This window comes from Halalkalibacter wakoensis JCM 9140 (assembly GCF_000513095.1).
Lineage (GTDB): Bacteria > Bacillota > Bacilli > Bacillales > Bacillaceae_D > Halalkalibacter > Halalkalibacter wakoensis.
Window position 1 is genome coordinate 1 of sequence record NZ_BAUT01000013.1, and the last position, 57,671, is coordinate 57,671.

At 38.9% G+C, this 57,671-nt stretch carries 49 protein-coding genes, 4 tRNA genes and 8 pseudogenes (1 of these 61 running past the window's edge); 47 read left to right on the forward strand and 14 right to left on the reverse strand.

Annotated features, from left to right (window positions below):
* Positions 1–17 precede the first annotated feature (17 nt).
* The 5 genes and pseudogenes from JCM9140_RS07465 (at position 18) to JCM9140_RS07485 (ending at position 2,223) form a co-directional block, all read left to right on the forward strand.
* A tRNA-Phe gene (locus JCM9140_RS07465) sits at positions 18–93 on the forward strand.
* 9 nt (positions 94–102) lie between these two features.
* Positions 103–178: transfer RNA gene (locus tag JCM9140_RS07470), tRNA-Thr, on the forward strand.
* Between the two features lie 9 nt (positions 179–187).
* Positions 188–272, forward strand: a tRNA-Leu gene (locus JCM9140_RS07475).
* 21 nt (positions 273–293) lie between these two features.
* Positions 294–366, forward strand: a tRNA-Lys gene (locus tag JCM9140_RS07480).
* A gap of 433 nt (positions 367–799) precedes the next feature.
* Positions 800–2,223: pseudogene (locus JCM9140_RS07485) on the forward strand (MDR family MFS transporter).
* A gap of 139 nt (positions 2,224–2,362) precedes the next feature.
* Here the strand turns inward: JCM9140_RS07485 and JCM9140_RS07490 are convergent.
* Positions 2,363–3,610 carry an endo-1,4-beta-xylanase gene (locus JCM9140_RS07490; protein ID WP_034744487.1) on the reverse strand — a complete coding sequence of 416 codons (1,248 nt, stop codon included), beginning with the start codon at positions 3,608–3,610 and terminating at the stop codon, positions 2,363–2,365.
* Between the two features lie 228 nt (positions 3,611–3,838).
* Positions 3,839–4,603: an IclR family transcriptional regulator gene (locus JCM9140_RS07495; protein WP_034744490.1), complete on the reverse strand. Its 765-nt coding sequence runs from the start codon at positions 4,601–4,603 to the stop codon at positions 3,839–3,841.
* Between the two features lie 216 nt (positions 4,604–4,819).
* Between JCM9140_RS07495 and JCM9140_RS07500 the strand changes: the two genes are divergently transcribed.
* From JCM9140_RS07500 to srtD, 7 genes and pseudogenes are all read left to right on the forward strand, one after another.
* Positions 4,820–5,746, forward strand: a complete 927-nt coding sequence (locus JCM9140_RS07500; protein WP_034744494.1) for a dihydrodipicolinate synthase family protein — start codon at positions 4,820–4,822, stop codon at positions 5,744–5,746.
* A gap of 70 nt (positions 5,747–5,816) precedes the next feature.
* Entirely contained in the window at positions 5,817–7,799 is a 1,983-nt protein-coding gene (locus JCM9140_RS07505) for a YjhG/YagF family D-xylonate dehydratase (RefSeq protein ID WP_034744497.1), read from the forward strand.
* A gap of 18 nt (positions 7,800–7,817) precedes the next feature.
* The gene (locus tag JCM9140_RS07510) at positions 7,818–9,380 is read left to right on the forward strand and encodes a glycoside hydrolase family 43 protein (RefSeq protein WP_034744501.1); all 1,563 of its coding nucleotides are present in this window, start codon (positions 7,818–7,820) and stop codon (positions 9,378–9,380) included.
* 184 nt (positions 9,381–9,564) lie between these two features.
* Positions 9,565–11,045: pseudogene (locus tag JCM9140_RS07515) on the forward strand (spore germination protein).
* A gap of 30 nt (positions 11,046–11,075) precedes the next feature.
* Positions 11,076–12,149, forward strand: coding sequence for a GerAB/ArcD/ProY family transporter (locus JCM9140_RS07520; protein ID WP_052002133.1), 1,074 nt, complete (start codon positions 11,076–11,078; stop codon positions 12,147–12,149).
* Complete coding sequence (locus JCM9140_RS07525) at positions 12,130–13,254, forward strand: Ger(x)C family spore germination protein (RefSeq protein ID WP_034744503.1); 1,125 nt, start codon at positions 12,130–12,132, stop codon at positions 13,252–13,254. Before JCM9140_RS07520 ends, JCM9140_RS07525 begins: the two co-directional genes overlap by 20 nt.
* A 303-nt stretch (positions 13,255–13,557) precedes the next feature.
* Positions 13,558–14,124 (forward strand): class D sortase, LPxTATN-specific, encoded by a 567-nt coding sequence (gene srtD, locus JCM9140_RS07530; protein WP_034744506.1) that lies wholly within the window; start codon positions 13,558–13,560, stop codon positions 14,122–14,124.
* A gap of 339 nt (positions 14,125–14,463) precedes the next feature.
* Here the strand turns inward: srtD and JCM9140_RS07535 are convergent.
* From JCM9140_RS07535 to JCM9140_RS07550, 4 genes and pseudogenes are all read right to left on the reverse strand, one after another.
* Positions 14,464–15,641: pseudogene (locus JCM9140_RS07535) on the reverse strand (MFS transporter).
* Between the two features lie 41 nt (positions 15,642–15,682).
* Positions 15,683–16,168: a cyclic pyranopterin monophosphate synthase MoaC gene (moaC, locus tag JCM9140_RS07540; protein WP_034744509.1), complete on the reverse strand. Its 486-nt coding sequence runs from the start codon at positions 16,166–16,168 to the stop codon at positions 15,683–15,685.
* Positions 16,169–16,762 carry a molybdenum cofactor guanylyltransferase gene (gene mobA, locus JCM9140_RS07545; RefSeq protein ID WP_034744512.1) on the reverse strand — a complete coding sequence of 198 codons (594 nt, stop codon included), beginning with the start codon at positions 16,760–16,762 and terminating at the stop codon, positions 16,169–16,171.
* The gene (locus tag JCM9140_RS07550) at positions 16,759–17,262 is read right to left on the reverse strand and encodes a MogA/MoaB family molybdenum cofactor biosynthesis protein (RefSeq protein WP_156314829.1); all 504 of its coding nucleotides are present in this window, start codon (positions 17,260–17,262) and stop codon (positions 16,759–16,761) included. The genes mobA and JCM9140_RS07550 overlap by 4 nt, the downstream gene beginning before the upstream one ends.
* Before the next feature lie 125 nt (positions 17,263–17,387).
* On the opposite strand from JCM9140_RS07550, the pseudogene moaA reads away from it, so the two are divergent.
* The 7 genes and pseudogenes from moaA (at position 17,388) to JCM9140_RS07585 (ending at position 22,541) form a co-directional block, all read left to right on the forward strand.
* Positions 17,388–18,405, forward strand: a pseudogene (gene moaA / locus JCM9140_RS07555) (GTP 3',8-cyclase MoaA).
* An 87-nt stretch (positions 18,406–18,492) separates the two neighbouring features.
* Complete coding sequence (locus JCM9140_RS07560) at positions 18,493–19,773, forward strand: molybdopterin molybdotransferase MoeA (RefSeq protein WP_034744515.1); 1,281 nt, start codon at positions 18,493–18,495, stop codon at positions 19,771–19,773.
* Positions 19,737–20,270: a molybdopterin-guanine dinucleotide biosynthesis protein B gene (gene mobB, locus JCM9140_RS07565; RefSeq protein WP_034744517.1), complete on the forward strand. Its 534-nt coding sequence runs from the start codon at positions 19,737–19,739 to the stop codon at positions 20,268–20,270. Before JCM9140_RS07560 ends, mobB begins: the two co-directional genes overlap by 37 nt.
* Positions 20,267–20,737: a molybdenum cofactor biosynthesis protein MoaE gene (locus JCM9140_RS07570; RefSeq protein WP_034744520.1), complete on the forward strand. Its 471-nt coding sequence runs from the start codon at positions 20,267–20,269 to the stop codon at positions 20,735–20,737. The genes mobB and JCM9140_RS07570 overlap by 4 nt, the downstream gene beginning before the upstream one ends.
* Complete coding sequence (moaD, locus tag JCM9140_RS07575; protein ID WP_034744521.1) at positions 20,734–20,967, forward strand: molybdopterin converting factor subunit 1; 234 nt, start codon at positions 20,734–20,736, stop codon at positions 20,965–20,967. The genes JCM9140_RS07570 and moaD overlap by 4 nt, the downstream gene beginning before the upstream one ends.
* A gap of 242 nt (positions 20,968–21,209) precedes the next feature.
* Complete coding sequence (locus JCM9140_RS07580; protein ID WP_034744524.1) at positions 21,210–21,869, forward strand: HAD family hydrolase; 660 nt, start codon at positions 21,210–21,212, stop codon at positions 21,867–21,869.
* A 123-nt stretch (positions 21,870–21,992) separates the two neighbouring features.
* A complete protein-coding gene (locus tag JCM9140_RS07585; RefSeq protein ID WP_034744527.1) occupies positions 21,993–22,541 on the forward strand; it encodes a GNAT family N-acetyltransferase in 549 nt (182 codons plus the stop codon).
* A 458-nt stretch (positions 22,542–22,999) separates the two neighbouring features.
* On the opposite strand, the gene JCM9140_RS07590 is transcribed toward JCM9140_RS07585, so the two are convergent.
* Positions 23,000–23,227 (reverse strand): hypothetical protein, encoded by a 228-nt coding sequence (locus JCM9140_RS07590; protein WP_034744530.1) that lies wholly within the window; start codon positions 23,225–23,227, stop codon positions 23,000–23,002.
* 19 nt (positions 23,228–23,246) lie between these two features.
* Positions 23,247–24,040: pseudogene (gene fdhD / locus JCM9140_RS07595) on the reverse strand (formate dehydrogenase accessory sulfurtransferase FdhD).
* Positions 24,041–24,417: 377 nt separating this feature from the next.
* Between fdhD and JCM9140_RS07600 the strand changes: the two are divergent.
* The 3 genes from JCM9140_RS07600 (at position 24,418) to JCM9140_RS07610 (ending at position 28,590) form a co-directional block, all read left to right on the forward strand.
* Positions 24,418–25,671 carry an L-lactate MFS transporter gene (locus tag JCM9140_RS07600; RefSeq protein ID WP_034744533.1) on the forward strand — a complete coding sequence of 418 codons (1,254 nt, stop codon included), beginning with the start codon at positions 24,418–24,420 and terminating at the stop codon, positions 25,669–25,671.
* A gap of 60 nt (positions 25,672–25,731) precedes the next feature.
* Positions 25,732–26,097 (forward strand): Na-translocating system protein MpsC family protein, encoded by a 366-nt coding sequence (locus JCM9140_RS07605; protein ID WP_034744537.1) that lies wholly within the window; start codon positions 25,732–25,734, stop codon positions 26,095–26,097.
* 132 nt (positions 26,098–26,229) lie between these two features.
* A complete protein-coding gene (locus JCM9140_RS07610) occupies positions 26,230–28,590 on the forward strand; it encodes an FdhF/YdeP family oxidoreductase (protein ID WP_034744540.1) in 2,361 nt (786 codons plus the stop codon).
* A gap of 117 nt (positions 28,591–28,707) precedes the next feature.
* Here JCM9140_RS07610 and JCM9140_RS07615 read toward each other — a convergent pair whose 3' ends face one another.
* Positions 28,708–29,004 (reverse strand): hypothetical protein, encoded by a 297-nt coding sequence (locus tag JCM9140_RS07615; RefSeq protein ID WP_034744542.1) that lies wholly within the window; start codon positions 29,002–29,004, stop codon positions 28,708–28,710.
* A gap of 148 nt (positions 29,005–29,152) precedes the next feature.
* Here JCM9140_RS07615 and JCM9140_RS07620 point away from each other — a divergent pair, with 148 nt between their 5' ends.
* The 9 genes and pseudogenes from JCM9140_RS07620 (at position 29,153) to JCM9140_RS07660 (ending at position 36,537) form a co-directional block, all read left to right on the forward strand.
* Positions 29,153–29,716: a glycerol-3-phosphate responsive antiterminator gene (locus JCM9140_RS07620; protein WP_034744544.1), complete on the forward strand. Its 564-nt coding sequence runs from the start codon at positions 29,153–29,155 to the stop codon at positions 29,714–29,716.
* A gap of 210 nt (positions 29,717–29,926) precedes the next feature.
* Positions 29,927–30,759, forward strand: a pseudogene (locus JCM9140_RS07625) (MIP/aquaporin family protein).
* A gap of 25 nt (positions 30,760–30,784) precedes the next feature.
* Positions 30,785–32,278: a glycerol kinase GlpK gene (gene glpK / locus JCM9140_RS07630; protein ID WP_034744649.1), complete on the forward strand. Its 1,494-nt coding sequence runs from the start codon at positions 30,785–30,787 to the stop codon at positions 32,276–32,278.
* Between the two features lie 152 nt (positions 32,279–32,430).
* Positions 32,431–34,110, forward strand: a complete 1,680-nt coding sequence (locus JCM9140_RS07635; RefSeq protein ID WP_034744545.1) for a glycerol-3-phosphate dehydrogenase/oxidase — start codon at positions 32,431–32,433, stop codon at positions 34,108–34,110.
* A gap of 220 nt (positions 34,111–34,330) precedes the next feature.
* The gene (locus tag JCM9140_RS07640) at positions 34,331–34,849 is read left to right on the forward strand and encodes a DUF6773 family protein (protein WP_034744546.1); all 519 of its coding nucleotides are present in this window, start codon (positions 34,331–34,333) and stop codon (positions 34,847–34,849) included.
* 2 nt (positions 34,850–34,851) lie between these two features.
* Positions 34,852–35,052, forward strand: coding sequence for a helix-turn-helix transcriptional regulator (locus tag JCM9140_RS07645; protein WP_034744548.1), 201 nt, complete (start codon positions 34,852–34,854; stop codon positions 35,050–35,052).
* Between the two features lie 226 nt (positions 35,053–35,278).
* Complete coding sequence (locus JCM9140_RS07650) at positions 35,279–35,785, forward strand: ferritin (RefSeq protein WP_034744550.1); 507 nt, start codon at positions 35,279–35,281, stop codon at positions 35,783–35,785.
* A 213-nt stretch (positions 35,786–35,998) separates the two neighbouring features.
* Positions 35,999–36,199, forward strand: coding sequence for a hypothetical protein (locus JCM9140_RS07655; RefSeq protein WP_034744551.1), 201 nt, complete (start codon positions 35,999–36,001; stop codon positions 36,197–36,199).
* Positions 36,200–36,270: 71 nt separating this feature from the next.
* The gene (locus JCM9140_RS07660) at positions 36,271–36,537 is read left to right on the forward strand and encodes a DUF4190 domain-containing protein (RefSeq protein WP_034744553.1); all 267 of its coding nucleotides are present in this window, start codon (positions 36,271–36,273) and stop codon (positions 36,535–36,537) included.
* An 87-nt stretch (positions 36,538–36,624) separates the two neighbouring features.
* Here JCM9140_RS07660 and JCM9140_RS07665 read toward each other — a convergent pair whose 3' ends face one another.
* Positions 36,625–37,875 (reverse strand): trehalase family glycosidase, encoded by a 1,251-nt coding sequence (locus JCM9140_RS07665; protein ID WP_034744555.1) that lies wholly within the window; start codon positions 37,873–37,875, stop codon positions 36,625–36,627.
* Positions 37,876–38,104: 229 nt separating this feature from the next.
* Here JCM9140_RS07665 and JCM9140_RS07670 point away from each other — a divergent pair, with 229 nt between their 5' ends.
* Together JCM9140_RS07670 and JCM9140_RS07675 are read left to right on the forward strand one after the other, a co-directional pair.
* On the forward strand, positions 38,105–38,623 hold the full coding sequence (locus tag JCM9140_RS07670) for a YfiT family bacillithiol transferase (protein WP_034744559.1): 519 nt from the start codon (positions 38,105–38,107) through the stop codon (positions 38,621–38,623).
* Positions 38,624–38,685: 62 nt separating this feature from the next.
* Positions 38,686–39,251 (forward strand): annotated as a pseudogene (locus JCM9140_RS07675) (DUF4256 domain-containing protein).
* A gap of 201 nt (positions 39,252–39,452) precedes the next feature.
* Here JCM9140_RS07675 and JCM9140_RS07680 read toward each other — a convergent pair.
* A complete protein-coding gene (locus tag JCM9140_RS07680) occupies positions 39,453–39,893 on the reverse strand; it encodes a Dps family protein (RefSeq protein ID WP_034744561.1) in 441 nt (146 codons plus the stop codon).
* A gap of 73 nt (positions 39,894–39,966) precedes the next feature.
* Entirely contained in the window at positions 39,967–40,638 is a 672-nt protein-coding gene (locus JCM9140_RS07685) for a B3/B4 domain-containing protein (RefSeq protein ID WP_156314830.1), read from the reverse strand.
* 77 nt (positions 40,639–40,715) lie between these two features.
* On the opposite strand from JCM9140_RS07685, the gene queG reads away from it, so the two are divergent.
* From queG to JCM9140_RS07710, 6 genes are all read left to right on the forward strand, one after another.
* The gene (queG, locus tag JCM9140_RS07690) at positions 40,716–41,855 is read left to right on the forward strand and encodes a tRNA epoxyqueuosine(34) reductase QueG (RefSeq protein WP_034744564.1); all 1,140 of its coding nucleotides are present in this window, start codon (positions 40,716–40,718) and stop codon (positions 41,853–41,855) included.
* Positions 41,856–41,930: 75 nt separating this feature from the next.
* The gene (locus JCM9140_RS07695) at positions 41,931–42,455 is read left to right on the forward strand and encodes a methylated-DNA--[protein]-cysteine S-methyltransferase (RefSeq protein ID WP_034744567.1); all 525 of its coding nucleotides are present in this window, start codon (positions 41,931–41,933) and stop codon (positions 42,453–42,455) included.
* Between the two features lie 989 nt (positions 42,456–43,444).
* Positions 43,445–44,197 carry an amidase domain-containing protein gene (locus JCM9140_RS25500; protein ID WP_500778502.1) on the forward strand — a complete coding sequence of 251 codons (753 nt, stop codon included), beginning with the start codon at positions 43,445–43,447 and terminating at the stop codon, positions 44,195–44,197.
* The gene (locus tag JCM9140_RS25505) at positions 44,143–44,328 is read left to right on the forward strand and encodes an amidase domain-containing protein (RefSeq protein ID WP_500778503.1); all 186 of its coding nucleotides are present in this window, start codon (positions 44,143–44,145) and stop codon (positions 44,326–44,328) included. The genes JCM9140_RS25500 and JCM9140_RS25505 overlap by 55 nt, the downstream gene beginning before the upstream one ends.
* 155 nt (positions 44,329–44,483) lie before the next feature.
* The gene (trmL, locus tag JCM9140_RS07705; protein WP_034744570.1) at positions 44,484–44,957 is read left to right on the forward strand and encodes a tRNA (uridine(34)/cytosine(34)/5-carboxymethylaminomethyluridine(34)-2'-O)-methyltransferase TrmL; all 474 of its coding nucleotides are present in this window, start codon (positions 44,484–44,486) and stop codon (positions 44,955–44,957) included.
* Positions 44,958–45,265: 308 nt separating this feature from the next.
* Positions 45,266–45,823: a DUF5366 family protein gene (locus JCM9140_RS07710; RefSeq protein WP_034744573.1), complete on the forward strand. Its 558-nt coding sequence runs from the start codon at positions 45,266–45,268 to the stop codon at positions 45,821–45,823.
* Between the two features lie 262 nt (positions 45,824–46,085).
* Here the strand turns inward: JCM9140_RS07710 and JCM9140_RS07720 are convergent, their stop codons facing one another.
* Positions 46,086–47,240, reverse strand: coding sequence for a transglycosylase domain-containing protein (locus JCM9140_RS07720; RefSeq protein WP_369384406.1), 1,155 nt, complete (start codon positions 47,238–47,240; stop codon positions 46,086–46,088).
* 57 nt (positions 47,241–47,297) lie between these two features.
* Positions 47,298–47,959, reverse strand: a pseudogene (locus JCM9140_RS25155) (transglycosylase domain-containing protein); the annotation flags it as partial.
* Between the two features lie 776 nt (positions 47,960–48,735).
* Between JCM9140_RS25155 and JCM9140_RS07725 the strand changes: the two are divergent.
* The 8 genes from JCM9140_RS07725 to JCM9140_RS07760 form a co-directional block, all read left to right on the forward strand.
* A complete protein-coding gene (locus tag JCM9140_RS07725; protein ID WP_034744578.1) occupies positions 48,736–50,631 on the forward strand; it encodes a PrkA family serine protein kinase in 1,896 nt (631 codons plus the stop codon).
* A gap of 121 nt (positions 50,632–50,752) precedes the next feature.
* Positions 50,753–51,289, forward strand: coding sequence for a signal peptidase I (gene lepB / locus JCM9140_RS07730; protein WP_034744580.1), 537 nt, complete (start codon positions 50,753–50,755; stop codon positions 51,287–51,289).
* 410 nt (positions 51,290–51,699) lie between these two features.
* Positions 51,700–52,875, forward strand: coding sequence for a sporulation protein YhbH (yhbH, locus tag JCM9140_RS07735; RefSeq protein WP_034744583.1), 1,176 nt, complete (start codon positions 51,700–51,702; stop codon positions 52,873–52,875).
* A gap of 145 nt (positions 52,876–53,020) precedes the next feature.
* Positions 53,021–53,884: a membrane-associated sensor domain-containing protein gene (locus tag JCM9140_RS07740; protein WP_034744586.1), complete on the forward strand. Its 864-nt coding sequence runs from the start codon at positions 53,021–53,023 to the stop codon at positions 53,882–53,884.
* Entirely contained in the window at positions 53,868–55,307 is a 1,440-nt protein-coding gene (locus JCM9140_RS07745) for a PAS domain-containing sensor histidine kinase (protein ID WP_034744589.1), read from the forward strand. Before JCM9140_RS07740 ends, JCM9140_RS07745 begins: the two co-directional genes overlap by 17 nt.
* Positions 55,304–56,287, forward strand: a complete 984-nt coding sequence (locus JCM9140_RS07750) for a Gfo/Idh/MocA family protein (RefSeq protein ID WP_034744592.1) — start codon at positions 55,304–55,306, stop codon at positions 56,285–56,287. Before JCM9140_RS07745 ends, JCM9140_RS07750 begins: the two co-directional genes overlap by 4 nt.
* A 178-nt stretch (positions 56,288–56,465) precedes the next feature.
* Complete coding sequence (locus tag JCM9140_RS07755; protein ID WP_034744595.1) at positions 56,466–56,909, forward strand: MarR family winged helix-turn-helix transcriptional regulator; 444 nt, start codon at positions 56,466–56,468, stop codon at positions 56,907–56,909.
* 375 nt (positions 56,910–57,284) lie between these two features.
* On the forward strand, positions 57,285–57,671 hold the start of the coding sequence (locus tag JCM9140_RS07760; protein ID WP_034744598.1) for an ABC transporter permease. The gene runs 567 nt beyond the window's last position; the window shows 387 of its 954 coding nt (coding positions 1–387); the start codon lies at positions 57,285–57,287; the stop codon falls past the right edge of the window.

The window sequence follows — 57,671 nt, forward strand, 5'->3', positions numbered from 1 at the left end:
ATTTAAAATTTTATTGTGGCTCAGTAGCTCAGTCGGTAGAGCAATGGACTGAAAATCCATGTGTCGGCGGTTCGATTCCGTCCTGAGCCACCATTTTTATTTGCCGGCCTAGCTCAATTGGTAGAGCAACTGACTTGTAATCAGTAGGTTGGGGGTTCAAGTCCTCTGGCCGGCACCATGGAATTATGCGGGTGTGGCGGAATTGGCAGACGCGCTAGACTTAGGATCTAGTGTCTTATGACGTGGGGGTTCGACTCCCTTCACCCGCACCATAATGACTATGAATACAGCAAGAGCCATTAGCTCAGTTGGTAGAGCATCTGACTTTTAATCAGAGGGTCGAAGGTTCGAGTCCTTCATGGCTCATCTTAATGACAGATGAATATGTTTGAACCTAAAAGATCAACGGTTGTTGGTCTTTTTTCTTTTGATACGGAAACCGTTATTTTTGTTTTTTGAAAATTGGAGGAATAGAAGAAGAGAATACACTTTTACGTCGTGTTGACGAGGATGTATAATCCATATATGAAACCACTTCTTCCACCTCTAGTTCATTTAATTTAACGTATAGTATTCTAGATCACTTAATTTGGTGCATTTGACTATAAGGTGGGTCAAGGAACCTGTCCCCATGACCCAGGGTCAAGGAACCTGTCCCCATGACCCACAAAAAAGTAAAGGGCATATCCTTCGTATTGCGAAATATATTTATTGAGATATACTTATAGATAGAAGGTTAGCTTTCAAAAAATGAAACTGGCATTTTTAAAGATAGAAAAAGCTTAGTAAGGAGTTTTGTATGGAACAGAAAGAGAATTATAGTAAGGTGCTGATTGCAGGGTTGTTGCTTATCGGGTCGTTTATCGCTGTTTTGAACCAGACGCTTATGATTACAGCGATTCCTCCGCTTATGGAAGAAATGAATATTACGGCGAATACGGGGCAATGGTTAACGACTGTGTTTATGCTCGTGATGGGGATTATGGTGCCAATCTCTGCTTTTTTAATTGAAAAATTTACGACGAGGCAGCTTTTTCTTTCGGCAATGGGAATCTTTACGATTGGTACGGTACTTGCTGCAATGGCAAACACTTTTCCAATGCTCCTTACCGGTAGGATTATTCAGTCGATGGGAGCAGGGGTAATGATTCCGTTAATGCAGACGGTGTTTTTGCTTATTTTCCCAGTAGAACGACGGGGAGCAGCTATGGGATACATTGGTCTTGTCATTTCATTTGCACCAGCAATCGGGCCAACGTTGTCCGGTTGGGTGATTACAACTTATGAGTGGCGCTATATGTTTTATGGGATTATTCCTTTAGCTTTACTGATGTTGATTTTAGCTTATTTTACGATGCGAAATGTGACTGAGTTAAAAAATCCGAAAGTTGATCCGGTCTCCATCATGTTATCTACATTTGGGTTCGGGGGGCTTCTTTACGGGTTCACGAGTGCGGGAAATAATGGCTGGGGAAATCCGCAGACGATCATTTTCTTGCTTCTTGGAGCGTTATTGATTTATGTGTTTGTTAAACGTCAGCTTGGGTTGAGACACCCGATGCTGGAGTTTCGTGTTTTTAAGGCGCGTATGTTTACTCTTTCTACGATCATTTGCAGTATTGGATTTTTAGGTCTTATTGGACTTGAGACACTTATTCCGTTATATATGCATAACATGCGCGGATTTACGGCAGTTGAGGCAGGAATTGTGTTGCTACCTGGGGCATTGCTTACAGGATTAATGCTCCGATTACGGGCCGAATTTTTGATCGCTATGGAGCACGGGTGTTGGCTATTCCTGGTTTGATTATTATGACAATCTCCACTTTTGCCTTTCTTTTCATTGATACAAACACGTCGATTTTGTATTTAACAGTTATGTATGCAATTCGGATGTTTGGCTTTTCAATGGTAATGATGCCTGTTAATACTGCAGGGTTAAACCAAATTCCAAGAAAATTAATTCCACATGGCTCTGCGGTGACCAATACGATTCGTCAAATGTCAGCGTCTATTGGAACGGGATTGCTTGTGACAACGATGACGACGGCCGAAAGAGTTGGGACGAATCTTCCACAGATCGCTCGTCCAGATATATTTGGAGCGATCATCGCATTTGGAATGATTGCCGTGTTAACGTTAGTGTCATTGATTCTTTCTTTTAAAGTAGAGAAAACGTCTCCACCAACAGATGAAGAATGGGAAAAGCAGGCATCTGCTTAAAGTAGAAAACAAGAACAGCTGGCATGATGCCGCTGTTCTTGTTTATTTTTCGTGCTATTATTTGGGTCACAAAATCTCGTAGGTTTCCGAGAGTCTCGTATGCTAAAAAAACGAGGTAGCAAAATATGATCTTGATAAGTTACTTTATTGTTAGCTCTAAAACTGGGTCAAGGAACCTGTCCCCCTGACCCTCTAACTTGAAGCTTGCTTTTTTATCTTCACATAAAAGGTCGTACTCACCGAGAAATCCTTCTAATGATACAATGCCATTTTCATCTGTTGTTTGCGACACATGGGTATGCCAGTCTTCTTTAATTAATTTCTTTAATACATCATAAGCTGGCTTTGGTGAATTATCTTTTCTGAGTAAACCAGCGGGCGCACCTAGCCATGCGTTGTGATCACTGAAATTCCATGTTGTGACCGCTTCAACAAGAGGGTGTTGAAAGAGAATCGAATACATTTCTTCGATTTCCTTTGCTTGGCGTTCTTCAAATTCTGGTGTAGATGGCCATTCTTGGATTTGGTAGTCATTTAGGTCTACAATTTCAGGAGGCATCAGATGTCCGGATGTTAGCGTGTTTTCTGTAAAGTGAATCGGCAGACCAAAGGAAGAGAAACGGTCTAACACTTCTTCTAATTTTTCACGACCCCAGTAGCCTTGGTGCTGATGGGACTGAATTCCGATCGCATCAATTTGCACACCGGCATTTAAGCATCCATCGATTAAAATTTCATAGTTGATTGATGTATTAAAGTCATTTAACAACAATGTCGCATTAGGATTGAATTCTCGTGTTTTTTCAAACATTTCCTTAATGATTCCAACACGGCTAAGGTCTTTTGAAATTCGTGTGATTCCATTATCGTATTGATTAAAAATCGGCATGATTACAACTTCATTAATGACGTCCCATGTGTCGATGACGCCTTTAAAATCAGATACTTCTCGTTCGATTCTAGCAAATTGGGCTTGTAAAATTTCTTCGTTGCTCATATTAAGAAGCCATGGAGCAGTCAGGGTATGCCAGCAAAGAGGATGTCCTTTGACAGATACGTTTCTTGCTTTTAACCACTGTGCCGCGGTTTTTAATTCATTTGTACGCGGTTTTCCTTTTTCAGGTTCGAATAGTGCCCAGTAGAAAGGGAGAGTAGCCGAGTTAAATACATCTAAAAACCGATCTAATTGGTTTTCTAAAAATGTTAGTCTTTCTTCTGGAACACTTTTGTTTGCCACTTCAATTGCTTCAAAAATCCCACAACCAAATAAAAATTGATGGTTTGTCTGCTGAAAAGTTACGTCTTTTCCTGCAATAGGTTGACCAGCTTCATCCACCAGTTTTAGTGTCTGGCTTGCCTTACGGTGTGCTAATTTATTTACGCTCATAACAGCCCCTCCATTAATAAAATAGGTTTTTAGAAAACGCTTCCAGAATATATCTTATCAAACTTTGTTTATTCGGAAAACAAAGTATTTTTTAAAAGAGACAATAAATCTATCTAATCTTCCTTTTTTCTGAATTATATTACTTTTAATTTTGGCTCCACTCGTTATACCTTCTTTTTTATTATTATAATGAAATAGAGTTGTAATAAAGGGGGGAAGGCCCCCTTGCTAAAGGACATAGCCATATCGGACTTCTTCAGATAATTTTGTTCCTATTTTTTTCAGTAAGTCTATGTATTGTTGGAGCTTTTTGTCATCTACATTTGAGATTAAGGTAGAAATGCTTAACGCAGCAAGAACTTCATTTTCATGGTTTTTGATTGGGACTGCGATGCAGCGGACACCTTGCTCGTTTTCCTGGTTATCGATTGCGTATTCCTGTTTTTTGACCTCATTTAGTTCCTTTAAGAGATCTTGTTGTTTCGTAATCGTTTTTTCGGTTAATGGATCAAACCTATATCCATCTAGTAGTTGCGCTACATTTTCATCGGTTTGGTAGGCTAACAGAATTTTACCAATGGCAGTAGAGTGAAGGGGAATTCGTTTGCCAATTCGAGAGTAGCGAATTAACGCTTTTTCTCCTTCTTGTTTGTCAATATAGACACCTGCATCTCCATCTAATATGCCAAGGTGGCTCGTTTGTCCTGTTTCATCTGATAAACTCGTTAAATACTTTTTAGCCATTTTCCTTATATCAAACGTACTAATGACTAAATTTCCTCGTTCAACTAGCTTCATCCCTAGTCTGTATTTTCCGTTATCAGGGTTTTGTTCAATGTAGTGCGCTTCTTGAAGCGTCTTTAACAACGAATGAACGGTACTTTTATGAAGTTGCATTTTCTCACTGATTTCCGTTATTTTGAGCTCTGTTGTTTGTTCGTTAAATAAATCTAAAATGGCTAGAGCACGTACGACAGATTGGATAATTGGCATAAACAACCCTCATATTCATCTTATTTTGACCTTTTTTCATTGTACCTTAGCACGAACCGTTTTTAAAAGAATGACTTTACTGAAAATTCCATTTGTAAGGGTTTTCTTTCTGGTTAGATGTGCTATAATAATCAATATAGTCTAAATAATAGCACACAGTTTTATAATGATAAAACTGTTTAAAAAAGATCAAATGAAAAGAAGGAGATGAGTAACATGGGCAAAGAGCAAGTATTTAAAGGAGTAATCCCACCTGTATCCACTCTTTTTAATGAAAAAGGGATAGTCGATGAAATTCAAATGAGTCGTTTAATTGATTTTCTTATTGATCAAGGGGTAAACGGGTTATTTTTTCTAGGCACTGGTGGAGAATTCTCGCAGATGTCTACAGATGAAAGAAAAAAAGTGGCTGAATTTGCGATAAGCTATGTGAATAATCGAGTTCCTGTCCTTATTGGGACGGGAAGTACGAACACTCGAGAAGCGATTGAGTTGAGTGTACATGCCGAGCAGATCGGTGCTGATGGAGTTGTTGTGATCAACCCGTATTATTGGACGTTATCGGAGGAAAATCTATTAAGCTATTATGGTGATATTGCTAAATCGATTGACCTGCCTATCATTCTTTATAATCTTCCAAACCTTACGAAGCAAGATTTGACGGCTGATTTGGTGCTAAAGCTTGTTGATCAAAATGAAAATATTGTTGGGATCAAAGACACGATTGATTCGGTAGGACACATTAAAGAGTTAATTTTAACCGTAAAAGGAAAGCATCCGCATTTTTCCGTTATGTGTGGATTTGATGATCACTTGTTAAATACGTTACAACTTGGCGGGGATGGAGTTATATCGGCAAGTGGAAACTTTGCTCCTGAATTATCAGTTGGAATTTATCAAGCTTTTCAAAAGGGAGACTTAGAAAAAGCAAGTCGTTTGTATAAGCAATTAGCGGTTCTCCCCCTTCTTTATCAAATTGATAGCCCATTTGTAAATGTTGTAAAAGAGGCAATGAAGCTTTGTGGAATGGATATTTCAACCTACGTTCTGCCACCATCGAAAGCTTTAAGTAAAGAGAAGATCAAAGAAGTGAGGAATGTATTAGAAGTTGCCAACATTCTTCCGAGTACGACGAAGGTTTAAGGGCTTAATGAGAGCAATAGTTTAGTCAGAAGAAGGAAGTCACAATGACGAAAACATTACGGAGGCTATCATGTCACTTCATACGGTTTTTAAAAAGGAAGATCCATCCATATATCATGTTCAAACGCATGCTAGAGGTCCGATCGGGCAATTGCCGCTTACAGCACAGATGCTAGAAGAGTCGCCAAGTGGAGATATTTTTGGGATGACTCAAAATGTTGGAATGGGCTGGAAGCCAGAGGAGCTACTTGGGAAACAAGTGTTAATTTTAGGAACGAATGGTGGGATTCGTGATCATGACGGAAGTCCTGTTGCATTAGGTTATCATACGGGTCATTGGGAAGTCGATCTGCTGATGGCAGAGGCAGCGAAAGAGATTCGGGAGGAAAAAGGGGTCCCTTTTGCTGCTTTTGTTAGTGATCCTTGTGATGGTCGTTCACAAGGAACGGTAGGAATGTTTGACTCCTTTCCGTTTAGAAATGATGCAGCCCTCGTCTATCGTCGGTTAATCCGCTCTTTGCCTACAAGGCAAGCTGTTATTGGTGTAGCCACGTGTGATAAAGGGTTGCCGGCGATGATGATCGCTCTTGCTGGAACTCATGATTTGCCGACAGTGATTGTACCTGGTGGAGTGACGCTTCCACCAACAGTTGGAGAAGATGCCGGGAAGGTTCAAACGATTGGAGCGAGATTTGCCAATAAGGAAATCACGTTAAAAGAAGCGTCTGAATTAGGCTGTGTATCTTGTGCTTCAACGGGTGGTGGGTGTCAGTTTTTAGGGACAGCCGCAACGTCGCAAGTTGTAGCAGAAGCTCTTGGGATGGCGATTACGCACTCTGCATTAGCTCCGTCAGGTCAGCCGATTTGGGGAGAGATGGCTAGGCAATCAGCACGTGCTGCATTAGAAATGGAAAAAAACAAAATAACGACAAAAGACATTGTAACAGACAAAGCCATTGAAAATGCGATGGTTGTTCATGCTGCTTTTGGCGGATCGACGAATTTGTTGCTTCATATTCCAGCGATTGCACATGCTGCAAATTGTAGCATCCCGACTGTTGAAGACTGGATTCGAATCAATAAGAAAACACCAAGATTGGTAAGTGTATTGCCAAATGGTCCGGATTATCATCCGACGGTTCGAGCTTATCTTGCTGGTGGAGTGCCTGAGGTGATGCTTCATTTACGCAAGCTAGGTCTTTTACATGAGGACGTTTTAACGGTGACAGGAGCAACCCTTGGGGAAAACCTAGATTGGTGGGAGCAATCAGAACGCCGCTCGGCTATTAAAAAACGATTAGTTGATGCAGATGGGATTCAACCAGATGAGGTAATTATGTCGCCACAACAAGCGAAAGCAAAAGGGTTGACGTCAACTGTGACCTTCCCATCAGGTAATCTTGCCCCTGAAGGAGCTGTTATCAAATCAACGTCAATTGATCCGACTGTGATCGGTGATGATGGTGTGTACCGACATACGGGTGTTGCCAAAGTCTTTACTTCCGAAAAAGATGCCATTAGAGCCATCAAAACAGGTGGGATCGAAGCAGGAGATGTGATGGTCGTCATGGGTGGAGGACCGCTCGGTACGGGCATGGAGGAGACCTATCAGCTTACGTCGGCTCTTAAATATTTGCCGTTTGGAAAACATGTATCCTTGCTAACAGACGCCCGTTTTTCTGGAGTCTCGACTGGAGCTTGTATTGGTCATATTGGACCAGAAGCGTTAGCAGATGGTCCGATTGGGAAGGTACGTGATGGAGATGTGATCGAGATTGTGATTGATTGTGTTCAACTAGAAGGAACGGTTCAATTTATTGGCACGAAAGAGAAGCCGTTATCGGTTGTGGAAGCAACAAAGCTGTTAGAAACACGGAGCGTTCATCCGGAGTTGAAGCCAAATGCTCAGTTACCTGATGATACGCGACTTTGGGCAGCACTTCAAGCGGTAAGCGGGGGAACGTGGCGTGGCAGTGTCTATGATGTGGATCGCATTTTAGAAGTGTTAGAGGCTGGACAAAAAGCATTAGCAAAAGAGAGAAGTCCAATCTAAATAGAAAGGGCGAGATGTATGGCGATTATAAAAAATCCGGTGCTACCTGGTTACCATCCAGACCCGTGCATTATTAGAGTAGAAGATGATTATTATATGGCTGTCTCGACATTTGAATGGTTCCCAGGTGTACAAATTCACCATTCAAAAGACTTGGTGAATTGGAGACTCCTAACGTATCCACTTACACGGACATCCCAATTAAATATGATCGGAAACTTAGATTCTGGTGGTGTTTGGGCACCTGCGTTAAGTTACTCGGATGGTCTGTTTTACTTAATTTATACAGATGTGAAAAGTAGAATGGGAGCATTCAAGGATACACATAACTATTTGGTGACAGCAGAAAACATCGAAGGACCGTGGTCGGAACCAATCTATTTGAATAGCAGTGGCTTTGATCCATCCCTTTATCATGAAGATGATGGAACGAAGTGGGTAGTGAATATGATTTGGGATTTCCGAAAAGGAAAGAATTCGTTTGCTGGAATTGCCCTTCAAGAATATTCAGTTGAGAAACAAAAGCTGGTCGGTCCAATCCGCAACATCTTTAAAGGAACAGAATTAAAGGTAACAGAAGCACCACATCTGTATAAGCGAAATGGCTACTATTACTTACTAACAGCAGAAGGTGGCACGTGGTACACGCATGCAGTTACGGTGGCAAGGTCGAAGTCGTTATTTGGCCCATATGAAGTGGACCCAACTAACCCTATTTTAACGTCCAATCAGAAGGATGTAACACAATTGCAAAAGGCAGGTCATGGGAGCTTAGTCGAAACGCAAAATGGTGAGTGGTATATGGCCCATTTATGTGCCAGACCTGTGGTCGATAAAAAATGCATCCTCGGACGAGAAACAGCATTGCAAAAATGCTATTGGACGGAGGATGACTGGATTCGGGTCGAGGGAGGTCCGCACCCGCAAATGGAAGTAGAGGCTCCAAATTTGCCGGCGCACCCATTTGAATTAGAAAGCAACAAAGATGATTTTAACGACCGTACATTTAAAAAATACTGGAATTCCTTACGACGTCCTGTTACAGAAGAGTGGATTTCTCTCTCAGAAAAGCCTGGTTGCTTAACGTTAAAAGGCGGAGAATCGATGCAATCGACTCACCATCAAAGCCTTCTCGCTAGAAGGTTGGAACATGTTGAAGCAGAGGTGGAGACAGAGGTTATGTTTGCGCCAGAGAACTTTCAACAAATGGCAGGTTTGATCGTTTATTATGATACCGACGATTATGTGTACCTTCGTGTGACTGAACATGAGGAGAAGGGAAAATGTATCGGAATCATTGAATCAAAATACGGAAAGTACGATGAATTGTTAGAAGAAGATTTTGCCCTTTCTTCTGCTTCAACCAAATTAAAAGCCGTCATCAATAAGCAATGGCTTCAATTTTATTTTGCTGATGGAAAAGGGGACTGGACGGAGCTTGGACCAAGAGTTGACATTAGTCACTTATCTGATGACGATGCAGATTACATCCGCTTTACAGGAACATTTGTTGGTGTTTGTGTTCAAGATTTAAGTGGGCAGGAGATAGCAGCGCATTTTGATTATTTTGAGTATCGGTAACTAGACGGGAAAGAGCAAGAGTCATTGAAAAGGTGAAAAGACCTTTTCAGTGGCTCTTATTTTTTCCAATGATGATATCAGATATAGACGAGGCAGATCCTCACCTATAATCTTTGGACTAGGTTTATTTTTTGAATAACAACAAAAAAGGGAGGAATAGTAAAAAAAAGTGATAGGTAGGAGTATGGGAATGAATAGTCATGAAGAAAGTTCCATTGTCATAGCAAAAGATCTTGATGCCAATCATACATACATTCAAAAAGCTTTTCATTTTTCCGAAGATGTAAAGAAGAGAGAATTCTTGTTTCATAATAGAAAAGGAATTTGTCTTTTTCTTGAAACGCTTATAGATGATGAAAAGTTAGATAAATTGTTTCTTGGAAATCTTCATTTTGATGCGGGTGAGATTAAGGCTTACATTGATGCAAGTGAAATAATAGAGGTGCAAGACCTCGCTAAACTTCCATCAGAAATGCACCAAGGAAAGGTAGCTGTGTTTTTAGAGGGAGAACAACAAGCATATGTGTTTGATGTAAGAAAAGAAATGGAAAGGTCGATTGGAGAGCCGGAAAATGAAAAAATTGTTCGTGGATCTCATGATGGTTTCGTTGAAGGTCTACAGACAAACCTTTATTTAATTAGGAAAAGAGTAAACAATCCTAATTTGGTTATTAAATACCATACGTTAGGTACAGAGACGAAGACGAAACTGGCAATAGTGTATTTGAATCATATAGCAAAGCCCGACATTGTCAAATCAGTTGAGGACAAAATACAATCGATCTCTAGTGATATGATTTTTAGTCCTGGCTATATAGAGGAATATCTTGAGGATGATACATTTTCCCCTTTTCCACAAATGTTGAATACAGAAAGACCTGATCGAGTAATGGCAAATCTATTAGATGGACGTATCGCTATTTTTTCGGACGGAGATCCTACCGCTCTTATTTGTCCAATAAGTTTTTTTTCCTTCTATCAATCACCTGATGATTATAATAGTCGTTTTTTTGTTGGATCGTTCTATCGGATTTTGAGGATGGTTAGTTTTTTAATTGCAATCTTTGTTCCGGCCATTTACATTGCGACGATTTCCTTTCATTTTGAAGTCATTCCCGCAGATCTAGTTTTGCCTGTGAAAAGTTCGGTGGAACGAATTCCATACCCGCCCATTATTGAAGCAATTCTAATGGAATTGACAATCGAATTAATACGAGAGGCAGGTATTCGTCTGCCTATCCAATTGGACAAACGATCGGTATTGTTGGTGGTTTGGTTATTGGAGATGCTGTTGTTCAGGCAGGGCTCGTGTCTAATATTATGATTATTGTTGTAGCAATTACGGCGATCGCTTCCTTTGTTGTTCCTTCTTTTGAACTCAGCTCTACATTAAGAGTCATTCGTTTTCCTTTTATGTTTGCTGCTGCGAGCTTTGGATACTTTGGCATTACGTTTTGCTTTACCCTTTTATTAATTCACTTATGTAAGTTGGAGTCATTTGGGTCTCCTTATTTTTCGCCCCTTGCCCCGCTAACCTGGCAAGACTTAAAGGACAGTTTTTTTAGAGCTCCCTTAAATAAGATGAACGAACGACCTAAATCAGCAAGGCCTCAAAATAAATATAGACAATCCGTTCGCAAAGGAAGATCAAGAAATGGCGAGTAATCAGAATGAGACACTTAGCCTTTACAGTATATGTTCATTATCGTTCAAACACAAATAGGAGTAGGGATTCTTTCTTTGCCTTACACGATCTACGAGAGTGGAGCAAAAACAGATGCTTGGATATCAATGTTATGTGTTGGAGTTGTGTTACAGGTCGTTATTATCTTGTTTTGGTTCCTGTCCAATTGGTTTCCAAAAACCTCTTTTTATGATGTGTTGAGTCAGGTGTATGGGAAGTATGTAGGACGGGTTTTGACAATCGGGTATGTCATCTATTTTATTTTTGTTTGTAGCTTAGCCTTAATTTTGTTTAATTACATTATTGAAATTTGGGCATTCCCACGAACTCCTAATTGGGCATTTAATTTAATGATGTTGATTTTAGCTTACTATTTGGTGATAGAAAAATTAAAAGTAATTGGACGATTTCATACATTAGTTTCATTTTTATTAGTAACGATTATTTTGCTAACATTCCCGGCCTATCCACATTTAGATATACGATACATTATGCCGATTGGAGATAGTGGATTAGTTAATATATTTAAAGGAACGAAGGAAGCCATTTTATCGGTTCTTGGATTTGAGTTGATCTTGTTTCTCATGCCATTTGTAAAGGGAACAAAAAGAGAGAAGTTTGTTTCGGCTAGTTTAGCCAATATTATCGTAACGGTTATTTATACGTATTTAACGTTTATATGCTTGCTATTCTTTAGTCCAGAGGAAATTAAATTGGTACCAGAACCTGTCCTTTATTTATTAAAGGCTTTTACGTTTCCGATAATCGAGCGTGTTGATATTGTTTTTTTGGCGATATGGATTATATCTGTTGTAACGACGTTAATAAGTTATGTGTATATTGCTTCAATAGGTTTAACCTGCTTTTTTTCCATGAGACATCATAAAAAAGCCGTTCCTTTTATTATTGTGCCGAGCTTTTTTATCGCTTTGATTCCGAGAAATTCCATTTCAATTGCAAACTGGAGTGATACCATCACGAACGTTGGGCTGTTCTTTGTTTTAGGCATTCCTTTCTTAACAGCGTTATACATTGTCATTTTTAAAAGAAACCGGGTGAAGACAGATGTTGAAAAAACTAGTTAGCCTATTACTTATCGTCAGTAGTTTTCTAATCGTTACGGGATGTTGGGATCAATTTCTTATTAAGGATGCTAATTTAATCTTTATAGGAGGAATCGATCGAACCGAAGATGGCAATTTTGCTACGACCGTGTCTATTCCGAAACAAGAGACAAATACTGAAGCACCTGTAATAAGGATCGCTACAGGCATCGGTCATACGCTTAGAGAATCTAGAAACAATATAGATAATACGGTAGATGGAATTCTGGATTCCTCAAAAATAAGGGTGCTTTTAGTTGAAAAGGTGTTAGCTGAGGAAGATTTATATGCCATGCTTGATTTGTATTACCGAGACCCACGTGCCCCTTTGAATGCTAAGATTGCTATCACAGAAGGAAAAGCTCATGAAGCACTAAATATAGATATTGAAAACCACCCATTAATTAGTGATTACTATTCAAAGCTAATAGAAGGGGCAGAAACTCGATCAATAATTCCTAAAATGAATATTCAGTATATTTGTCCACTTATGGTTGACCCAGGACGTGACTTTATGTTACCAATCATTTCTCTTACTTCTTCAAATGGCATGAGTGTGTCGTCCATTAGTGGAGTTGCTCTATTTCATGGAAAGATCATGACGGGAAAAATGGATACAAGAGAGGGAGTAATGGCTAACCTCTTAAATAATACGATGTATCAAAGTGCCCAATTCACAGTCAAAATAGCTGAAAAAGATGAAGTGATGGAAGCCTTAAATTATATAACACTCCAAGTTGATGACTTTGATCGGCGTATGGAAGTTGCGGTAAACGATCACGACGACATTCGAGTCGCACTCCATTTAACGGTCTATTTTAACGTATCGGAATTTCCACCTGATAACCTTGATGAAGAGAAAATAGCTGATCTGAATAAGAAAATCACCGAGCAATTGTCAATTTTGGCAGAATCCACGGTTGAAAAGATCCAAGAAGCTAATTGTGATTATTTTGGAATAGGAAGAGAAATAATGGCTTATCATAAAGCTGTTTTACAAAAAAAGGACTGGTCAGACCTCTACTCAACGATCCCTATCGATGTATCTGTGAATGCTGAAATTGTTCAGCATGGAATTATTAATTAAAAGGTCTATAACCAAAGAACCTGATGGAGGAGTGAGCTTCTACACCAGGTCCTTTTTTCTAGGGATGATATCAACAGTAAAGGTTCTAAATTGTAATTACTCCATTAAGAGGTGTCGGTAATGCAATGAATAGTAAGCAATCTTAAAGGTGATATATATAACATGCTAAAAATTTTTTATATCTTGCTATCTCCCAAATAAAATAGCAAAATAAAGTAGATGAGGTAGAAGAGCGAGAGGGCACAGAAAAAAGTTGATCTTTACCTTTTTTACTGGCATCGAGATAAGAGGGAGGGGAGTCTTATGAAGATTCTCGCAAGGTTAATTATTTTGGTAGGCATAGGCTTTTTGGCATTCGGTGGGTACGAGCTATATGAAACATACACAAAGCAAAATGAGTCGATGGCAGAAGTAAAGAAGGTTTTAGAAGAACCGGAAGAAGGCATAACAAGTGCCAGCGACATGACAATAGAAGAAGGCGATGTCATTGGTGCTCTATACATCTCTCGTTTAGAAAAGGAAATTCCAATTATTTCAGGGACAAACGAAGAAGAACTAGCCCGTGGGGTAGGGCATTTTACGTCAACGGTTCTTCCAGGTCAACAAGATCAAATCTTATTATCGGGACACCGAGATACCGTATTTCGTGACTTCGGAAAGCTAGAAAATGGAGACAAATTTATTGTCAAAATGCCTTACGGGGAGTTTACGTACGAAATGTACGACTCTGAAATTGTGGACGCAGACGATCGCACCGTCATTCGCTCAACCGCTCCGGATGAGATTTTAACGCTATCTACCTGCTATCCATTTACCTTTGTTGGAGCAGCACCAGACCGCTATATTATATACGCCAAGCCCGTCAAGTGAGGTGGGTCAAGGGGACAGGTACCTTGACCCAGCTTAAGCGGACTCACGTTCCGTTATCTGTGACAAAAACAGCGATTTTACGGTGTTGGAGGACAGAGGTTCCGCTATTCCATGTTTTAAGAGTGAAATGCACCCCGGATCTATGTAATAGCGGATCGTATGTCCGCCAAAGTGCTCAAAATGCTAGATTTCAAGGAAATAGCGGAACTCATGTCCGCGTAAATTAAGCTTCTTACTTGGGTAACAGCTGGACCTCAAAAAAACGCTCAAAGTTAATCAACTAAGAGCGTTTTTTTAGTCTGATCATCGTTACTAGGTTGCACTTCAAATCAATTTTTCCTACTCTGAACTGGGTCGAGGAACCTGTCCCCGTGACCCACTTTTATACACTCGGTACAAAATAAAAGCGAAGACGCTTAGCGCGATTCCTAGGATGTACGGCAATCCGACTGCAATGGTGAATAACAAGCCACCGAGTGGGGGGCCAATAATTCGTCCGAGAGAATCAAAGGAGGATAACAGTCCGGTTGTTCGTCCATAACTCGTAGGGGACGCTTTTGTTACGAGAGAGGAGACACTTGGCCGGATGAGTCCATTTCCGATTCCGAAAATGGTTAAGAAAATGGCTGCTGTTAGAAAACTGTCAATAAACAAAATCAGGCAAATCCGATCGCAGAAATGATAATGCCAAGTTGAATCACAGAGCCTTCTCCAAATTTTTTCGTTAACCTTCCTACAAGTCCGCCTTGAACGAGTGCTCCGGCAAGACCCATGATCATAAAAATATACCCTAATTCAACAGACTCTAACTGGGCTTTTTCATAAGCAAAATAGGCGAAAGTCGCTTCAAGACCAGCCAACGAAAGAGAAACAAACCATTGCAAGACAAATAAAATCGCAACAGGACCTTGAAGAGCTTTGCGTAAAGGTGTTTTTTGACGCAATTGGTTGTTTCGTTGTTCGGCTGTTAGTGATTCTTTTAAGACGAACAGGACGAAGAAAAAGGTAATGATCGATAATGATCCAGCTAAATAAAAGGGAACACTTAAATTATTCTGCGAAAAAATCCCGCCGATCGCCGGACCGAAAATAAACCCTAGTCCGATGGATGCTCCGATGATCCCCATTCCTTTTCCACGGTCTTCATCTGATGTAATATCTGCTACATAGGCCATTACGGTAGGCATATTCGCAGAGGAGAAAAATCCTCCAATCACCCTAGCTGCAAACAGCATCCAAAGAGTGGACGAGATTGCTAATAGGAAAAAGGAAAGAGCTAGTCCGAAAATACCAATCATGATAACAGGTTTTCGTCCAATTTTATCTGAAACTCGTCCCCACATGGGCGCAAATAACAGCTGCATAAACGAGTAAATCGCCATTAATAACCCTAATTGAGTAGGGGTTGCGCCAATTTCTTCTGCGTAGAAAGGCATAACAGGAATAATAATTCCAAAGCCAACCATGACGAGAAACATAACAGCAAATAAAACAGGTAAAGCTTTTTTCTTATGCATTCTACATGTCACTCCTGTACCTTATGGGAGAACCCCAAAAATTAATTCCCTGCAACATAGTCACCGTTTTTTCCACCTGTTTTGCTTAAGAGAAATGTGTCTTTAATGATCATGCTTTTATCAACCGCTTTGCACATATCATAAAACGTAAGCGCAGCAGCGGATACAGCGGTTAGCGCCTCCATTTCAACACCAGTGTTTCCTTTACAAGACACTTCAGCTTGCATGATCAACTCATATCCGTCACTTGCCTCTTTGTATTCAAAATGAAAATCGACACCTGTAATTTGAATCGGATGACACATCGGAATGAGATCAGGTGTCTTTTTTGCTGCCATGATCCCGGCAATTTGCGCAACTTGAAGAGGATCGCCTTTTTTAATTTCTGCATTTTGAATCGCATCGTACAATTCTTTTTTTAATAAAATGGTACTCTGGGCGACAGCGGTCCGTTTCGTTTCATCTTTTTTCGAAATATCGACCATTTTTGGTCTTCCTTTTTCATTCCAATGAGAAAATTCACTCATCTATCTTCTCTCCTTTTGGGCGGTTTTATGGTTCCAGTCACTTTTGTAGTTAATGTTTGTAAATTCTTTTTGATTAGAAGGGAAGTGCACGTATTGTGTATGTACTTTCTGCAGCAATGGCCTCATGCTTTTTCGCTGATTGGCGATGAGCTTCCTAGCAACAGGCAGGCAATCACGGTGGTAGCAGGCCAATAGAGGCTGTTCTTTTTCTCCTGTGATCGGAATGATCGCTGCGTGACCTGAACTTTTCGTAATTTCATCTGTTAGCTGATCGATAATTGCTTTCTCGATAAAGGGGAGATCAGCCGCTAAAACGATATACCAATCGACGTTCGGAATGGATTCCATTGCAAATGTAAGAGCATATAATGGACCATTATGTGGTTGATTTTCGATCAAGACGGTAGCCATTTTTCGATCAAACCTGTCTGCAAGTAACTGATTTGTTACGATATAACAAGAGTCAACCCCACTAGCGCGTAATGCATGAACGCTGTGTTCATAAAAAGCTTTCCCTTTATGTTGTTCAAACATTTTCGGTTGCCCGTATCGAGAAGATTGTCCTCCAGCTAACACGACACCAGCAATGTTCATTTTTTAACCAACTCTTCAACAAAATGAGGAACGGTCGGTAAAATTAATTGATTCATCGCGAGCTTCACCGCATTCGTTGAACCTGGCAAAGCATACACAGCCGTTGCATCAATGCTGCCTGCTATGGCTCGACTGAACAACGCTTTTGGACCAATTTCTTCATAGCTTAGCATTCGAAACAATTCTCCAAAACCGTCCATCTTTTTATGTAGTAATGAAGAAACAGCTTCATGTGTCACGTCTCTAGGAGAAAAACCAGTTCCGCCATTTAAGATAATCACTTGGATGTTTTCGTTTTCTACCCAAGCCTTAATTTCGTTTTGAATGGTGATCAACTCATCTTTCACAATTTTATAATCGATAATCGGATGATTGGAGGACTGTAAAAGCTCAGAAATGGCTTGTCCACTGCGATCATCCTCTTGATTTCTCGTGTCTGAAATCGTTAAGATCGCAACGTTTACACTTTTGGAAGTATTTATATGGTGCACAGAACTCATTCCCTTCCTTGTTTTTGTGTTAGAATGGTTTATTATATCTTACTAATAGTAACAGCTTTTTTCACGAACAACCAATGATTCGTCGATGAAGTACTGAGGAAAGTAAGAGTAGAGGGGGAATGGACATGGAATTGAACCACGTGAATGACAAATACTTGCGGCCTTTGCAAGATTTGCGTATATCAATAATGGACAAGTGTAATTTCCGCTGTTCCTACTGCATGCCGCAAGACGTTTTCGGCGAGGATTATGTGTTCATGAGAGAAGAGGAATTGCTATCGTTTGATGAGATTGAACGGCTTGTAAAACAATTTACTCACTTAGGCGTGAAAAAAATTCGCTTAACCGGTGGCGAGCCATTGCTGCGAAAAAATGTTCCCGACCTCATTGGACGATTAACAAAAATCGCTGGAATAGAAGACATTGCCTTAACAACGAATGGTGTACACCTCGTCAAGCAAGCGCAGGCGTTAAAAGAAGCTGGGTTAATGCGTGTGAATATTAGTCTTGATGCGTTAACAGCAGAGACATTCCAAGAAATGAACGGAAGAAAAGTGGCTCCGAATGTGGTCTTAAAAGGGATTGATGCCGCAATGGAAGCGGGGTTGATTGTGAAGATCAATATGGTCGTGAGAAAAGGTGTTAATGAGGATGAAGTTATTAAATTAGCGCGTTATTGCAAAGAGAGAGAGATTACCCTTCGTTTTATTGAGTTTATGGATGTTGGTCAAACGAATGGCTGGGATTTCTCTCAAGTTGTCACAAAAAAAGAATTATTAGAGAAAGTATCAACGATTGCACCACTTGAAGAAGTCGGACGAGATTATTTGGGTGAAGTGGCGGCCAAATATCGTTATAAAGGAACGAAAACGGAAATCGGCATTATTTCATCCGTTTCAGATACGTTTTGTGGAAATTGTACGCGGGCGAGAATTTCAGCCGACGGAAAGCTGTATACGTGTTTATTTGCTGAAGAAGGCTATGACCTGCGTCAGTTGATTCGTTCAAAAGCAAATGATGCAGACATTAAGTCGACGATTGCAAACATTTGGAGCAAGCGGACGGATAAATATTCAGAAGAACGAACGGAAGAAACCGTACGTAATCGAAAAAAAAATTGAAATGTCCTATATCGGTGGGTAGAATAATGCAAGAGGGAAACTCTTGCATTATTTTCTGTTGTTTGAAAAGATAAAGACATAAATAGAATTTTAAAACGGAGTGAGTGCGATGGTAGAGAAGCGAAAACCAATCCAAGTTGCTGAAGCAGTGAAACGAGTCATATCTAATGATGTAATGCCGCAAAAAGAGTATGTTTCGATCGAGGAAAGCTATGGAAGGTTTTTAGCTGAAGATTTACTAGCGTCTCACGATGTTCCGGCTTTTGATCGATCGCCGTATGACGGGTTTGCGATTCGTTCAGAAGACACGAATGCAGCTAGTTCAGAAAACCCTGTTTCTTTTACTGTAGTAGGAGAAATTGGCGCAGGGTATGTGTTTAATGAGGAAGTGCAACCTTTTCAAGTAGTTAGAATTATGACGGGCGCCCCGATTCCTAAAGGGTGCGACGCCGTAGTGATGCTCGAGTTAACGAAAGAAATTAGTGAAAAAGAAATTTTAATCAAACGTTTGTTTAAAAAAGGCGATAACATTTCTTATCAAGGGGAAGACACGAAAAAAGGGACAGTTTTAGTGAAAAAAGGAACGAAGATTAATCCTGGAGTTGTGGCCTTACTTGCTACTTTCGGCTATCACGAAGTAGCTGTGGCAAAACAGCCAGTCATTGGTGTGATTGCTACAGGAAGTGAACTTCTTAATGTAGACGAGCCGCTTGCACCAGGAAAAATTCGGAATTCCAATGCGTATATGATTCTCGCTCAAATTGAACGAGCAGGTGGAAAAGCCAAATATTTTGGCAAGTTAGATGATGACTTTGACGCTTGTTTAGCTGAGACGAAAAAAGCGCTAGCAGAAGTTGATATGTTAATTACAACAGGTGGTGTATCTGTTGGAGATTTTGATTACGTTCCTGCGATTTTAAAAGAGCTAGGAGCGGAAGTCCTTTTTAACAAAGTGGCCATGCGCCCTGGCAGTGTTACGACAGTAGCTAGTTTAGGGGACAAAATGATTTATGGATTGTCGGGAAATCCTTCTGCTTGTTACGTTGGGTTTGAGCTTTTTGTTCGCCCGATGTTGCGTCGAGCGATGTACAATGCTTATCCGCATCTCCAAAAAGTTACCGCGACACTAGGAGTTGATTTTCCGAAACCTAATCCATTTATGAGGCTAGTGCGCGCAAAAGTTGAGTATCAGAATGGCACCTTAGTTGCTTCTCCATCAGGTGTAGATAAATCAGGGATTGTGAGTTCATTAGGCGGTGCGGATTGTCTTCTGCTATTACCTGGCGGGACAAGAGGGTATGAAAAAGGAATGACCGTTGATGTGTTATTACTGGAAGATCAACAAGGAAGTGAATGGCCTTGGGACAACATCGTCGCATCTTACAAGTAGTCGGCTATCAAAATAGCGGGAAAACGACGTTGATGGAAACGTTGATTAGTAGGTGTTCGGAATTAGGCATGAAGGTCGCAACGGTTAAGCATCATGGGCACGCGACTCCTCAAACAAATGAAGCAACGGGGAAGGACAGTGTTCGCCACCAACAAGCTGGCGCCGATATGACGGCTGTTGAAGGCGGAGGATCTTTGCAAATCCATGTAAAGCAGCCATCTTGGAGTTTGGATGACATTTTGAAGCTGTATGAGAACTTCTCGCCTGATGTGATTTTGGTAGAAGGTTTTAAAAAAGCACCTTACCCAAAAGTAGTGTTGCTACGTGGAGAAGAAGATGTTTCTTTGATTGAAACAGCGACGAACATTGAATGTGTGATTACATGGGGAAACGTTCAAAGCATGCAAGCACAGCGACACAGCTTTCCTATCTTTTCTATTAACAGTCCATCAACCTATACGGATTATATTTTACAGAAACTGAGTGATGAAAAATGAATCAACTATTTGACATACAAGATACACCTTTATCGATTCAAGAGGTTGTCGATAAAGTAACGAGAAGAGACTGTGGAGCGATCTCGACGTTTATTGGAACGGTAAGAGAACTAACTCACGGGAAGAAAACATTAAAGTTGGAATACCAAGCGTATAAGCCGATGGCAATCAAAATGCTGGAGCAAATCGGACAAGAAGTACAAGAGAAGTGGCCTGGCTCAACGATTGCGATTACCCACCGTGTTGGGACTCTCGACATTTCAGAGATTGCTGTGATTATTGCCGTTTCAACGCCGCACCGAAAAGCAGCGTATGAAGCAAATGAGTATGCAATGGAGCGAATCAAACAAATTGTCCCGATTTGGAAAAAAGAGTTCTGGGAAGACGGAACAAAATGGATCGGTGACCAGCTTGAACAAACTCCTTACCCACAAGGGAAGCCAGAGTTAAAGGAGGAAAACAAATGATTAAAGTTCTGTTGTTTGCCGAACTTCAAGACGCAGCCGGTACCGATCAACTAGAAGTGGATATGGTAGGGGCCACGATAAACGAAGTGAAATCATGGCTCCACACGCAGTACAACTTGCCCTCTCTAGACCAAACAATGGTTGCCGTAAATGAGAGTTACGCAGAAGAAACTTACGTCGTCCGCGAAGGTGATGTCATTGCCTTTATCCCTCCAGTCAGCGGCGGGTGAAAAGTGGGTCATGGGGACAGGTTCCTTGACCCACTTTTAGTGGAATCACGTTCTGTTATCTGTGATCAAATAGCGGGTTTACAGCGATAGTGGACGGACTTTGTTCTACTATCGTATTTTTAGAATTAGACCGATTGTGAGCCCGAGAAAGCCTTGAGCTCAAGAACGTCCTGTATTCATTTTCTAATCTGAACTGGGCCGAGGAACCTGTCCCTTTGACCCTCTTGGGAAAGGAGATTCACATGAATAACTATAAAATCATTTTATTTGATTTAGATGGAACCCTTTCAGACCCAAAAGTGGGAATAACGAAATCGGTTCAATATGCGTTGAACAAAATGGGAATTGATGAGCCTGATTGTGACAAATTAGAATGTTTTATTGGACCACCATTACAAGTTTCATTTACTGAATATTACAAGTTTGATGAGGCGCGTACCCAAAAAGCAATAGATTTCTATAGGGAAAGATTTAAGGAAAAAGGAATGTTTGAGAATGAATTGTATTCACATATCCCTTCCCTATTAAAATCACTAAAAGAACAAGGGTTTACTTTAATAGTTGCCACTTCAAAGCCTACTGTTTATGCAGAAAAAATAGTGAAGTATTTTTCTATTGATCCGTATTTTCAACTAATTGTAGGAAGTAACCTTGATGGAACAAGATCGTCAAAAACAGAAATCATTCAGTATATTCTAGATACATACCATGACCATAAGTTTAGTGATTTTGTAATGATTGGAGACAGGAAGCACGATATCATTGGGGCACATCAAACAGGAATTGACTCGATTGGCGTCACATATGGTTACGGTTCAATTAAAGAATTGAGTGATTCGAATCCTACGCATATCGCTAAAAGTGTTGATCAGCTAAAAGATATTCTGCTCGGTAGGCAATGAAAGAAAGGGAAATAAAGACCAGGGGTGAAATATATATAATAAGGGCGATACCTAAATAAGGTATCGCTATTTGTTTAATCTGTGGCAGTAAAAAAAGTAACGAAACAGCAGGGGGGAAGGTAAATGGAAACAATTAATACGGAAAGATTGCTATTAAGAGAATGGCAGGAAACAGACAGCAAGGACTTATTTGAATATGCTAAAAGTGAAGAAGTAGGTCCGAATGCTGGTTGGCCACCGCATAAAACGGAAGAAGAGAGCAAAGAGATTATAAAAATGTTTAGAAGGAATCATGATACATATGCTGTTGTGTTAAAGGCAGAAAACAAAGTGATTGGCAGCATAGGGCTGCATGATAGAAAACCAGATGATCAACTGGTCAATTTAAAACAGAAGGAAATGGGATATGTTCTGAATCCTAATTATTGGGGAAGAGGCATCATTCCAGAGGCAGTACAGGCTTTATTGGAATATGGTTTTACTAAACTAAATGTAGATCTTATTTGGAGTGGACATTTTGATTTTAATCAAAACTCCAAAAGAGTAAACGAGAAATGCGGATTTCATTACCGATTTCAAAGAAAAGAAAAATTAAAGTTACTAGATAACAAGGAAGTTACAACTTTGTATTATTGTCTGTTTAAATCTGATTACGTTGAAAATAAAGGTTGAATAGCTGGGTCATGGGGACAGGTTGAGGGCACTGAAAAAAGTGAAAGTCGACCTTTTTCAGTGCCCTCGGACAGGTTCCTTGACCCACTTCAAGTGGACTCACGTTCCGTTATCTGTGACCAAAACAGCGATTTTAAGGTGTTTGAGGACTGAGGTTCCGCTATTTCGTGTTCTAGGGGTGTCAGGATAGCGATTTTTAGCAAATAGCGGATTCTGAGTCCGCCAAACCCAATAAAATGCTAGATTTCAATGAAATAGCGGAACTCCTGTCCGCAAAATAAAAAGCAAGAACCACTTGTAAGTAGCAAAGCGGTTCTTGCTTCTATCCGGACCACCTAGACCCATGTGGAGGACGGAAATTTAAAAAGACCAAAATTAATGGTGTATGACTCAAGTCTTCCCATCTATTGATTGCAAAACTACGAATTGGGTCAAGGAACCTGTCCCCCTGACCCACCCTATTGGACGAGCTGCAGCATTTCTTTGTTGCGGCGTTGCTGTTCTTCTTCTGTAGCTAAATCATACTTTTTCAAAAGGTGAAACAGTTCATTTAGTTCGACTTGTGTCGGTTGTTTCTCTAAAAAACGGACGCAGACAGTGTAAATCTCCTCTGGCAAAAAGGCTTTTTGTGACTCTAGTTTTGAAAAAACATCTTCAATTGGGTGATCTAATTTACAAGAACTCATCATGATTCCTCCTTTTCTATTAATCATGTAAAACGATTCGTTCCGGGTGCGAATAAATGTTGAAGGACGCCCCGCGAATAAATCCAACCGCTGTAATGTTTAAATCCTCAGCTAATTGAATGGCTAAATCAGTCGGTGCAGATTTAGATAAAACGATTCCAACACCTAACTTAGCAGCTTTGGTTAAAATTTCCGATGAGATTCGACCGCTAAACACGAGAATTTTATCCCGAACAGAAATCCCATTTAAGAGGGAATAGCCATACAGTTTATCTAATGCGTTATGTCTACCGATATCGGAACGACTGACTAGAAGCTCATCGGCTGTACAAAGAGCTGCATTATGCACACCTCCTGTATTTTTAAAGGTGAGACTTGCTTCTTGCATTTTGCGCATTAACTCGATACATTGTTCAGCCGTCACAGTCGTCGTAGACATAGATGTTTTGGCGGTTCGCACATCATTTTGAAAATAAAATTGTCTACTCTTTCCGCAGCACGATCCAATAAAGCGCTTTGAAAAGTATTGCTGATTTTTTATTTCTTCAGTATGCAGTTGTACATAGGCAAAGCACGATCTTCATCAAGGGTCATCTCTTTAATCTCTTTCTTGAAGTGAATAACCCCTTCTGAAGCTAGGAAACCAATAACCATCTCTTCAAAATGTTGAGGGCTGCAGACCATCGTTGCAAATTCCTCATTGTTTATATAAATTGTCAAAGGGAACTCAATAACAATTTTATCTGTTGTTTCTGTAAAACGATGTTGATTGTATTTTACTATAGCCCGAGAAGAACTAAGTGAATCAGTCAAACAAACTCCCCCTTTGTTTTGTCATAAAGGATATCGTAACAAATATAAACATAATCTGTGGAACCTGACAAGAGTTACAATGAAGTTCGTCTGAAAACTAATCATAAATGCTTTTATTTTACAATAGAATTATATTGAACTTTCTTTGAAAACGAGTTATGATTTAATTGCATTCATAATTCTGTAACATTTAAGCATCGCGATAGCGAACCTGTCGGCGGTATTAAGTGTTCAGTCGTTGTAAGCGATTACTATTGGTTAGAAAGTAGCGATACCTGCTTGAAACTAATCGTCGTGCTTTTTAGGGAGACGTGTATCTTCCTTTCAAAAAGTTACGTCGATTTTTTTATGTTTAAAGAGAAAAAGGAGTGAACAACATGGGAGAATCAAAAAAATTAAAGAATCGCTGGTTGATCGCATTAGCGGCAGTCGGAATACATATTTCGATCGGTTCTGTATATGCGTGGAGTGTTTTTACAAACCCGATTAGAGAACAGCTTGGCTGGGAGTTAAGTGCGGTTTCTTTAACATTTAGTATTGCGATTGTGTTTCTTGGTTTATCAGCAGCCTTCATGGGGCACTTTGTTGAAAAATACGGACCAAGAAGATCTGGTTTAGTTGCAGCATCATTTTTTGGAGTAGGGTTAGTTGGGGCAGGATTTGCGATTAATATCGAATCTCTTGGACTATTATATTTTACTTACGGAGCTCTTGGTGGGATCGGTCTTGGTGTTGGATATATTACACCGGTTTCAACTCTTGTAAAGTGGTTCCCAGACCGTCGTGGTTTAGCTACTGGACTTGCGATTATGGGATTTGGTTTTGCTTCAATGGTAGCAAGCCCAATCATGGCAAGTTTAATAGACTCAGTAGGATTAGCAAATACATTTTTCACATTAGGGATCGCGTACTTTTTAATTATGCTCGTTTCGGCACTTTATATTGAACGTCCTCCAGCAGGATACATGGAAGGTGTACAAAATGCGGGTAAGAAAGTGGCTAGTGATTTATCACAATTAACGGCGAATGAAGCTGTTAAGACAAGACGCTTTTGGTATTTATGGATTATGTTATTCATTAACGTAACCTGTGGAATTGCCATCTTATCCGTTGCATCACCAATGGCTCAGGAAATTGCAGGGTTATCAGCAGCAGCGGCTGCCACAATGGTTGGTGTGATGGGTGTGTTTAACGGATTAGGACGTATTGGTTGGGCTTCTATTTCAGATTATATGGGCCGAGCAAATGTATATACAGCGTTCTTTCTCATTCAAATCGTTACATTCTTAACATTACCAAGTATTACGCACGCGATATTGTTCCAAGCGGTATTGTTCTTAATTATGACTTGTTACGGTGGAGGATTTGCCTCGATTCCAGCTTACATTGGCGATTTATTTGGAACAAAACAATTAGGTGCCATTCACGGATACATTTTAACAGCATGGGCATTAGCTGGTTTAGTTGGACCGATCTTAGCATCTTGGATTCGTGAGACGACGGACAGCTATGCAGGCACACTTTATATTTTTGGTTTTATGTTCATCGCAGCTTTACTCGTTTCTCTAGTAATCCGTATTGATATTAAGCAATTAAAAGCTAAAAATGAATTGAAAGATTTAGCTAGTTAAATTGACTTTTTATGATACTCGAACTACTCTTAATTCAGTAAAGTAAGTGAGGTATAGTGAATGAACAAATATGAAGCTGAATTTAGTAATTTAGTACGCTCTTTCAGAAAGAAACATATGGGGAAAGGCCCTAGCAAAATAAGTACAACATTTTGTAAAAAGTGGGCGATCTGTGAAATGGAAGGGAACCTCTCTCCTGTTGAGAAATTTATCGCAACAGCCGATGAGGGCAAGCAGATGCTTCGAGCTGCTAGAACCGAAATGGTGAAAGATATGTACCGAAAAAATCCACCTGAGGAAATGGAACAGTTCTTACAGTGTAATTTTGTAGAATTATTTGTGGACATTGATATTGAGAAAGATTTTGGGATGTCCATCTTTGTCTTCGATGAAGATATTGAAGAGAAATTTTCCAAAAAACAATAGTCGGTTTGGCACTTAGTAGCGACCCTGCAAAAGACTTAACCACCGTAATGACCTCATGAAAATGGGGGAGTACGGTGGTTTTTTTATGAAAACAACATAGACATTAGTAATAAGCATTTGGGAGTGAGAAATATGGGGAAAACAAAACATCAAGGTCCTATAAAAGCAACAAAAACACCTACACCAAAACACTGGGTAAGTCCCATTCCGTTTGGCTTAGGAAAAGTCAAGCCTAAACATATTCGGGATACGATGAAAATTGCGTGGGACAACAAAGATAACCTAGGATATGCATCGCGAATCTTAACAAAAGGAGTTTGTGATGGCTGTGCGTTAGGAGTAGCGGGTCTTCAAGATCAAACATTAAAAGGTCCACATATGTGTACAACACGATTGAATGTTCTTCGTTTGAATACAGCTCCTGCGATTAAAGAAGAAATCTTACATGCCGATATCGATGAATTACGAAAATATGATAGCACGGAATTAAGAAAGTTAGGTCGTATCCCGTATCCACTTATTCGCCGTAAAGGAGAAAGAAGATTCTCTCGTTTAACGTGGGACGACGCTATGGATATGATTGCCGATAAAATGAAGCAATTAGATCCGAAGCAATATGCGTTTTATTTAACATCTAGAGGAATTACGAATGAATCTTATTATGTGGCAGCAAAAGTAGCGCGGTTCCTAGGTGCGAACAACATTGATAATGCTAGTCGTATTTGTCATTCACCTAGTAAAACAGCATTAAAGCGTTCAATCGGTGTTGGTGCTTCTACTTGTAACTATCAAGACTGGTTTGGCGCAGATGTTCTTTTATTCTGGGGAAGTGTGGCATCGAATGCATCACCAGTTTCATCGAAATATATGTTAGAAGCGAAAAAACGCGGAGCGAAAATCATCGTTGTCAATCCATATAAAGAGCCAGCAATGGATAAATATTGGGTTCCTTCAAATGCCGAGTCTGCTTTATTTGGAACAAAACTAGCAGATGATTTCTATCAAGTAAACATTGGTGGAGACATTGCTTTCATGCACGGAATTATGAAGCACTGGTTTGAAATGGAAGAAAAACAACATGGTTCAGCAATCAATCATGAGTTTGTTCAAGAACATGTCAATGCATATGATGAATTAAAAGCTCATGTTGAATCACAATCATGGGATGAGATCGTGAAGTCTTCCGGGATTACAAAAGAAAGAATCATCGAGTTATCTGAATTACTAGCTAACAGTAAAAATGCTGTTTATGCTTGGGCGTTAGGATTAACGATGCATGCATTCGCATCTGATAACATTTCACAAGTTGCAAATTTAGCTCTTCTTCGTGGACACTTAGGTCGCAAATACAATGGTTTGATGCCATTCCGTGGTCACTCATCTGTTCAAGGTTCAGGTGAAATGGGAGCTGATCCATTCGTATTGCCTGGTGGAGATTTTGTAGAAGATAACATTCAACGAATGGAAAAGATTTGGGGATTTGATATTCCAAGATGGCAAGGGGATGTAGTCGGTGTCACACTAGAAAACATCGTCCTTCCAGAAGACCATGAGCGTAAAGTGAAGCTTTATTACATGTCTGGTGGGAACTTCTTAGAGACAATGCCAGATCCAGATTTTATCGCCAAGGCATTAGCTGAACTAGACGTTCGCGTTCATCAAGATATTATTTTAAATACGTCAACATTAGTCGATGCAAAAGAAGCGGTTATCGTTCTTCCTGCGAAAACTCGTTATGAGCAAGACGGAGGCGGAACATCCACATCTACTGAGCGTATGGTATATTTCTCTCCTGAAATTGAAGGAAACAAGAACCATATTGAAGAAGCACGTTCTGAGTGGAAAATTTACATCGACCTTGCAAAACGAGTGAAGCCTGATACAGCTCACCTTGTTGATTTTAAAACAGGCCAAGACATCCGTAATGAAATTGCGATTGCCAATACGAATTACGAAGGCGTTCAACACCTTAAGAAACAAGGAGATGTGTTCCAGTGGGGCGGCGCATGGCTTTGTGAAGATGGCGTATGTCCAACTCCAGATGGAAAAGGAAACTTGCTTCCTGTTGAGATTCCAGACATGGGCAAAAAAGAGGGACAATTTGTTTTAACGACACGTCGCGGAAAACAATTTAACTCAATGGTTTACAAAGAAACAGATCCATTCAACAATGCAGAGCGTTATGATGTACTAATCAATGCAGAGGATGCACAAAGTTTAAGCATCGCTGAAGGCGAAGGAATTGTTATCCATAACGGCTTTGGTGTATTCCAAGGAAAAGCAAAATATGCGGACATTTCAAAAGGAAACTTAGGTGTTCACTTCCCAGAAGGAAACTTCTTACTTCCAAAAGGAAGATACGAAAAGCTTGCGAAGATTCCTGACTTCAACGTAGCGGTAAAAGTAGAAAAAGCAGATCGCTACAACGCTAGAAAAGACACGAAATATGTGGAAAGAAGAATAGAAGATTTAGACATGTCTGCTCCGGGTTAAGAAACAGCCTTTAAGTAGAAAAACTATAAAACGAGCAGGCCAATTCAAATGAGTTGGCCTGCTCGTTTGTGTGTAAGAAGATCCTATTCATAAAAACCGATGAAAAACAAAACGAATTTAATCAGAATTTGTATGATTTAGGTTCTTTCTAGTTTTGTAGAAAAGCCCTAATAGGAAAACTCCTCCAATAGCAAAAAGAAGATAAGGTGGATTTTCGTTTAAGAATAAGCTAGCTATGAATAAGACAGGAAGGATAATGGTACCAGTAATCAAAGCACTAAGATTAGAATCGTATTTCTTTTTAAATAAATAATGCAATAGTAAAAAAGGAATCCCGACTATAAGTAGTCCGAAAATAAGCATTAAGATATTGGAAAATGGATTCTGAGCCAGCCATAAAGATAGTTGGTCCATCTGAAAAACCTCTTTCTAAAATTAACCTATTTCATTCAATCATACCATAAATTATCAAGTTTTTACTAACAGTCTCTTCACTCGCATTTTGACAATCATCCTATTAATTGCTTTAATAAGCAATGATGCTACAGAGGAGTTGGTGTATATGTCTTCACAACATTTTATCGATCAAAAAATCTTTCCGGCAGCAAGAACAGTCAAAGAGTTCGAAAAGCTATTAAAAAGTAAATTTGAAGTGATCATATTATTAAATAGCCATATCGGTCAATTGAAAAGCTTAATTCAATTAGCCAATAAAGCAGGAAAAAAAGTATTTTTGCATGTTGATTTGGTACAAGGATTGAAAACGGATGAATATGCGGCTCAGTTTATCTGCCAAGATATTAAGCCAGCTGGAATCATTTCAACGAGAAAAAACGTCGTATTAACAGCGAAAAAGCATTCGATTATTGCGGTTCAACGATTGTTTTTATTAGATTCGATTGCCCTTGAATCAAGTTATAAATTGTTAGAGACAACAAAGCCTGATTACATTGAAGTTCTGCCAGGAGTTATGCCACACATTATTGAAGAAGTCTATGAGAGAACAGGGATCCCCATTATTGCAGGTGGTCTTATTCGAGAGAAAGAGGAAGTGGCTAGAGCATTGGATGCGGGGGCAATTGGTGTGACGACTTCGAGACAAGAACTTTGGAGCTTTAAAAAATAGAAAACATATAAAGAAAAAAGCTGAAAAAACGTTGACAGCGTTTTCAACTTTTGTTTTAATAAATAGTAAGTTAATAGATTGTGACGGAGATTTGGAGACGAGCAATTGACCTATTCATTTATATGATAGGTCCATTTGTTCGTCTCTTTTTTTGTTGAATAAGTGTTTTAGAATCTTCTGTTACGTCTAAAAGATTGGGGGAAAAACATAGTGGTGCCATTTATGGGAGAATTAATTGGGACAATGATTTTGATTATTTTTGGAGGAGGAGTTGTAGCAGGGAGTGTATTAAAGAAAACAAGTTCAGAACAAGGTGGATGGGTTGTTATTACTTTTGGCTGGGGATTAGGATTAGCGGCAGCTATTTATGCAGTAGGAAATATAAGTGGTGCTCATTTAAACCCTGCAGTTACGATTGGCTTTGCTTTAATTGGTCAATTTTCTTGGGAGTATGTTATGCCCTATATAGTGGCTCAACTTCTCGGTGCTTTTATAGGCGCTACACTTGTTTGGCTTCACTATTATCCTCATTGGAAACAAACAAGTGATCAAGGTGCAAAATTAGCGGTTTTTTCAACATCGCCTTCGATTAAGCATAAGCCGTCCAATTTTTTTAGCGAAGTTTTTGGAACGTTTATCCTTGTAATGGGATTGTTGGCGATTGGGGCAAATGAATTTACAGAAGGCTTAAATCCGTTAATTGTTGGATTATTTATCGTTGTGATTGGTATGTCGCTAGGAGGAACAACCGGTTATGCCATCAACCTGCGCGTGATTTAGGTCCGAGACTCGCTCATTTCTTCTTACCCATTGCAGGGAAAGGAAAATCAGGTTGGGAGTATGCTTGGATTCCTGTCGTAGGTCCAATTATGGGAGGGGCACTTGGAGCTCTTACGTATGCGGCTCTCTTTGAAAGAATCATTTATTCATCTTTATGGGTTGTGCTCATAGTTATATTTATCACATTATATATATGTATGAAACAAGAGAATAAGAGTCAAATCAAGCTTCACCATCAAACTCAAGAAACGATTGCACAATAAAGAAAAATGGAAGGTTGGGGAACAAATGAAGAAACAGTATATATTGGCTTTAGATCAAGGAACAACTAGCTCGCGAGCGATTTTATTTGATAAACAAGGAAAAATTGTAGCCATTGAACAGAAAGAGATTGAACAAATATATCCGCAGCCAGGATGGGTGGAGCATAATGCGAATGAAATATGGGCGTCTATTTTAGCTGTTATCTCAGGTTTAATGCTAAAAGCCAACATTGATAAAGAGGAAATTGCAGGGATTGGTATTACAAATCAAAGAGAAACGGCTGTTGTTTGGGATAAACATACAGGCAAACCGATTTATCATGCGATTGTTTGGCAATCAAGACAAACAGCAGATATTTGTGAACAGTTAAAAGAGCAAGGGTATGAAGAGACGGTACGAAAAAAAACAGGATTGCTTATTGATGCGTATTTTTCAGGTACGAAAGTTAAGTGGATACTCGATCACGTAGATGGTGCAAGGGAGAAAGCCGAGAAGGGCGATTTGTTATTTGGAACAATTGATACGTGGCTCATTTGGAAGCTCTCAGGTGGGAAAGCTCATGTAACCGATTACTCCAATGCTTCGAGAACGATGATGTACAATATTCATGATTTAAAGTGGGATGATGAGCTTCTTTCGATGTTAACGATCCCAAAGGCGATGCTGCCTGAAGTAAAACCATCCTCTGATATTTACGCCACAACGGTGGATTACCATTTCTTCGGAGCGGAAGTACCGATTGCTGGTGCAGCAGGTGATCAGCAGGCTGCTTTATTTGGGCAAGCCTGCTTTGAGAAAGGAATGGTTAAAAATACGTATGGCACTGGATGCTTTATGTTAATGAATACGGGCGATCAGGCTGTTGAATCAAAGCATGGTTTGTTAACGACTCTCGCTTGGGGAGTTGATGGAAAAGTTGAATACGCACTTGAGGGCAGTATTTTTGTTGCAGGTTCAGCCGTTCAATGGTTACGAGATGGCTTAAGGATGATTAAATCGGCAAAAGACACAGAACAATACGCTGAAAGAGTGAGTTCGACAGAGGGAGTTTATGTGGTGCCGGCTTTTGTAGGACTTGGTACACCTTATTGGGACAGTGATGTAAGAGGAGCGGTTTTCGGTCTTACGCGCGGAACAGAGAAAGAGCATTTTATTCGAGCGACGTTAGAATCACTAGCTTATCAAACGAAAGACGTAGTAGACGCAATGGAGGCCGACTCTGGAATTAAGGTGAAAACGTTACGCGTTGATGGCGGTGCTGTTGCAAATAATTTCCTTATGCAGTTTCAAAGTGACTTATTAGGAGTTCCGGTTGAAAGACCTGAAGTTCAAGAAACAACAGCTTTAGGAGCCGCTTATTTAGCTGGATTGGCTGTTGGTTTTTGGGATAATATAGAACAAATTAAAACGCAATCGATGGTGGACCGTTGTTTTGAAGCAACGATGGCAGAGGAGGAGCAACAAGCCCTTTATTCTGGTTGGAAAAAGGCTGTTAAAGCTGCCCAAATCTTCAAATAAGTATTGAATTTAATTAGAAATACAGTATAATTTAAAGTAAGTTAATATCGGTCGGAGATTAGGAGAAGACCACAACACTCTAATTAGTAAAGATTAGAGCTGTTGTGGTCTTCTTTTTTGTCTCTGTTATTACGAATAAGGGGAGATATGAGATGGCGACTTTTTCAAGCAAGGAACGCGAAATGATTATAGAAGATATGAGCAAACAGCAATTAGACTTACTTGTCATCGGAGGAGGCATTACTGGTGCTGGCATTGCGCTAGATGCACAAGTAAGAGGATTAAATACAGGGTTAATTGAGATGCAGGATTTTGCAGCTGGAACGTCCAGTCGCTCTACAAAACTTGTTCATGGAGGGCTTCGTTATTTAAAACAATTTGAAGTAAAGCTTGTCGCTGAAGTCGGAAAAGAGCGTGCGATTGTTTATGAAAATGCGCCTCACGTTACGACTCCAGAGTGGATGCTCTTACCGATGATCGAGGGAGGGACTTTTGGGAAATTCACGACATCAATCGGTCTGAAAGTCTATGATTTTTTAGCGGGAGTCAGAAAGCACGAACGCCGAAAAATGTTAAATAAAAAAGGTGTTTTGCAAAAAGAGCCACTAGTACGTGAAGATCGTCTGAAAGGTGGCGGTATCTATGTGGAATACCGAACTGATGATGCGAGACTCACGTTAGAAGTGTTAAAAGAAGCCGTTACTAGAGGAACGAAAGCAGCCAATTATGCAAAAGCAGAAGGCTTTATTTACAAAGACGGCAAAGTGGTTGGGGTCAAAGTGAAAGATGTGTTGTCCGGTAAAATCTCTGAAATTTATGCTAAGAAGATTGTGAATGCAGCAGGTCCTTGGGTTGATACTCTTCGCGTGGAGGATCGATCTAAGAAAGGAAAGTATTTACACTTAACAAAAGGTGTTCATTTGGTCATTGATCAAAGTCGCTTCCCTCTTAAGCAGGCAGTTTATTTTGATACAGAAAAGGATGGCCGTATGGTGTTTGCCATTCCACGTGATGGAAAAACGTATGTGGGAACGACAGACACGACTTACAATGAGGATATAACCCACCCTAGAATGACAGAGGAAGACCGCCGTTATATCATTGGTGCCGTCAATTATATGTTCCCGACTGTGCAGTTAACATCCTCTGACATTGAATCAAGCTGGGCGGGCTTACGTCCACTCATTCATGAAGAAGGAAAAAGTGCTTCAGAAATTTCGCGTAAAGATGAAGTGTTTATCTCAGATACTGGACTCATTTCGATTGCTGGAGGGAAGCTGACAGGTTATCGGAAAATGGCGGAACGAATCGTAGATCTAGTGGCAAAAGAGCTAGGATTACATGCTCCATGTACGACGGCTTCTATCACTTTATCTGGAGGAGATGTTGGTGGATCCACTAATTACGATACCTTTATCAAGAAAAAGAGAACTGCGGGTACGGCGTTAGGCTTAAGCGTGGAGGATGCTACACGTGTGACAAAATTATATGGGTCAAATGTCGATAAAGTGTATGATCGGTTACAAAGCAATCAGGACGAAGCGAAACGAAATCAACTTCCGCCATTGCTTTTAGCTCAACTCCAATATGGAATGGAAGAAGAAATGGTTTCTACCCCAATTGACTTTTTTAACCGACGAACAAGTGCATTATTTTTTGATATAGATTGGGTAGAGAAGTGGAAAGATCAAGTAACAGACTATATGGCAAAAATGTTGAACTGGTCAAAAGAAGAGAAAAAACAACATATGGATTATCTTCTGTCAGAACTTTATTATGCGAAAAATCCAATTGACTTTGTACCAAATCATAACAAAAGAAAGCTAAGCTAATCGCTAGTAAGGAACCGAGTTCTAAAAAATAGAATCGTAATAGGAGTAGAAGACCAAATGGCTTTATTCATTTGGTCTTCTTTTTTGTATTTGAATAAATGAAAGCAACTCATTAAAAAAATGTAAGAAATACCTTTCTTAATGTAATCTATATATTGCATTATGCATACTATATATTGTAACATGTGATTATACAATTTTTTACAGAGGGGTGGAATAAATGTTTTTTAGGAAAAAGAAAGCGGTCGATGAACGGGTGCAAAATATTCAAAACAAAATCTATAAAGAACTCTATATGATTATCATGGCGCTAGCGATTCTTTCTATTGCGATAAAATTTGCTACGATCGAGGTTTCTCTTCAACTCGTCATGACGGAATGGGTGATTCTACTGTTTTCGTCTCTTTATTACTTGCAACGATCTGCTTATCTTGGGATCTACTCAGCGGAAGTGGAAATGCATGATAGTAGGAGTAAGTTGAAGCTAAGAACGAAGCATATCATTATTGGAATAGCCATTGGGTTTATCATTGCAGGGGTATTTGCCACAAACAGTGCCGTTAATTATGCAGATAATAGGCAAGAAGCGATAAACTACTTTTTCCTTGTCTTAGGTGTTTCCCTTTTTATATATGTTCCCATCTTTGCAGGGTTAACCGGCCTTTCGTATTTAGCTGCGAAAAAGAAAAGTGACCAAATGAACGAAAAGGAATTAGAAGATCAGGAAGGCAAGTGGTAGTCATGAAAAACAAACGGCTAAAAATGGCTAGAATGGAGCATGATTTATCTCAAGAAGAACTAGCAAAAAAAGTGGGTGTCACTAGGCAAACAATTGGCCTTATCGAATTAGGAAAATACAATCCAACATTGAATCTATGTATAGCGATTTGCAAAGCATTAAATAAAACATTAGATGAGTTGTTTTGGGATGAGGAGATGTAACGAGAAACCTTAATGTTTGCCTCATTATGCCTGCCAAAGAATTGGAGTTTTTGTTAAATAAACGTTTGTTTAATTGTTAAAGTCCTCTTTTGATATGGGATACAGCTATTTAATTAAACGTTTGATTAAATTCTTAGCAACACAAAGTTAGCCAGTTAAACGGGTTTCAAGACATAGGAATTAGGGAAATGATATAATAGGGAAAATAATGAAAGGTGGAGTCTGGATGTTAAATGACCAATTAAAAGTAGCGTTAAATGATCAGATGAATTTTGAATTTTATGCAGCGCATTCGTATTTGGCTATGGCGGCTTATTGTTCCGCTGAAAGTCTTGATGGCTTTGCGAACTTCTTTTTAGTTCAAGCGGAGGAAGAGCGTTTTCACGCTATGAAGTTTTATAACTTTATCAATGCTATGGGAGAACGAGCAACGATTCAACAGTTGAAAGAACCAAATAATTCTTTCTCATCCGTGTTAGATGCGTTTGAAAAAGCGTTAGAGCAAGAAAAAGAAGTGACAAAAAGCATTTATCATTTATCAGACTTAGCATTAGACAGCCGCGAGCATGCAACAATTACATTTTTGAAATGGTTCATTGAAGAACAAGTTGAAGAAGAGGATATGTTTGACAGCATCATTCAAAAACTAAAACGAATTGATGATGACAGCAATGCATTCTTTATGTTGGATGATGAATTTGCAAAACGATCGTTTACTCCTGAGGGAGAGTAAGAGGAGAGCTTATATAGAAGTGACAATGAGGTATCCAATGAGTGGATACCTTTTTGGTGTGTAAAGTTATCGATAAGCTCAAATAAATTTTTCTTTATAACCAAATGGTTTTAAATCTGTGTTAAGGTTTACATATATATGGAAAAAAGTTTGAGCTGTTGAAGCTATACAATTTGCAACTAGCAGCTCTTAGCTCAGAGAGGTGAATCGAGTGTGTTAATTGGTTTAATGCAAGGGATAGGGGGCCTCTATTATTGGACTTGGTTTATCTGGCCGTTTGTTTTTGTATTTTCATTGGTTTATAGCATTTCTTCCATCGTAAAAGATGAGGAAGCCTCGATAAAACCTGTTTTAGTGGCGTCGGTTTCCCTTTTGATCATATTAGCTGGAATTACATCTTCGTTTAATTGGTAATTTCCGTGGAGAGACAGGTAAACAATAAGAGCGTTTTTTCACTAATCTGGCTGGGAAGGAGGGAATTTTTAATGACAGATAAAAGGAAAACCAATATTTTAGCAGTCACATCTTTAATCGTAGGAATTCTGTCGATTTTGTTAACAGCAATGGGGATTGTATTAGGAATAGTAGGGATTGTACTCTCAGTTATCGCCAATAAGCAAATTAAGAAAGCAAATGAAAATGGTGAACGACTGGCGAAAACCGGGATGTTTTGCAGCATAGCGGGTGTCTGTCTTCAACTTCTTTTTATCGTTGTAGGGATTGTGACTGTTTTTTCTACACCAGTTGGATGAAGAGCCACGTATGATAAGAATGGTTTCTTAATTGCTTGAACAAGACACGCTAAATTTGCACGTCTTGTTCATCAAAATACTAATTCTTTAGTCAATTTTACAATTTAAGAGTTCAACTGCAAGTTTTTGATAGATGGCATTTGTCCATCCAAATCCCTCTTGTAAAGGGTATCTTCCAGTAGTGTTAATGTTATAATCTACAACATTATATTTTTCATACATTTTTCCTGTTATCATAAATTGATCCGTACATAAGTTGACCCAACGTCTCGCTATTTCGATGCTTATCTCATTGTAACCATATCTTTTAAGACCACTTATAACAATCCATTGTAAGGGTGCCCACCCGTTTGGATAGTCCCACTGAAAACTAGTATAGTAAATAGAGGTAGCCATCCCTCCACGAACTAAAAACATGTTGACTTTTTCTTGTATAAGTTCAGCTTGGTTTCGATCAGCTACTCCTGCCCATAGAGGGAAAAATGTGGCTAAAGAAGGATAAACGTACTGTTTGCCTTTAATAAAATTATAGTCAAAATACATATCATGTGAATCACTCCATAAGTAATGATTCATTAATTGTTTTCTTTTTCTAGCTCTGTTCTTCCATTCCTGAATTTCATTACCTCTTCCTAATATGCTGGCAAACTCAGATAAATCCGTTTCATATTTATATAACAATGAATTAAGTTCTACAGGTATAAAGTGACCGCATTCTCTGTGAAAGCGACCAGTATAATCCCAACCAGATTCTGCTTCTGTTCGTTCTTGCCAGAACTGTGGAGGGATGTGCATTTCATCAAAATGCAAGTACGCTTCTTCGTGAATTCTTAGCATTTTATCCAGGTCATCAAAATAGCGATTTAATCCAATTTCCCTATGATAATGAGTACTAGGATTCATCCAAACATTAAAGTATTCTAGCTTTGCAATTTCATACGCATATTTTAGCCATTCAAGATCCTCATCCCAAACCTCCTTAATCATTGATGTCAAAAACGGTGGTTGTGAACGACTCAAGTGTGCAACTTCTGAACTATTTGGAATAATACCGAAAGTTTTCATCTGATATAGAAAATTATCAACAATACCTCTAGCTAAACGATCTAATTTAGAAATTTTTAATCCTAGCAGTGTAAAGTAACTATCCCAATAAAAGAGCTGTTGAAAAACGCCTCCAGGAACAACATAAGGATGCGGTAAATAAAATAACTGTCCCTTTGTAAATGGAGGGCTTTCAACTATCAGTTCTTTCCAATACTTATGAATGTATCTTAATGTCTTTTCAATTTTTTCCTCCGAACAATTTATCTCTATTACAGGTAATTCATAGTCCAACCTAATCAACTCCAGATCAACGGTTTTAATGATTCATATGTTTTTAAGGAGGGATATAGTATGGAAAGATTCAGATATCTATGGGACGATTTTCTTTTTGATCATTTTAGCTGTAAATCACTCTGCAGTTGTTTGGACAGAGTAAAGGATTTAGAGAAGATGATATAGAACTACATATTTTATAGGTGAGCAGAAAATAAATACAAGGGGTTTATAGGAGGGGTAACAGATGGATATGAAATACCCAATTGGAACATTCGAATTTGATGGTGAGATAACAGAGAGTGTAGCAACGGAATGGATAAAAGAGATTGAAGAATTGCCTAGTTTGCTACAAAAGGCAGTAAAAGACTTAGATGATGAACAGCTTGATACACCATATCGGCCTGGAGGATGGACAATTAGACAAGTCATTCATCATCTTGCCGATAGCCATATGAATGCCTTGGTTCGTTTCAAATTAGCTCTTACGGAAGAAACCCCTGTCATAAAGCCGTATAATGAAGCGAAATGGGCGGAACTATCTGATTGTACATTACCAATTGAAGTTTCCTTATTATTACTAAAATCGTTGCATACTCGCTGGACAAACGTTTTATCAAGTCTAAGTCCTGAGGATTTGAAAAAGACATTCATTCATCCTGAATTAGGAGAAGTGACAGTCGGTAAAAATATAGGAATCTATGCTTGGCACGGCCGACATCATCTGGCACATATTACGTCTTTGTGTAACCGGAAGGGCTGGTAAAAAACTGTGTGAATGATAATATAATGACAGTACAAGCTTGAGAGAAATAAGGGGACATGAATATGAAGAAGGAAAATCGGGAGTTATCACTAGAACAACGTGAAGAATTACTCCAAACATTGAAAGTCCGTTTTGAGAAAAACATGGAACGACACAAGGGTCTTGAATGGGATGACGTGCAAGCAAAGCTCGAAGCTAATCCAGAAAAATTATGGTCGCTTAATGAAATGGAAGGAACTGGCGGTGAACCAGATGTTGTCGGTTATGATGAAAAAACGGGTGAATACATGTTTTATGATTGTTCTGCAGAAAGTCCTAAAGGACGCAGAAGTGTGTGTTACGATCGCGAAGCTTGGAATCAAGAAAAAAGCACAAACCAGAAAATAGCGTTATAGATATGGCGGCGGAAATGGGAATTGAGCTGTTAACGGAAGAGCAATACCGAGGACTGCAGCAACTTGGTCATTTTGATAGAAAAACATCAAGCTGGGTGCAAACACCTGAGCATATTAGAAAACTTGGCGGAGCTATCTTTTGTGATCGTCGCTACGACACGGTCTTTATGTACCACAATGGAGCAGATTCTTACTATGGAGCAAGGGGTTTCCGAGGATCTCTTAGGGTCTAAATTCGCACGTCTCTAAATAAGAGGACGGAAAAAGTTCTTCATCAAGCAGATGAAGGACAAGACTGGTCATTTTCATTGTTAGTCTTCCACCAAGTGTCATTGGGGGAGAGTAGCCTAACTAATTTAGCTAGCACCATGCTCCGATAAAACAAAAACGACTCGAATTTCCGAGTCGTTTTTGTTTTGGCTTGTCCACTTTCCTTATTTTAAGAATGAACGCAGCATCCAGTTATGTTTTTCAAGTGATTGATGAATCGCAAGAAGCATATCGGCTGTTGTTTCATCCCCTAGTGAATCAGCGGCTTCCATACCTTCTTTTAGTTCATCGATTAATGTATTAAAGTCGTCAACTAGCTCTCCTACCATTGATTCTGCATCTTGGCTGCCACTAGCTTCTTTTACAGAAGCTGTTTCTAAAAATTCTTTCATTGTTGCAACAGGATGTCCTTTCAATGCTAGTAAGCGTTCTGCTAACTCGTCGATATGTGTAGAGGCCTCGTTGTAAAGCTCCTCAAACTTATCATGTAATGTAAAGAAAGCAGGTCCTTTTACATACCAATGATAGTTGTGAAGCTTAATAAATAAAACACTCCAGTTTGCTATTTGTTTGTTTAAGATGGATGATACTTTTTCTTGACTCATACGATTACTCCTCCTTTGTTCTCTCTAATTTACTATTTCCCGTTTCAACAAAATTATAAACCAATTTTTTCTACTAAAAAGTGACAACTTTATGTTGAAAGCTTCCTCCGTGAACTTGTGTGAACATGTTTCCGGCTGCTTCAAGCAATGCATTTGCTTCTTCACTTTCCATAGACGGGCGCAAGTAAAAAAGGTGAAGAGCAGACGTTGTGTTAGTTGTTACCTTGGTTCTTGTTGAATCCACGATCGGACTACCAAAAGCACCAGTTGAATCGGCGCTAATCAACTTTCCTTCCATATGATTCAACCGTCCATTTACACCTTCGTATTGATCATGCTCAGTCCCTAAACGAAATGTCACATCCCCTTCGATCTGGGCAGCATCGTAAATTCCTAGAGGAATGGCATATTCTAATGAAAAAAAGGTGTTTAAATCAACGGCAGAATGTACAAGTGGAAGTGGTTGTCCTTTTTTGATTCGGCGGTATAACGCTTCGTGTGATGGACGGTATTTACTGGCGCTAATTCCCAAGTCTTTAAATGTTTGACGCCATTCAGAGATGCCTTTATAATCGGTAAGTTCTTTCGTTTCGAGTTCTACTTTTAACGTCTCTTGAAAAAATTGCAAACGACCTTTTAACATTTGAGGTGAATCGTCAATCACGATATGATTGTATTGGATTGTCCCGATCTTAAAGGTTGGTATTTTCGATGAAATGGATTCATCAATGCTTACATTTATCATAGTTAACGATCCTTTCGCTACAAGTTTCTTTTTATTGTAGCATATTGAAGGAAATGGAAGAAGAAAGGTGATCGGACATGACACATGCCCAATTAAAGGATGAGCTTATTGCATATAGTAAAACAATAGGAGTCGACAAGATTGGCTTTGCATCTGCGGATCCTTTCTTGCAATTAAAAGATCGACTTCTGATTCAGCAAGAACGGGGGTATCAGTCTGGTTTTGAAGAACCTGATATAGAGAAAAGAACGGAACCAAAGAAGCTTGTCGAAGGAGCAAGAACGATTATTTCAATTGCGCTTGCGTATCCTTCCAAAATGAAAAATCCACCGAAGAGCACACGTGATGAAAGAAGAGGTATTTTCTGTAGAGCCTCATGGGGAAAGGATTATCATGATGTGTTACGAGATAGATTGAAAAAAATTGAGCTTTTCTTACAAGAAAAAGTACCAGATGGGAAGACCATTTCAATGGTTGATACAGGTGAACTTTCCGATCGTGCTGTGGCTGAGCGAGCTGGGATAGGCTGGAGTGGAAAGAATTGTGCGATCATTACCCCTGAATTTGGAAGCTATGTTTACTTAGGGGAATTGGTAACCACGATAGGGTTTGAGCCAGATCAGCCCATTACGGATCAATGCGGAACGTGTAATAAATGTGTTGAAGCATGCCCAACGGGTGCTTTAATACAAGGTGGTCAATTGGATTCACAAAAATGCATTGCATTTTTAACACAAACCAAAACATTCCTTCCAGATCAGTATCGAAAAAAATTAGGGAATAGACTGTATGGTTGTGACACGTGTCAGCAAGTTTGTCCTGAAAACAAAGGTAAGGACTTTCATTTACATCCAGAAATGGAACCAGATCCTGAATTAGCAAAGCCAAAACTAATCCCTTTGCTCACAATAAGCAATCGAGAATTTAAAGAGACATTTGGCCACGTATCAGGTTCATGGAGGGGAAAAAAACCGATTCAGCGCAATGCGATTATCGCATTAGCTCATTTTAAAGACAAAAAAGCGTTACCCGTTTTAACGGAGCTACTTTACAAAGACCCAAGACCGGTTATACGAGGAACAGCCGCTTGGGCAATAGGTGAGATTGGAAGCACGAGTGAGGAAACTATATTGAATAAAGCGAAAAAGACAGAAAAAGAAGCAGAAGTGATTCGAGAGATTGAAAAAGGGCTGAATTTACTAAATAACAAGCATTGATAAACGAGCGAATCTTGTCTTAGTAAGGTAAGATAAGGAAAAGATTGGACATTGGAAGGAAGGGGTAATAGGACAATGCACGTTACACACTACGTCGATGAAATGAATAGTCCCCTAGGAACTCTGACAATTGTTGCAACAGATAAAGGAGTTTGTCACATCCACTTTGGCGAATTAACAAAATGCACGGCGTCATTAAAGGCTTGGTTAAAAAAACAAGGACGAAAAGGTGAAGTCGTTCGCTGCAAAGAAACGCTAAAACCAATATGTGATCAACTAGAAGACTACTTTGCTGGAAAACGGAACACATTTGATGTTTCACTAGACCTATGTGGGACGGAATTTCAAAAAAAGGTATGGAATACATTAAAAGACATCGAATATGGAAAAACAAAGTCTTATAAAGAAATCGCAAAAGAAATTGGCGCACCAAAAGCCGTTCGAGCCATTGGAGGAGCTAATAATAAAAACCCAATCCCGATTATTATTCCGTGCCACCGAGTAATCGGAAGCAACGGAAACATGGTCGGATACGGCGGAGGACTCGAGAAAAAAGAACTTCTCTTAAGCTTAGAAGGAGCAATTGAAAAAATCTCGTAAAGAAAGGATGACATGGTCATTCTTTTTTTTGTTTTTTTATAGATTGTAACTGGAAAATTTTCGCTCATAGTGAAATGGAGCGGAAGCCACTCGACTCCTGCGGGAAATAGAGGGAGGCCACTGAAAAAGTGCCTAACTGCCGCAGGTGAATGACACTACGCTTTCCGCGGGTGCCCGGTGAGCCTCCTCGCTGTCGCCTGCGGGGTCTCACACGTGGGTCACTGCTCCCGCAGGAGTCTCCGTGTCATTCACCTGCTAGGGTTACTTTTACTTACCATTTAACTTGTTACTCTTTTTCATTTAAAAGCTTTACTTCATATTTTTTTGCGAGTAGCAAAATGTCCAGTTTAACAAACATACATTCCTGCATCTTTATTGAATTCGAATTCATCATTTTTTCGTGTTCCATATATACTGATAGGATGTTGTTTGGAAACAAGGTTCATGTTATTTGTTTTTGCAATAACTCCAATGAGTGTATATTTTCCAGACTGTAGACCCAAGGCCTTTGAGCTTCATTTCTCAAAGGCCTCTTTTGCTATTTCTCATCTTTTTTTAATCATTGATGAATATTAAATAGAGAATTTCTATCTTACCTCTCAACAAAGCGGACGGGATGGGAGGGCCGACTCCTGCAGGAGGGAAGGGCAGGTTGAAATCCACCGGCGTAGCCGGTTAGTTCAACGCCCACCTGCGGAAAGCGTGCCCCCCATCCCGGGAGCGGATTCGATGTACTTATTTACGCCACTCTCTCATTAATCACAAAGATTAGAGCACTTTTCCTGCTCTCAAATAGAGGTAGGGGCGAGACCCCACAGCCGAGGAGGCTCGCCACCTACTTGCGGGTGCGAGTGGCTGCAGCACAATGGAACGAACTTGGGGAAAACACCTAACCTATAACCATAAAGTATACGAAAACAGTCTTTTTTTGTTCATTTTAAACAAGCTAGTGATCATACGTTTATAGTAGTAGAAAGGAGAATGTCTAAATGAACCCAAACATCATTTCTCGATTACATCAGCAAATCGAAACAAGGAATAAGCAGTTTGTTGAAGAGGCTAGAGGAGATAACTTGGTAGATGCCATTGTCCTAAAGAAACTAGCCATGAATAAGAAAAGAGGAGCTGAAATCGTAAAGTCTTATGTAGAAGGAGATATTACACGAACTTCAACATTCGAAGATTACCAATATGTCGATTACAAACAACATAATGAATACTTAATTAAAATAAACGATCATGTTTACATGGAAGAACAAATTGAATATCGAAGAGCTACATTTTTTCAAGATGAATTGATCAACGATGAAATGATTGAGGTTGAGGAACAAGAAAGGGAAGCGATTAAAGTAGAAGAAATGCTTCGTGAAACAAGTGCCGATGAACCTAAACGTTCCTATAACAGAAGAGAAGCGGTTCGATATGCAGAGAGATGGTGGGATGACTACAATCCTGAATACAAAAAATTCACGAATAACTGTACGAATTTCATCTCGCAATGTTTGCACGCAGGTGGCGCAAAAATGTCCGGTCACCCAGACCGTTCTAAAGGCTGGTGGTTTAGGTCAAATAATTGGAGCTTCAGTTGGTCTGTTGCCCATGCGTTCAGATGGTATTTAAGTGGATCCAATGCGGGTTTAAGAGGCGAAGAGAAAGAGAGTGCAAGCGAGTTAGAGCTGGGGATGTCATTTGTTATGATTTTGATGGAGATGGACGTTGGCAGCACACAACCATTGTCGTAGACAAAGATGCAAATGGAGAACCACTCGTCAATGCCCAAACAGCCAACAGCCGCATGCGCTACTGGAAATATGAAGATTCCACAGCCTGGACACCAAATATTAAATACAAGTTTTTCCGAATCGTAGTATAAAGCCACACCCAAAAGGGCGGTTTCCCTTTTGGGTGTGGCTTTAGGATTTAAATTGTAAGTTCCCCTCTTTTTGAGCATTTCTTCTTTAATCGGTAGGTGGTATAATGTTTTTTATTGATAAGTTAGATTCTTATAGGAAATAGAGGTGTTTGCACGTGGGGTTACATATCGTGCTTTTTCAGCCAGAAATCCCGGCTAATACAGGAAATATTGCAAGAACATGTGCTGGTACGAATACAACATTGCATTTAATTCGCCCTCTTGGGTTTTCAACGGATGATAAAATGTTAAAACGAGCTGGTTGTGATTACTGGCCAAGTGTATCGATTCATTATTACGATTCGTTGGACGAGCTTTTTAACAAATATCCAGAAGGTCAATTTTACTTTATCGAAACAGTTGGAACGAAGAATTACAGTGATTTTGATTATTCCAATAATGACATCGATCACTTTTTTGTGTTTGGTCGCGAAACGACGGGATTGCCTCAAAGTGTGATCGAACAAAATGTAGAGAAATGCTTTCGAATCCCTCAAACAGATAAAATTCGTTCGCTTAATTTATCGAATACCGCTGCGATTGTGATTTATGAAGCTATCCGTCAGCAAGGCTTTAAAGATCTAGTATAGACCGGAGTGAAAAATCGACCAGTCTCCGAAGAGGCTGGTCGATTTCGTAAGGAAAAGTGCTTATTAATTTTTGTGTGGATTGTCTTCATATCCTGCTGTGAAAATAGCAACAAAGAAAACAATACTAACACCAAGGATGAGTACTGTACCCATGTTTATTCCTCCTTGTCACAAAGCATAAGTCCATTATAAAACAATTCTACAAAGAAAGAAATGAAAGTTACGTGAAAGCTAGGACGGTTCTTCTAATTTGTAGAGGATGACCGTCGTGATTAAGCTTATATAGATGAGAGAAGGAGACGTTTTGAGTGTCAAATCGATATATCACAAGTCATTTTCCGCTTATTTCAATTTTGTTGTTTAGTCTTGCATTTGCTATTTATGTTCAGGGATTTATTCTAAATGAGTTAGTGAATCTAGGGATTTATAGTGGGATGTTGGAATTTATTTCTGAAAGTGGCATCAAACTAACATTGCTGTTTTTGTTGCTATTATTTTTCTTTATGGTTTTTTCGGCTCTGAAATTATTAGCAGATACAACGATTGAACTGTCCATGCTCTTTTTCTCAAAAGATGAAGAGGGAAATGAATTAAATAAAGTTCGATCAGGTTCATGGATTTATTTAGCTGGAAGTGTGCTAGCTGTTTTGCTAGCGCAATACCTTGTAGTAGTTGTCCTTTTATTTATCATAGCAAGTTTAAGTTATTTTGTTTTTCTTGTTTATAAAGTGAGCCATACATTAAATCTACCAGGATTAATTGGATTTATCTTTTTCCAAGTTATTTTTTGGAGTGTGTTTCTGTTAGCGGTCTTTTTTGCTTTATTGCGTTTATATAATAGTTTTATGGCTAGTTTGCCTTTGTAATATGGTTAGAAAAAAAGATGATTCATCACATGGATGTTCGTCTTTTTTTGTGCTTTAGTGAAAGGAAGGGACAACTGAATGATAGTCAAATAAAAATCCGAATGATTCCATCGAATCTTTCGGATTTTTCCTTTGATAATCAATATTGGTTAAAAGGCGCTGCTCTGGGCATACACTTCGCTAGTATAGAGACAATTCTCTATTTCAAAAAGAAATACGTACAGAACGTTAGTCTATGGTGAGGTCATGATAAGTTGTAAAGTTAATTCATAAGCTCACGCCAAATTTGCAAATGTGGGCTGTTTTGACTTAAATGAGCTAGACTTGAGCGTTGGTCTTTTCCGACCCAAACACCTGTTGTGTATTGATCCGTAAGACCGACAAACCAAAGATCATGGTAATCATTTGTGGTTCCTGTTTTTCCACCAGTATAAGGAGCAGATACTTGAGCTTTTCTTGCTGTTCCACTCGCGACGACATCGGAGAGGAGTTTTCTCATTTTATCATTGGTGGTTTTGCTCCAAACAGTTGTTTCTTTGCGATTCCAGCTGTACAAAATATTGCCTTCATGGTCTTTTACACTTCGTATTCCATAAGAAGGTTGATAAGATCCATCATTCGCAAATGTTGTATAGGCGCTAGTTAGTTCAAGTGGAGTGATTCCGTAAGTGAACCCTCCTAAAGCACTGGAAAGAGCTAAGTCTTCCTCTACAACATGTGAAAAGGAGAAAGGCTCTAAATAGCTAAATGCCGTTCCCGTTCCAAGCCTATCTAATATTCGAACGGCAGGAGTATTATACGAATGCTTTAAAGCCGTCGTTAATGGAACCATCCCATATTGAGATCCTCCATAATTCTTAGGGCAATAGTTTCCAAAACAAACGTTATCAGCGCTAATCGTACTCTGAATGGGTACGTCAAACTCTTCAAAATAAGGAGCATAAACAAGTAATGGTTTAATAGCTGATCCCGGCTGTCTTGGATTCTGATAACCTCGATGAAAATCAAATTTTTGATAGTCTTTTCCGCCAGTTAACGCTATGACTTCATTGGAATGATGATCTAAAATGACAGCTGAAGCTTGTACATCACTCTGAGGTACTTGTCTATGAATCGTTTTGACAGCTAAGTTTTGCATAAATGGATCTAATGCTGTTTCAATATGGATTCCTTTTTTAAATAACTGTTGAACTCGCTCCTCAAGGGATTTCTGAATTTGTTGTCTACTTTCTTCATTAGTAGCTTGAGAGAGTTTGTCTTGGAATCCTTCGCTTTTCGCTACGAGTTCTGTGAACTCATGGTGGATATAAGTTACGTAATCAGGATGCAGATCCACTTTTCGTCTAACATTTAGAACGACTTCTTCTTCTAATGCTTCTTCATATTGTTCCGGTGAAATATAGGAGGCCTCAAGCATTTTTTGAAGAATCCAATTCTGTCTTAGTTTAGTTTGCTCACTGTTTCGTAACGGGTTATAGTGGCTAGGGTTATTTGGAACAGCACTTAAAAACGCTGCTTCAGCGATAGTAAGACGCTCACTAGGTTTATTAAAATAATAACGACTAGCTGCTTCTATGCCGTAGATTCCATTGCTGAAGTAGATTGTATTAATATAAAGCTCAATGATTTCTTCTTTTGAAAAATTCTTCTCCAATTCATGAGCATAAAGAATCTCACTCATTTTTCGATTATATGTTTGGTCGTGGGAAAGAAAAAGATTTCGAACAAGCTGTTGAGTCATTGTACTAGCGCCTTCTTCAATCCCATCATGCGCGCATTTGCCATAATGGCTCTCGCGATGCCGATTGCATCGTACCCTTTATGTTCGAAAAAACGTTGATCCTCCGTTGAGATAAAGGCATCAATGACCACACTTGGGATCTCCTCATAAGGCAAATAAATCCGGTTTTCATCTCGGAACACTTCACTTATGACATCACCGTTTCGATCATAGATCATACTATTTTTAGAAAGATTAATTTCCTCAAGGTCGACTTGTTCACTAATCACTTCTGATAACGACTTAACCTCTTTGACCTCTGTCGTAACTTCTAGTAACAGAAAAATAAAAGCAACAAAAATAAGACAAATTAGTCCCCAACCTGTAATCGATTTTGCCATCATGTACACACTCATTTCCGTTTATTCGCTCTTTATTGTACCACCAAAATGACAATTTGGGTGTTGGAAACGTAAGGCAAGTCAATCTTAACAAAAAGGAATCCAACTGCTTTTAATTAGAGACAATGTCTTGCGCGGTGTACACCACTCTATCAGGTCTAAAAAGTACTAATGCCATCGTGCTCATAATAAGGTACATGACTGATTGAATAAGAATGGGCAGTTGGCAAAGGAAATAAGTAGATAGGCCGCGGAAGAGTGAGTTAATTAGAAGAGTGCTGGAGTTCTGACAGAAAACCGTAAGAGCGCCTGGAAGTTGTCAGAAGAGAGGCCATGTTCTGACAGAAAATCAGAAGAGAAGCAGGAAGTTGTCAGAAGAGAGGTCATGTTCTGATAGAAAATCAGAAAAGAAGCAGGAAGTTGTCAGAAGAGAGGTCATGTTCTGACAGAAAACAAGAAAAGAAGCAGGAAGTTGTCAGAAGAGAGGTCGTGTTCTGACAGAAAATCAGAAAAGAAGCAGGAAGTTGTTAGAAGAGAGGTCATGTTCTGACAGAAAACAAGAAAAGAAGCAAGAAGTGGTCAGAAGAGAGAACATGTTCTGGCTCCGCACGGCGTATGCCATCTGATATGAGCATCTAAAAAAAGTGAAACCCTCAATGCCGGCTCCGCTCATTGCCATGATCTTCATTAAAAAGGGACCCACCTTTTTAATGAAGATCATGCATGTTCACTTTCCTTTTTGCATATGGTTTATTAATCGCGCTCTTGAACACGAGGATGGAGGTACGATAATGAGTATATTAAAAAAAGTAGAACAGTTCAGAGAAGAAGAGGAACGTTTAAGATGGGAAGGAACATTTGCAGATTATTTAGAGTTATTGAAGGAAAAACCATGGATTGCCCAAACCGCTCACTCCCGTGTTTATAATATGATCAAAGATGCTGGTGTGGAAGAAGTGAACGGGAAAAAGGAGTATTCCTTTTTTAAAGATCAACTTTATGGCGTAGAAGAATCACTTGAGAAGCTTGTTGAAGAATATTTTCACTCTGCTGCTAAAAGACTTGATGTTAGGAAAAGAATCCTTCTTTTGATGGGTCCTGTTAGTGGGGGAAAATCAACACTTGTTACGATGTTAAAGCGTGGGCTTGAACAATATTCGAAGACAGACAAGGGCGCGGTATTTGCGATTAAAGGTTGTCCTATGCATGAAGATCCACTTCACTTAATTCCAACTCATTTACGTAAAGATTTCCAAGAAGAATACGGTATTAAAATTGAAGGAAATTTATCTCCCCTGAATATGATGCGTGTCGAAGAAGAATATGGTGGACGAATTGAAGATGTTGTCGTCGAGAGAATCTTTTTCTCAGAAGATAAGCGTACAGGTATCGGAACATTCAGCCCGTCTGATCCGAAATCACAGGATATTGCTGATTTAACTGGTAGCATTGATTTCTCTACCATTGCTGAATATGGTTCAGAGTCGGATCCAAGAGCGTACCGGTTTGATGGTGAATTAAATAAAGCGAACCGAGGCATGATGGAATTTCAAGAGATGTTAAAGTGTGATGAGAAGTTCTTGTGGCACTTGCTCTCGTTAACGCAAGAAGGAAACTTTAAAGCGGGGCGATTCGCGCTCATAAGTGCCGACGAATTAATTGTCGCTCATACGAATGAATCCGAGTACAAATCGTTCATTTCGAATAAAAAGAACGAGGCGTTACACTCTCGTATCATCGTTATGAAAGTTCCGTATAATTTAAAAGTGAGTGAAGAAGAAAGAATCTATAAAAAGATGATTCAAGATAGTGATTTGTCGCATGTGCATATAGCTCCACATGCTTTAAGAGTTGCTGCAATTTTCACAATATTAACAAGATTGAAAGAACCGACCAAGCAAGGTGTTGACCTTCTAAAGAAAATGAGGCTATATGATGGTCAAAATGTTGAAGGATTTAATTCTCAAGATCTAGAGGAATTAAAGCAGGAAGATCCAGATGAAGGAATGAGCGGGATTGATCCGCGTTACGTCATTAATCGCATTTCATCTGCGATTATTCGAAAACAATTAACGTCTATTAATGCTTTAGATGTGCTTCGTTCAATTAAAGAGGGATTATCAGAGCACGCCTCCATTTCAAAAGAGGATCGCGAGCGCTACATGGACTTTATTGCGATTGCTAGAAAAGAATATGACACGATTGCGAAAAAAGAAGTTCAAAAGGCGTTTGTCTATTCATACGATGAGTCAGCTAAAACATTAATGGACAATTATCTTGATAATGTTGAAGCGTATTGCAATAAAAATAAACTTCGTGACCCACTAACTGGTGAAGAAATGACACCAGATGAAAAGCTGATGCGTTCCATTGAAGAGCAAATTGGTATTTCAGAAAATGCAAAAAAAGCATTCAGAGAAGAAATACTCATTCGCATTTCTGCCTATGCTCGGAAAGGGAAGAAGTTTGATTACAATTCACATGAGCGCTTACGTGAAGCGATTCAAAAGAAACTATTTGCTGACCTAAAAGATATTGTGAAAATAACTACTTCAACGAAGACACCGGATGAATCGCAGCTTAAGAAAGTAAATGAAGTCATTGCTAGATTGATTGATGAGCACGGATACAATTCAGTCTCAGCTAATGAACTCCTTCGCTATGTAGGAAGTTTATTAAATCGATAATGCTTTGAGAAAAGAAGTCTTCGAAAGCGAAGGCTTCTTTTCTTTAATGATAAATCTTGACTTGAGCTAATGGCAAATCTTTGGTAAATTGAAGGAAAGATTGTAGGCGGAGGAAAATTTTGTGGAAACAAAACAAAATGAGTGGTTTGAATGGGGAAAAGCTTTTATTATCGCGATTTTACTAGCCATTATAATTCGAACATTTGTATTCACAAGTTATGAAGTTCAAGGGGAATCGATGTCCCCTAATGTCTTTGATGGTGAACGGTTTATTGTCAACAAAATGGGGTATGGCTTTGTTGAGCCAGATCGTTTTGATTTAATTGTCTTTCACGCAAATGAAGAGGAAGATTACATTAAACGAGTGATCGGCCTTCCAGGAGATCGCATTTCTTATCGAGATGACGTGTTGTATGTAAACGATGAGCCTATCGAAGAGCCATTTTTAACAGAACGGATAGAAGAACATCAATGGGGCGCCTATACAAATGATTTTGCCATTCCAGAAGTTGTGCCAGATGGTCATGTGTTTGTTTTAGGTGATAATCGTCCCAATAGTTTAGATAGTCGGCGGATCGGCTTTATTTCAACTGATCAAATTGTAGGAAAAGTCGATTGGCGGTTTTGGCCTTTGAGAGAGGCTGGGTTAATGAAATAACAACAGATCTTAAAGAAAGCGGATATCTCATTGTGAGATGTCCGCTTTCTTTTTAGGGGAGATGAAAGCTAAAAAAGGTGAAAGCCAAAAGTAGGCTGAAAAGAGTGTGAACAGTCTTTCATAAAGGGATTGAGGGCAAAAAACACCACTCAAAGAAAAGCGATTATCCCTCTCTTTGAGTGGTGTTTTTTGCTTGTCCGATTTGAAATTAGAAGATTTGTCAGAATTTATTAGCAACTCTCTCCCCTGTCTGCATAGGATAAAGTAAGCCATTTTTATGAAGGCAACGTCATCTCATGCGACTCGAGACCATAGTATGCATGCAGGCGAGAAAGTGTGAAAGAAGATTTGAATTGATTACATGTGAATTTTAAGAAGAAGTAATATGAATAAAAAGGGAGGGGAATCACATGACAAAAAACAATCAACGTCAATTTGTCGTGTCACAAGAAAACTGGTCTCTTCATAGAAAAGGCTACCAGGATCAAAGACGGCACCAAGAAAAAGTACAAGAAGCGATTAAGAAGAATTTGCCTGATCTTGTAAGTGAAGAAAATATCGTCATGTCAAATGGTCGAGATGTGATTCGTATTCCGATTCGGTCTCTCGATGAATACAAAATTCGGTACAACTATGATAAAAATAAACATGTAGGTCAAGGTGAAGGAGAAAGCAAAGTTGGTGATGTGGTAGCAAGAGACCCGAATGCGAAGCAACAACAACAAGGCCCAGGTAAAGGAAGCAAACCTGGAGATCAAGCAGGTGAAGATTATTCAGAAGCAGAAGTTTCGATTATGGAATTACAAGAAATGCTTTTTGCAGAATTAGAATTACCTAATTTACAAAAGAAAGAAGAAGATGAAATCGTCATAGAAGACATTGATTTTAATGATATACGTAAAAAAGGATTAATGGGCAACATTGATAAGAGGCGTACCATTCTCTCAGCAATTAAAAGAAATGCACTAGAGGGAAGACCAGGATTGAACCCCATTTATAATGATGATCTAAGGTTCAAAACGTGGAATGAAGTCACAAAACCTGAATCAAAAGCTGTTGTCATTGCGATGATGGATACAAGTGGTTCGATGGGGCGTTGGGAAAAATATATGGCAAGAAGCTTCTTCTTTTGGATGACTCGTTTCTTACGTACAAAGTACGAAACTGTGGACATAGAGTTTATCGCTCACCACACGGAAGCGAAAATTGTTTCCGAAGAAGACTTTTTTTCAAAAGGAGAAAGCGGTGGAACCATTTGTTCATCAGCATACCGAAAAGCATTGGAAGTGATTGATAGCAAATACGATCCTAAACGTTACAACATTTACCCATTTCACTTCTCTGATGGAGACAATTTAACGTCAGACAATGCTCGCTGCCTAAAATTAGTTGAGCAGTTAATGGATGTTTCGAGCATGTTTGGATACGGCGAAGTTAACCAGTATAGTCGTCATTCCACACTAATGAGTGCGTACAAAAATATTGACGACATTCGCTTCCGTCATCATATTTTAAAGGAAAAAGGAGATGTCTATCACGCGATGAAGACATTCTTTAAAAAAGAGGAAGAGGAAGCAATGGCTTAATAGGAAACCAATAGTGCCAAACGTGCACTATTGGTTTTTTTTATGATTTCTTACCCATTTTCTTCTAATTGGTATAAAAAATGAAAGCCTTTTAGTGGTATAATTTAAGAAATATCTAAAATATTCAAAAGGAAGGTGGGGGAGTTTGAAGCTGACTAAAAGTGAAAGGAATTCGATTGTACTAGTTGCTTTCGGAGCAGTTCTATTTTTACTCGTTCTTTTTCTGACGTTTCAAACAAGCAGTTATCAACTTTCTAATTATGCTTTTATTCATACTTTGCTAGAACTAGCGAGTGTTGTAATTTCATTATCGATTTTTATTTACGGTTGTTTAACGTATCCCATTATCAAGTCTAGATTGCTGTTGCTTGTTTCATTATCCTTCTTGATCATTGCGATTTACGATATTTTACATACAATCACGTACCCAGGAATGCCAAATGTTTTTAACCAGCCAACGGATCAAGCAACATTATGGTTTTGGATTGGAGCACGATTTACAGGCGCGTTTACTTTATTGTTAATGATCTATTTGAAAAGCGTTGATGTAAACATTACGAAAAAGAAAGAAACGGTTTTATGGATCACGTTAGTCGCTATAAGTGTTAGCGTAACTTCTACACTCATTATGGCCTACTCTAATTCTTTTCCTTCTTTAATTGGGGATATGGGGTTAACACCATTAAAAAAAGGACTTGAGTATCTTGTTATTGCGATCCATCTTGCAACACTCTTTCTTTTATGGAACAAATATAAAAAGCAACAGAACCTTTTTTATTTAAATTTAATGAGAGCTAGTTTCTTTCTTATTTTATGCGGGTTAACCGTGACCTTTTACCAAACGATTCAAGATGCGATTCTCGTCATTGCTCATTTGTTTAAAATTATGGGGTATTTTTTCATTATGAAAGCTTTTTATTATTCAACCATTCAAGTCCCACTTTTAGATAAGAAACAGACAGAAGAAAAGCTAATTGATGTAGAAAGTGAACTTGAACTTACTCTTTAAAAATACAGAAGATGCCATTTTTATTTACAATTTAAAGGATAAGGAAATCATTAGAAGAAATCCTGCTTTTACGAGAATGTTTGGGTATGATGCCAACGATAGATTGCATGTGACTTGTTTAATTCCCCCTGATCGACAATTTGAATTTAATAAATTGATTTATCAGTTAGCCGAGGGGCAATCCATTGTTGATTTTAAGACAGTTCGAAAAAGGGAAGACGGGTCATATATAGACGTGAGCATGACGGTTTCTCCTATGCATAATGTAACAGGGGAATTATTATGTGCTGCGATTATACGAGATATTTCTGATCAAACAAAAGCAGAAAGAGAATTAAAAAAGGCTAAAAAAGAGCTGCAAGAAATCATGGAAGAGTATCGCGGGCTAATCTTTAAGTTTAAAAAAGAGAAGAATGACTTTGTTTATACATTAATGGATGGGAAAGTCCTTTATGAACGAAATGATGATCCTAAAAAATTCATTGGAAGACCAGTACAGGAAGCTTACCAGTGTAGCCAAGGTGACCTGTTCAACAAGTACAATGAACGCGCATGGTTAGGAGAAGAAGTTGAATTTCAGTTCGAAGATGAAAATGGAATGGTCTTTCTTACATCCTTGAAACCTATTTGGCAACAAGGTCAAGTAACCGAAGTTCTAGGAAATGTTGTTGATATTACGAGCTTAATCAAAGCCGAGGAATTGTTACGACGAACGGAGAAGCTCTCAGTTGTCGGTGAACTTGCAGCTGGGTTTGCTCATGAAATTCGTAACCCACTTACAACGCTCAAAGGATTTTTACAATTGATCCAACTGGATGCTGATGAAAAAAACATGAACTATGTAAAAATTATGCTAAATGAAATCGATCGATTAGAGATGATTACGAATGAATTTATGGTTGTTGCTAAACCGCAAGCTGTTAAGTATGAAATGGAAGACATGGAACAAATGATCGAAAGTGTCACTCAATTTCTTCAACCACAGGCTTTACTAAATAACATCGAGATGATCAATCTAGTTGAAGGGCCTTTAGAAAAAATATGTTGTGATCCCCATCAGATGAGGCAAGTGTTCATTAATATTTATAAAAATGCGATGGAAGCTATGCCTAGTGGTGGAATGATTACAACGAATCTAGCGTTAAACACTAACTATATGACTATTTCTATTACCGACCAAGGAGGAGGCATTCCAGCAGAACTAATCCCTAAATTAGGAGAGCCTTTTTACACATTGAAAGAAAAAGGAACCGGTCTTGGACTGATGGTAAGCAAAAAAATCATTGAAACACATGGGGGAGAATTACAAATCGAAAGTGAAACAAATGTCGGAACGACGATGACGATCTATTTACCGATCGATTCGATTTATAAAGGAGAAAACAAACTTTTGGAAAGACAGAAAGAAGGAGAGATTGTATGATTCGATTTGGAGTTATCGGAACGAATTGGATTACAGAACGTTTTATTGAAGCGGCAAGCAAGATCGAGGAATTCAAATTGGAGGCTGTGTATTCAAGATCAGAAGAGCGTGCTCTGGAATTTGGACAACCATATAACGTTGCTCACATTTACACAGATTTAACGGAGATGGCTAAAAGTACAGAGATTGATGCAGTCTACATTGCAAGTCCTAACTCGTTTCATGCTAGTCAAGCTATAGCCATGATGGAAAATGGAAAACATGTTCTATGCGAAAAGCCTCTAGCATCCAATCAAAGAGAAGTGGAGGAAATGATCACCTGTGCAAAGGAAAATGGTGTGCTATTAATGGAAGCATTAAAAACAACGGTTCTACCAAATTTTCTCTCCATCCAAGAAAATCTTCAAAAAATCGGAACGGTTCGCAGATATTATGCAAGTTATTGTCAATATTCATCTCGTTACGATCGGTATAAAGAGGGTGAAATATTAAATGCGTTCAAACCGGAGTTTTCAAATGGCGCATTAATGGACATTGGTGTGTATGGTGTCTATCCACTTGTAGCGTTATTTGGTGAACCTAAGTCTGTAAAAGGGCAATCAATAATGCTTAACTCAGGTGTAGACGGTCAAGGAAGTCTTCTTCTCGAATACGATGAAATGGATGCTGTTATTACCTATTCAAAAATAACGAATTCGTATGTTCCATCAGAAATTCAAGGAGAAAACGGCAGTATTTTCATTGATAAGATACATACACCAGAAAAAGTGGAAATCAGGTATCGAGATGGTTCAATCGAAGATATTACAGTAAAGCAAGATCAACCATCTATGTATTATGAAGCGAAGGAGTTTATTGATTTGCTCATGACAAGCCAATATGAATCATCGCTTAACTCTTATTCCAATTCCTTTATTACAGCAACAATTATGGAAAAAGCTAGAAAGGAAATGGGGATCCGTTATCCAGCCGATAACTAGGGGGAGCAAGAATTGGAGTGACTCTGCTTAGGAAGACTTCAAAAAAGCCTACTATCTCACTCAAGTTGACTCGTATTGTGGGTCAACTTGCAAAAGGGTGGAATCGCTTACTTATTATACTTGCCTAAAGCAAAGAGTTCCTGTACCATTTTCTTATAAATGATAGGTGGTTGTGCGTATGGGAAATAAAAAATATATTTTAGCAGAATCAATTGGATATAAAATTACCAATACAGCCAAACTGATTACAAATAGGCTGAATCAAAACTTCAAACAAAATCATTTACCTGTTACCCATGAGCAGTGGGCCATTATGATTCGGTTATGGGAGCAAGATGGTTTAACTCAAAACAGTTTAGCAACTTTGACGAAAAAAGATTCTCCTAGTATTTCAAGGTTAATTAATAATATGGAAAAACGAGAGTTAGTTACGCGAGTTCCACATCCTGTAGATAAACGAACTAACTTGATTTTTCTTACAGCTTCTGGGAAGAAATTGCAAATGAGTATGATTGAACAAGCACAAAATACGGTTGATCAAATTTCTGAGGGCATTGACGAACAAGAAATGGAAATATTTCTAAAAGTTTTGCAAAAAATTGATCATAATTTAACAGATTAAAGCACACTTATTTCTCACCTAATTGAGAATAAGAGTGCTTTTTTTATATGTACTTATGGTCTGATAAAAGTTGTTCAAACAACATTTAATGTAATAATGAGAATTGCAAGTGAATAAAACTAGGCTTAGTATAGGGTTATATGAAAAAAACAGTCCTTAATTATTTGTTTAAACAAATAAATGTAAAAATAGTATTGACAATCATTATCAACTGGGATTAAAATACAAATGCCGATAATCATTATCAGTAACTTCTTATTTTTTTCTTTTGATTGATTATGATTATCAATTAGTCGGAAGTGGGAGGGTTGAAGTACATTCCATTCAACATCTACTTAAAATCAATCTTGTAATATAGAAAGAGCTGGCTCACTTATGCGCAAAAGATATTTAGTCATTGTCCTAGTCGTTCTCTCAATCATCTCTTTGTTCATAGGAGTTAGAGATATTTCACCTTGGGACATTTTTCGTTTAACTGAAGATCAAATAGAGACGATGCTTCTTGTAAGGTTTCCTAGGTTGGTAAGCATTATTATTGCTGGTGTTGGCATGAGCGTATGTGGATTAATCATGCAACAGCTAACAAGAAATAAATTTGTATCGCCTACAACTGCTGGAACATTAGATTCTGCTAGACTTGGAATCTTAGTTTCTTTAATTCTATTTACATCTGCAAGTCCTATCCAAAAAATGATGGTCGCTTTTGCATTTGCTCTAGCTGGAACATTCATTTTTATGAAAATTTTAGAACGAATCAAGATG

What these genes read in the sequence shown, in the direction of transcription:
- JCM9140_RS07610 (WP_034744540.1), top strand. Translation starts at nt 26,230, where the DNA reads ATGGGGAAAACAAAACATCAAGGTCCTATAAAAGCAACAAAAACACCT.
- JCM9140_RS07600 (WP_034744533.1), top strand. Translation starts at nt 24,418, where the DNA reads ATGGGAGAATCAAAAAAATTAAAGAATCGCTGGTTGATCGCATTAGCG.
- JCM9140_RS07650 (WP_034744550.1), top strand. Translation starts at nt 35,279, where the DNA reads ATGTTAAATGACCAATTAAAAGTAGCGTTAAATGATCAGATGAATTTT.
- JCM9140_RS07520 (WP_052002133.1), top strand. Translation starts at nt 11,076, where the DNA reads ATGTTCATTATCGTTCAAACACAAATAGGAGTAGGGATTCTTTCTTTG.
- JCM9140_RS07580 (WP_034744524.1), top strand. Translation starts at nt 21,210, where the DNA reads ATGAATAACTATAAAATCATTTTATTTGATTTAGATGGAACCCTTTCA.
- JCM9140_RS07660 (WP_034744553.1), top strand. Translation starts at nt 36,271, where the DNA reads ATGACAGATAAAAGGAAAACCAATATTTTAGCAGTCACATCTTTAATC.
- JCM9140_RS07500 (WP_034744494.1), top strand. Translation starts at nt 4,820, where the DNA reads ATGGGCAAAGAGCAAGTATTTAAAGGAGTAATCCCACCTGTATCCACT.
- JCM9140_RS07585 (WP_034744527.1), top strand. Translation starts at nt 21,993, where the DNA reads ATGGAAACAATTAATACGGAAAGATTGCTATTAAGAGAATGGCAGGAA.
- JCM9140_RS07635 (WP_034744545.1), top strand. Translation starts at nt 32,431, where the DNA reads ATGGCGACTTTTTCAAGCAAGGAACGCGAAATGATTATAGAAGATATG.
- mobB (WP_034744517.1), top strand. Translation starts at nt 19,737, where the DNA reads ATGGCCTTGGGACAACATCGTCGCATCTTACAAGTAGTCGGCTATCAA.
- JCM9140_RS07605 (WP_034744537.1), top strand. Translation starts at nt 25,732, where the DNA reads ATGAACAAATATGAAGCTGAATTTAGTAATTTAGTACGCTCTTTCAGA.
- JCM9140_RS07510 (WP_034744501.1), top strand. Translation starts at nt 7,818, where the DNA reads ATGGCGATTATAAAAAATCCGGTGCTACCTGGTTACCATCCAGACCCG.
- JCM9140_RS07620 (WP_034744544.1), top strand. Translation starts at nt 29,153, where the DNA reads ATGTCTTCACAACATTTTATCGATCAAAAAATCTTTCCGGCAGCAAGA.
- srtD (WP_034744506.1), top strand. Translation starts at nt 13,558, where the DNA reads ATGAAGATTCTCGCAAGGTTAATTATTTTGGTAGGCATAGGCTTTTTG.
- JCM9140_RS07670 (WP_034744559.1), top strand. Translation starts at nt 38,105, where the DNA reads ATGGATATGAAATACCCAATTGGAACATTCGAATTTGATGGTGAGATA.
- JCM9140_RS07490 (WP_034744487.1), bottom strand. Translation starts at nt 3,610, where the DNA reads ATGAGCGTAAATAAATTAGCACACCGTAAGGCAAGCCAGACACTAAAA.
- JCM9140_RS25500 (WP_500778502.1), top strand. Translation starts at nt 43,445, where the DNA reads ATGAACCCAAACATCATTTCTCGATTACATCAGCAAATCGAAACAAGG.
- JCM9140_RS07560 (WP_034744515.1), top strand. Translation starts at nt 18,493, where the DNA reads ATGGTAGAGAAGCGAAAACCAATCCAAGTTGCTGAAGCAGTGAAACGA.
- glpK (WP_034744649.1), top strand. Translation starts at nt 30,785, where the DNA reads ATGAAGAAACAGTATATATTGGCTTTAGATCAAGGAACAACTAGCTCG.
- moaD (WP_034744521.1), top strand. Translation starts at nt 20,734, where the DNA reads ATGATTAAAGTTCTGTTGTTTGCCGAACTTCAAGACGCAGCCGGTACC.
- JCM9140_RS07720 (WP_369384406.1), bottom strand. Translation starts at nt 47,240, where the DNA reads ATGCTTGAGGCCTCCTATATTTCACCGGAACAATATGAAGAAGCATTA.
- JCM9140_RS07755 (WP_034744595.1), top strand. Translation starts at nt 56,466, where the DNA reads ATGGGAAATAAAAAATATATTTTAGCAGAATCAATTGGATATAAAATT.
- JCM9140_RS07750 (WP_034744592.1), top strand. Translation starts at nt 55,304, where the DNA reads ATGATTCGATTTGGAGTTATCGGAACGAATTGGATTACAGAACGTTTT.
- JCM9140_RS07590 (WP_034744530.1), bottom strand. Translation starts at nt 23,227, where the DNA reads ATGAGTTCTTGTAAATTAGATCACCCAATTGAAGATGTTTTTTCAAAA.
- JCM9140_RS07570 (WP_034744520.1), top strand. Translation starts at nt 20,267, where the DNA reads ATGAATCAACTATTTGACATACAAGATACACCTTTATCGATTCAAGAG.
- JCM9140_RS07695 (WP_034744567.1), top strand. Translation starts at nt 41,931, where the DNA reads ATGCACGTTACACACTACGTCGATGAAATGAATAGTCCCCTAGGAACT.
- JCM9140_RS07645 (WP_034744548.1), top strand. Translation starts at nt 34,852, where the DNA reads ATGAAAAACAAACGGCTAAAAATGGCTAGAATGGAGCATGATTTATCT.
- yhbH (WP_034744583.1), top strand. Translation starts at nt 51,700, where the DNA reads ATGACAAAAAACAATCAACGTCAATTTGTCGTGTCACAAGAAAACTGG.
- JCM9140_RS07640 (WP_034744546.1), top strand. Translation starts at nt 34,331, where the DNA reads ATGTTTTTTAGGAAAAAGAAAGCGGTCGATGAACGGGTGCAAAATATT.
- JCM9140_RS07495 (WP_034744490.1), bottom strand. Translation starts at nt 4,603, where the DNA reads ATGCCAATTATCCAATCTGTCGTACGTGCTCTAGCCATTTTAGATTTA.
- JCM9140_RS07615 (WP_034744542.1), bottom strand. Translation starts at nt 29,004, where the DNA reads ATGGACCAACTATCTTTATGGCTGGCTCAGAATCCATTTTCCAATATC.
- JCM9140_RS07550 (WP_156314829.1), bottom strand. Translation starts at nt 17,262, where the DNA reads ATGAGTTCTGTGCACCATATAAATACTTCCAAAAGTGTAAACGTTGCG.
- JCM9140_RS07685 (WP_156314830.1), bottom strand. Translation starts at nt 40,638, where the DNA reads ATGATAAATGTAAGCATTGATGAATCCATTTCATCGAAAATACCAACC.
- JCM9140_RS07525 (WP_034744503.1), top strand. Translation starts at nt 12,130, where the DNA reads ATGTTGAAAAAACTAGTTAGCCTATTACTTATCGTCAGTAGTTTTCTA.
- queG (WP_034744564.1), top strand. Translation starts at nt 40,716, where the DNA reads ATGACACATGCCCAATTAAAGGATGAGCTTATTGCATATAGTAAAACA.
- JCM9140_RS07680 (WP_034744561.1), bottom strand. Translation starts at nt 39,893, where the DNA reads ATGAGTCAAGAAAAAGTATCATCCATCTTAAACAAACAAATAGCAAAC.
- mobA (WP_034744512.1), bottom strand. Translation starts at nt 16,762, where the DNA reads ATGAACATTGCTGGTGTCGTGTTAGCTGGAGGACAATCTTCTCGATAC.
- JCM9140_RS07505 (WP_034744497.1), top strand. Translation starts at nt 5,817, where the DNA reads ATGTCACTTCATACGGTTTTTAAAAAGGAAGATCCATCCATATATCAT.
- moaC (WP_034744509.1), bottom strand. Translation starts at nt 16,168, where the DNA reads ATGAGTGAATTTTCTCATTGGAATGAAAAAGGAAGACCAAAAATGGTC.
- JCM9140_RS07725 (WP_034744578.1), top strand. Translation starts at nt 48,736, where the DNA reads ATGAGTATATTAAAAAAAGTAGAACAGTTCAGAGAAGAAGAGGAACGT.